Origin of the sequence: Streptomyces sp. CB01201, from assembly GCF_002803085.1 — a bacterium.
Taxonomy (GTDB): Bacteria; Actinomycetota; Actinomycetes; order Streptomycetales; family Streptomycetaceae; genus Streptomyces; species Streptomyces hundungensis.
Map to the genome: position 1 here is coordinate 1 of NZ_NNBJ01000017.1, position 57,671 is coordinate 57,671.

Annotated in this window: 46 protein-coding genes, 3 tRNA genes and 1 pseudogene; 18 read left to right on the forward strand and 32 right to left on the reverse strand. The window is 71.8% G+C overall.

The features are described 5' to 3' along the window. From CG740_RS39890 to CG740_RS29795, 5 genes and pseudogenes are all read left to right on the forward strand, one after another. Positions 1–1,273, forward strand: a 1,273-nt coding sequence (locus CG740_RS39890) for a peptidoglycan-binding protein (protein ID WP_159030432.1), incomplete at its 5' end; no start/stop codon positions are given. A 91-nt stretch (positions 1,274–1,364) separates the two neighbouring features. Next, positions 1,365–2,510, forward strand: a pseudogene (locus CG740_RS29780) (SPFH domain-containing protein); the annotation flags it as partial. Positions 2,511–2,683: 173 nt separating this feature from the next. Continuing rightward, a complete protein-coding gene (locus CG740_RS29785; RefSeq protein WP_100578386.1) occupies positions 2,684–3,283 on the forward strand; it encodes a lytic polysaccharide monooxygenase auxiliary activity family 9 protein in 600 nt (199 codons plus the stop codon). Between the two features lie 26 nt (positions 3,284–3,309). Beyond that, entirely contained in the window at positions 3,310–4,992 is a 1,683-nt protein-coding gene (locus CG740_RS29790; RefSeq protein WP_100578387.1) for an AMP-binding protein, read from the forward strand. Between the two features lie 683 nt (positions 4,993–5,675). Then, complete coding sequence (locus CG740_RS29795) at positions 5,676–6,581, forward strand: SGNH/GDSL hydrolase family protein (RefSeq protein WP_159030433.1); 906 nt, start codon at positions 5,676–5,678, stop codon at positions 6,579–6,581. 81 nt (positions 6,582–6,662) lie between these two features. Here the strand turns inward: CG740_RS29795 and CG740_RS29800 are convergent. The 7 genes from CG740_RS29800 to CG740_RS29830 all read right to left on the reverse strand — a co-directional run bounded on the left by CG740_RS29800 (position 6,663) and on the right by CG740_RS29830 (position 12,377). Further along, positions 6,663–6,736, reverse strand: a tRNA-Lys gene (locus CG740_RS29800). Positions 6,737–6,832: 96 nt separating this feature from the next. Further along, complete coding sequence (locus tag CG740_RS29805; protein ID WP_100578389.1) at positions 6,833–7,591, reverse strand: IclR family transcriptional regulator; 759 nt, start codon at positions 7,589–7,591, stop codon at positions 6,833–6,835. Between the two features lie 253 nt (positions 7,592–7,844). Continuing rightward, a complete protein-coding gene (locus CG740_RS29810; RefSeq protein ID WP_199846618.1) occupies positions 7,845–8,636 on the reverse strand; it encodes an amino acid ABC transporter ATP-binding protein in 792 nt (263 codons plus the stop codon). Further along, complete coding sequence (gene ehuD, locus CG740_RS29815) at positions 8,626–9,276, reverse strand: ectoine/hydroxyectoine ABC transporter permease subunit EhuD (RefSeq protein ID WP_100578390.1); 651 nt, start codon at positions 9,274–9,276, stop codon at positions 8,626–8,628. The genes CG740_RS29810 and ehuD overlap by 11 nt, the downstream gene beginning before the upstream one ends. Continuing rightward, positions 9,273–10,019, reverse strand: coding sequence for an ectoine/hydroxyectoine ABC transporter permease subunit EhuC (gene ehuC / locus CG740_RS29820; RefSeq protein WP_100578391.1), 747 nt, complete (start codon positions 10,017–10,019; stop codon positions 9,273–9,275). Before ehuC ends, ehuD begins: the two co-directional genes overlap by 4 nt. Continuing rightward, the gene (gene ehuB, locus CG740_RS29825; RefSeq protein WP_100578514.1) at positions 10,016–10,894 is read right to left on the reverse strand and encodes an ectoine/hydroxyectoine ABC transporter substrate-binding protein EhuB; all 879 of its coding nucleotides are present in this window, start codon (positions 10,892–10,894) and stop codon (positions 10,016–10,018) included. The genes ehuC and ehuB overlap by 4 nt, the downstream gene beginning before the upstream one ends. Positions 10,895–10,970: 76 nt before the next feature. Further along, positions 10,971–12,377, reverse strand: coding sequence for an amidase (locus tag CG740_RS29830; RefSeq protein ID WP_100578392.1), 1,407 nt, complete (start codon positions 12,375–12,377; stop codon positions 10,971–10,973). Between the two features lie 127 nt (positions 12,378–12,504). On the opposite strand from CG740_RS29830, the gene CG740_RS29835 reads away from it, so the two are divergent. Both CG740_RS29835 and CG740_RS29840 read left to right on the forward strand, forming a co-directional pair. Beyond that, entirely contained in the window at positions 12,505–13,572 is a 1,068-nt protein-coding gene (locus CG740_RS29835) for an LLM class flavin-dependent oxidoreductase (protein WP_100578393.1), read from the forward strand. 494 nt (positions 13,573–14,066) lie between these two features. Then, positions 14,067–15,767 carry a glycosyl hydrolase family 18 protein gene (locus tag CG740_RS29840; RefSeq protein ID WP_100578394.1) on the forward strand — a complete coding sequence of 567 codons (1,701 nt, stop codon included), beginning with the start codon at positions 14,067–14,069 and terminating at the stop codon, positions 15,765–15,767. A gap of 75 nt (positions 15,768–15,842) precedes the next feature. Here CG740_RS29840 and CG740_RS29845 read toward each other — a convergent pair whose 3' ends face one another. Next, complete coding sequence (locus tag CG740_RS29845; protein ID WP_234376560.1) at positions 15,843–17,519, reverse strand: putative bifunctional diguanylate cyclase/phosphodiesterase; 1,677 nt, start codon at positions 17,517–17,519, stop codon at positions 15,843–15,845. A gap of 705 nt (positions 17,520–18,224) precedes the next feature. Here CG740_RS29845 and CG740_RS29850 point away from each other — a divergent pair. Then, a complete protein-coding gene (locus CG740_RS29850; RefSeq protein WP_100578395.1) occupies positions 18,225–19,496 on the forward strand; it encodes a M6 family metalloprotease domain-containing protein in 1,272 nt (423 codons plus the stop codon). 60 nt (positions 19,497–19,556) lie between these two features. On the opposite strand, the gene CG740_RS29855 is transcribed toward CG740_RS29850, so the two are convergent. The 7 genes from CG740_RS29855 to CG740_RS29885 form a co-directional block, all read right to left on the reverse strand. Continuing rightward, positions 19,557–19,630, reverse strand: a tRNA-Lys gene (locus CG740_RS29855). Continuing rightward, positions 19,621–20,337, reverse strand: a complete 717-nt coding sequence (locus CG740_RS29860) for a bifunctional DNA primase/polymerase (protein WP_100578396.1) — start codon at positions 20,335–20,337, stop codon at positions 19,621–19,623. Before CG740_RS29860 ends, CG740_RS29855 begins: the two co-directional genes overlap by 10 nt. Before the next feature lie 132 nt (positions 20,338–20,469). Beyond that, on the reverse strand, positions 20,470–20,817 hold the full coding sequence (locus CG740_RS29865) for a hypothetical protein (RefSeq protein ID WP_100578397.1): 348 nt from the start codon (positions 20,815–20,817) through the stop codon (positions 20,470–20,472). A 208-nt stretch (positions 20,818–21,025) separates the two neighbouring features. Further along, positions 21,026–22,357: an AAA family ATPase gene (locus tag CG740_RS29870; protein WP_100578398.1), complete on the reverse strand. Its 1,332-nt coding sequence runs from the start codon at positions 22,355–22,357 to the stop codon at positions 21,026–21,028. Beyond that, positions 22,354–23,943, reverse strand: coding sequence for a hypothetical protein (locus tag CG740_RS29875; RefSeq protein WP_100578399.1), 1,590 nt, complete (start codon positions 23,941–23,943; stop codon positions 22,354–22,356). The genes CG740_RS29870 and CG740_RS29875 overlap by 4 nt, the downstream gene beginning before the upstream one ends. Then, the gene (locus CG740_RS29880; protein WP_234376549.1) at positions 23,934–25,082 is read right to left on the reverse strand and encodes a hypothetical protein; all 1,149 of its coding nucleotides are present in this window, start codon (positions 25,080–25,082) and stop codon (positions 23,934–23,936) included. Before CG740_RS29880 ends, CG740_RS29875 begins: the two co-directional genes overlap by 10 nt. Then, the gene (locus CG740_RS29885) at positions 25,003–25,890 is read right to left on the reverse strand and encodes a phosphatase PAP2 family protein (protein WP_100578401.1); all 888 of its coding nucleotides are present in this window, start codon (positions 25,888–25,890) and stop codon (positions 25,003–25,005) included. The genes CG740_RS29880 and CG740_RS29885 overlap by 80 nt, the downstream gene beginning before the upstream one ends. Before the next feature lie 204 nt (positions 25,891–26,094). Here CG740_RS29885 and CG740_RS29890 point away from each other — a divergent pair, with 204 nt between their 5' ends. After that, positions 26,095–26,700 carry a histidine phosphatase family protein gene (locus tag CG740_RS29890; protein ID WP_100578402.1) on the forward strand — a complete coding sequence of 202 codons (606 nt, stop codon included), beginning with the start codon at positions 26,095–26,097 and terminating at the stop codon, positions 26,698–26,700. A 799-nt stretch (positions 26,701–27,499) separates the two neighbouring features. Here CG740_RS29890 and CG740_RS29895 read toward each other — a convergent pair. After that, positions 27,500–28,936: a tetratricopeptide repeat protein gene (locus CG740_RS29895; RefSeq protein ID WP_442802860.1), complete on the reverse strand. Its 1,437-nt coding sequence runs from the start codon at positions 28,934–28,936 to the stop codon at positions 27,500–27,502. A 231-nt stretch (positions 28,937–29,167) separates the two neighbouring features. Between CG740_RS29895 and CG740_RS29900 the strand changes: the two genes are divergently transcribed. Together CG740_RS29900 and CG740_RS29905 are read left to right on the forward strand one after the other, a co-directional pair. Then, positions 29,168–29,653: a hypothetical protein gene (locus CG740_RS29900; RefSeq protein ID WP_384496872.1), complete on the forward strand. Its 486-nt coding sequence runs from the start codon at positions 29,168–29,170 to the stop codon at positions 29,651–29,653. Between the two features lie 53 nt (positions 29,654–29,706). Beyond that, complete coding sequence (locus CG740_RS29905; RefSeq protein ID WP_100578404.1) at positions 29,707–30,564, forward strand: spermidine synthase; 858 nt, start codon at positions 29,707–29,709, stop codon at positions 30,562–30,564. A gap of 33 nt (positions 30,565–30,597) precedes the next feature. On the opposite strand, the gene CG740_RS29910 is transcribed toward CG740_RS29905, so the two are convergent. Then, complete coding sequence (locus CG740_RS29910; protein WP_100578517.1) at positions 30,598–31,170, reverse strand: hypothetical protein; 573 nt, start codon at positions 31,168–31,170, stop codon at positions 30,598–30,600. A gap of 99 nt (positions 31,171–31,269) precedes the next feature. Here CG740_RS29910 and CG740_RS29915 point away from each other — a divergent pair, with 99 nt between their 5' ends. The 3 genes from CG740_RS29915 to CG740_RS29925 all read left to right on the forward strand — a co-directional run bounded on the left by CG740_RS29915 (position 31,270) and on the right by CG740_RS29925 (position 35,342). Beyond that, positions 31,270–31,959 (forward strand): response regulator transcription factor, encoded by a 690-nt coding sequence (locus tag CG740_RS29915; protein WP_100578405.1) that lies wholly within the window; start codon positions 31,270–31,272, stop codon positions 31,957–31,959. After that, a complete protein-coding gene (locus CG740_RS29920; RefSeq protein WP_100578406.1) occupies positions 31,956–33,332 on the forward strand; it encodes a sensor histidine kinase in 1,377 nt (458 codons plus the stop codon). The genes CG740_RS29915 and CG740_RS29920 overlap by 4 nt, the downstream gene beginning before the upstream one ends. Before the next feature lie 507 nt (positions 33,333–33,839). After that, a complete protein-coding gene (locus CG740_RS29925) occupies positions 33,840–35,342 on the forward strand; it encodes a cellulose binding domain-containing protein (protein ID WP_100578407.1) in 1,503 nt (500 codons plus the stop codon). Positions 35,343–35,537: 195 nt separating this feature from the next. Here the strand turns inward: CG740_RS29925 and CG740_RS29930 are convergent, their stop codons facing one another. From CG740_RS29930 to CG740_RS29960, 7 genes are all read right to left on the reverse strand, one after another. Next, on the reverse strand, positions 35,538–37,187 hold the full coding sequence (locus CG740_RS29930) for a bifunctional aspartate transaminase/aspartate 4-decarboxylase (protein ID WP_100578408.1): 1,650 nt from the start codon (positions 37,185–37,187) through the stop codon (positions 35,538–35,540). Positions 37,188–37,261: 74 nt separating this feature from the next. Further along, positions 37,262–38,965, reverse strand: a complete 1,704-nt coding sequence (gene aspT / locus CG740_RS29935; protein WP_100578409.1) for an aspartate-alanine antiporter — start codon at positions 38,963–38,965, stop codon at positions 37,262–37,264. 2 nt (positions 38,966–38,967) lie between these two features. Then, entirely contained in the window at positions 38,968–40,653 is a 1,686-nt protein-coding gene (gene aspT, locus CG740_RS29940; protein WP_100578410.1) for an aspartate-alanine antiporter, read from the reverse strand. A 180-nt stretch (positions 40,654–40,833) separates the two neighbouring features. Further along, a complete protein-coding gene (locus tag CG740_RS29945; protein WP_100578411.1) occupies positions 40,834–42,261 on the reverse strand; it encodes a glycoside hydrolase family 1 protein in 1,428 nt (475 codons plus the stop codon). A 74-nt stretch (positions 42,262–42,335) separates the two neighbouring features. Further along, on the reverse strand, positions 42,336–43,217 hold the full coding sequence (locus tag CG740_RS29950; RefSeq protein WP_100578412.1) for a carbohydrate ABC transporter permease: 882 nt from the start codon (positions 43,215–43,217) through the stop codon (positions 42,336–42,338). Beyond that, positions 43,175–44,173: a carbohydrate ABC transporter permease gene (locus CG740_RS29955; RefSeq protein ID WP_100578413.1), complete on the reverse strand. Its 999-nt coding sequence runs from the start codon at positions 44,171–44,173 to the stop codon at positions 43,175–43,177. Before CG740_RS29955 ends, CG740_RS29950 begins: the two co-directional genes overlap by 43 nt. Positions 44,174–44,175: 2 nt before the next feature. Next, positions 44,176–45,495, reverse strand: coding sequence for an ABC transporter substrate-binding protein (locus CG740_RS29960; RefSeq protein WP_234376551.1), 1,320 nt, complete (start codon positions 45,493–45,495; stop codon positions 44,176–44,178). Positions 45,496–45,747: 252 nt separating this feature from the next. Between CG740_RS29960 and CG740_RS29965 the strand changes: the two genes are divergently transcribed. After that, positions 45,748–46,779 (forward strand): LacI family DNA-binding transcriptional regulator, encoded by a 1,032-nt coding sequence (locus CG740_RS29965; RefSeq protein WP_234376552.1) that lies wholly within the window; start codon positions 45,748–45,750, stop codon positions 46,777–46,779. A 72-nt stretch (positions 46,780–46,851) separates the two neighbouring features. Here the strand turns inward: CG740_RS29965 and CG740_RS29970 are convergent. The 4 genes from CG740_RS29970 to CG740_RS29985 all read right to left on the reverse strand — a co-directional run bounded on the left by CG740_RS29970 (position 46,852) and on the right by CG740_RS29985 (position 49,632). After that, positions 46,852–46,924: transfer RNA gene (locus tag CG740_RS29970), tRNA-His, on the reverse strand. 133 nt (positions 46,925–47,057) lie between these two features. Continuing rightward, positions 47,058–47,660, reverse strand: a complete 603-nt coding sequence (gene orn, locus CG740_RS29975; RefSeq protein WP_100578416.1) for an oligoribonuclease — start codon at positions 47,658–47,660, stop codon at positions 47,058–47,060. Between the two features lie 10 nt (positions 47,661–47,670). Then, positions 47,671–48,921, reverse strand: coding sequence for a helix-turn-helix domain-containing protein (locus CG740_RS29980; protein WP_100578417.1), 1,251 nt, complete (start codon positions 48,919–48,921; stop codon positions 47,671–47,673). 387 nt (positions 48,922–49,308) lie between these two features. Next, positions 49,309–49,632 carry a hypothetical protein gene (locus tag CG740_RS29985; RefSeq protein ID WP_100578518.1) on the reverse strand — a complete coding sequence of 108 codons (324 nt, stop codon included), beginning with the start codon at positions 49,630–49,632 and terminating at the stop codon, positions 49,309–49,311. Positions 49,633–50,079: 447 nt separating this feature from the next. On the opposite strand from CG740_RS29985, the gene CG740_RS29990 reads away from it, so the two are divergent. Together CG740_RS29990 and CG740_RS29995 are read left to right on the forward strand one after the other, a co-directional pair. After that, positions 50,080–50,601, forward strand: a complete 522-nt coding sequence (locus CG740_RS29990) for a universal stress protein (RefSeq protein WP_100578418.1) — start codon at positions 50,080–50,082, stop codon at positions 50,599–50,601. 166 nt (positions 50,602–50,767) lie between these two features. Then, positions 50,768–51,337, forward strand: a complete 570-nt coding sequence (locus CG740_RS29995; protein WP_100578419.1) for a GPR1/FUN34/YaaH family transporter — start codon at positions 50,768–50,770, stop codon at positions 51,335–51,337. Positions 51,338–51,444: 107 nt separating this feature from the next. Here the strand turns inward: CG740_RS29995 and glmS are convergent, their stop codons facing one another. The 3 genes from glmS to CG740_RS30010 form a co-directional block, all read right to left on the reverse strand. Then, positions 51,445–53,262, reverse strand: coding sequence for a glutamine--fructose-6-phosphate transaminase (isomerizing) (gene glmS / locus CG740_RS30000; protein ID WP_100578420.1), 1,818 nt, complete (start codon positions 53,260–53,262; stop codon positions 51,445–51,447). An 83-nt stretch (positions 53,263–53,345) separates the two neighbouring features. Next, complete coding sequence (locus CG740_RS30005; protein ID WP_100578421.1) at positions 53,346–53,627, reverse strand: hypothetical protein; 282 nt, start codon at positions 53,625–53,627, stop codon at positions 53,346–53,348. 109 nt (positions 53,628–53,736) lie between these two features. Next, positions 53,737–54,648: a DUF4429 domain-containing protein gene (locus tag CG740_RS30010; RefSeq protein WP_100578422.1), complete on the reverse strand. Its 912-nt coding sequence runs from the start codon at positions 54,646–54,648 to the stop codon at positions 53,737–53,739. 161 nt (positions 54,649–54,809) lie between these two features. Between CG740_RS30010 and CG740_RS30015 the strand changes: the two genes are divergently transcribed. Next, entirely contained in the window at positions 54,810–56,402 is a 1,593-nt protein-coding gene (locus CG740_RS30015) for a beta-N-acetylhexosaminidase (RefSeq protein ID WP_100578423.1), read from the forward strand. Positions 56,403–56,472: 70 nt separating this feature from the next. Here the strand turns inward: CG740_RS30015 and CG740_RS30020 are convergent, their stop codons facing one another. Continuing rightward, on the reverse strand, positions 56,473–57,462 hold the full coding sequence (locus CG740_RS30020; RefSeq protein ID WP_100578519.1) for an ABC transporter substrate-binding protein: 990 nt from the start codon (positions 57,460–57,462) through the stop codon (positions 56,473–56,475). Positions 57,463–57,671 lie beyond the last annotated feature (209 nt).

Here is a 57,671-nt window from a genome sequence, read left to right on the forward strand (position 1 = left end):
GTTCGGCGGCGGCGCGGTCGCCGCGGCGGCCCCGGCCCCGGCGCCGGGCGGCCCCGGCGCGAACCGGGCCGCCGACCCCGGGCCGCCCACCGAGCAGGGCGCCCAGAGCGGGCTGCACGGCGCACCCGGGCATCCGTCGGGCAACGGGCCGGCCCCGCTGCGGTCCATCACCCGGGCCGAGATCATCAACCGGGCCAAGACCTGGGTGAGCGCCGCCGTCCCGTACAACATGGAGGCGTACTGGACCGACGGGTACCGGCAGGACTGCTCGGGCTATGTGTCCATGGCCTGGGACCTCGGTACCAACGAGTGGACGGGTAGCCTGGCGAAGTTCGCGGTGCGGATGACGCGTGACGAACTCCAGCCCGGCGACATCCTGCTCTTCCACAACCCGGCCAACCCCAACAAGGGCTCGCACGTCGTGATCTTCGGCGGCTGGACCGACTACACGCACAACTACTACACGGCCTACGAGCAGACCCCGCCCGGCACCCGCAAGCAGGCGACCCCGTACGCGTACTGGAAGAACTCGGCCAACTACGTGCCCTACCGGTACAAGGGGCTCGCGGCCGGCACGAGCGGCGGGGAGCCCGGCACCGCCACGGGCGCCTCCACCCCTACCGGCACGGGTACCGGCGCCGACCCCGAGAGCGTGCCGACGGCCTTTCCCGGGGCCGCGCAGTTCGGGCCGGGCGCCAACAACGTCCATGTCACCCAGCTCGGGCAGATGCTGGTGAAGCGCGGCGGCGCCCGCTTCTACACCGAGGGCCCCGGACCCCGCTGGGGCTCGGCCGACCTGAACGCGACCCGCGCCTTCCAGCAGGCCCAGGGCTGGACCGGCGCGGACGCGGACGGGATCCCCGGGGAGCTGACGTGGGCGCTGCTCGTCCAGGGCAGGGGCAAGGACATTCCCCCGGCCACGGCCGGTCCCGGCCCCGGTCCGCGCCCGGTTCCGCTCCCGGCCTCGGCCCCCGGCCCCGCCCCGCGCCCGGTCCCGGTCCCGGCTCCCGGACCGGTCCCCGCCTCGTCCGCGCGGCCGGCCTATCCGGGCCCGAGCTGGTTCCGGCCCGGGCAGGACAGCTGGTACGTCACCCAGCTCGGCCGGCGGCTCGTGGCGAAGGGCTTCGGCCGCTACTACACCTCCGGCCCCGGCTCGCGCTGGGGCGAGGCCGACCGGCGCAACGTCGAGGCGTTCCAGCGCGCCCAGGGCTGGTCCGGCGCGGAGGCCGACGGCTACCCCGGCCCCGAGACTTGGCGGCGGCTCTTCGCATGACGCAGCGCGAGACGGAGGGCACGACGGCATGACGCAGCGCAAGACGGAGGGCACGACGGAGGGAAACACGCGCATGCACACCCCGACCCCACCCGCCCCCGACGCGCCCCGGACACCCGCACCCGCGGGTGCGGACACCGGGCGCCGGGTGGCCGTGATCCGCAACGAGAACACCGCGGCGATCCCGGTCCATCTGCTGTTCCGCGACGACACCGGTCCGGTCCCGGCCGTCCCCGCCCCCGACTCGCCGGCCGCCCGCCCGTTCGTCCGGCCGCCCCAGCAGGCGGGCGCCCGCAACGCCGTGGCGGCCCCGGCCAGACCCGCGACCCCCGTCGACCCGGGGATCGTGGAACGGCCCGGCCCGGTGGTGACCGGCGGGGCGGCCGTCGCCGCCGGCCTCCTCGCGCTCGCGGGCTGCGGGGCGGTGCTCTGGTGGACCGGAGCGCTGCCCCGGGCCCTGACCGCGCTGCTGCACCTGCCCGGCCGCCCGTACCAGGGCATCCGGCTCGAACAGTGGGCGCTGCTCACCCTCGGGGTGAGCGTGGCGGTGCTCGCGTTCGGCGGGCTCGGGCGGGGCCGCGTCGGCTTCGCCTGGGTGCTCTCGCTGTTCGGCGACTACCGGGGCAGCGTGCGGCGCACCGGCCTGGTGTGGATCAGCCCGCTGCTGCTCCGCCGCCGGGTCGACCTGCGGCTGCGGCACTGGCGCAGCGAGCCGATGGAGGCGGTCGATGCCAACGGGACCGCGCTGCGGGTGGTGGTCCTAGTGGTGTGGCGGATCCGCGACACCGCGCGGGCCGCGCTCGCCGTCGCCGACCACGAGCAGTACCTGCGGCAGCAGGTGGAGGCGGCCATGGCCCGGGTCCTCTCGCAGCTGCCGGCGGACGCCTTCCACGAGGACGCGCCCACGCTGCGCAACGCGGAGGCCGTCGGCGACGCGCTGACCCGCATGCTGAAGTCGGAGACGGAGCCGGTCGGCATCGAGCTGTACTCGGCACAGCCGACCCGTATCGAGTACGCGCCCGAGGTGGCGGCGGCGATGCGCCGCCGGCGGGTCGCCGCGATCGACGCCCGGCACCGGGACGCGGTGCTGACCTCGGTGGTGGACGCCGTGGACGACACCGTGCACCGGCTGACCTCGCGGGGCCTGGTGGAGCTCGACGCGTACGAGCGCAAGGCGCTGGTGAAGGACCTGACGGTGGCCTTCTACACGGGCCGGGGGGCGGGCGAGGGCGGCTGAGGCGGGGCCGGGGGCGGGCGCGGTGCCGGGGGCGGCCGAAGTTGTTTCTGCGTTGGCCTGGACACGTCCAACTCCCGTCAATAATCTGGGACTTGGTCTAGACCGGAACATGAAATACCGCACGCGTGCAGCTCCATCCCCGGAACTCCCCCACGTTCTCCAGGAGTGACAGCATGCGAAAGAAGCAGCGGCTCGGTGCCGCTGTGGTGGGATTCGCCGTCGCCGGCGCGTCCCTGCTCGCGACCGGCAGTGCGAGCAGCCACGGCTATACCGACCAGCCGATCAGCCGCCAGAAACTGTGCGCCAACGGCACCGTCACCAACTGCGGCGACATCCAGTGGGAGCCGCAGTCCGTCGAGGGCCCCAAGGGCTTCCCCGCGTCCGGCCCCGCCGACGGCACGCTGTGTGCCGGGGGCAACAGCAGATTCGCCGAGCTGGACGACCCGCGCGGCGGCACGGGCTGGCCGACCACTCAACTGACGGGCGGTCAGACCTACACCTTCCGCTGGCAGTTCACCGCCCGGCACGCCACGACCGACTTCCGCTACTACCTCACCAAGCAGGGCTGGAACCCGACCCAGAAGCTCACCCGGGCCGCGCTGGACACCCAGCCGTTCCTGGTCGTGCCCTACGGCGGCAAGCAGCCTCCCGGTACGGTCTCGCACCAGGGGACGATCCCCACCGGCCGGACCGGGCACCAGGTCATCCTCGCGGTCTGGACGATCGCGGACACCGGCAACGCCTTCTACGCCTGCTCGGACGTTACGTTCTGACGGATCGTCAACTACCGTGCGGCGCCATGACGAAGCGTGTGCCGACCGTGTCGGAGTACGTACAGCGCCAGTGGGGTGACCGGCGGACCGGACTGCGGTACGGCGATCTGGCACTCACCCACCACGAGATGGCCGCGGGCGCCGCCGCCCGCGCCGCGCTCCTCGCCGAGCTGCTGCCCCGGGGTGTGGAGCCACACCTCGGGGTACTGCTCGACAACACCCCGGAGTTCCCGCTCTGGCTCGGCGCGGCGGCCCTGGCCGGGGCCGCCGTCGCGGGCATCAACCCCACCCGGCGCGGACCCGAACTGGCCCGCGACATCCTGCACACCGAATGCAGGGTCCTGATCACCGCGCACGCCCACCTTCCCCTGCTCGACGGTCCTCGACTGCCGGGCGTACGGGTCGTGGTGACCGGGACCGAGGAGTACGAGCGGCTGCTCGCGCCGTACGCGGACGCGAAGCCGGACGAGGTGGCGGCGGGAGTGGGTCCCGCCGGCCCCGCGAGCCGGCTGCTGCTGTACTTCACCTCCGGCTCGACCGGCGCCCCCAAGGCCGCGATCTGCACCCAGGGGCGGCTGGCGGCGGCGGGTGAGTCGCTGGTCGCCCACTTCGGGCTGGGCCGGGACGACGTCCACTACATCTGCATGCCGCTGTTCCACGGCAACGCGGTGATCGCCAACTGGGCGCCCGCGCTCGTGGCCGGGGCGGGCGTGGCCCTGCGGGACCGCTTCTCGGCGTCGCGGTTCCTGGACGACGTACGGGGTTACGGTGCCACGTACTTCACCTACGTCGGCCGGGCCGTCCAGTACCTCCTGGCCACCCCCGCCCGGCCGGACGACCAGGAGCACCGGCTGCGGATCGGGTTCGGCACGGAGGCGGGGGCGGTCGACGCGGACCGGTTCGCCGAACGGTTCGGGGTACGGCTCGTCGAGGGGTACGGGTCCTCCGAGGGCGGCGCCGCGATCCAGCGCACCCCGGGCACCCCGGCGGGCGCGATAGGCCGGGCCGCGCCGGGCGGTGACCTCGCGGTGGTCGACCCGGAGACGGGCCGCGAGTGCGAGCGGGCGCGGTTCGACGGGGCGGGGCGGCTGCTCAACGGGGGTGCGGCGATAGGGGAGTTGGTGAACCGGGCGCCGAACCCGTTCGAGGGGTACTGGCGCAATCCGTCCGCCGACGCGGAACGCCGCCGGGGCGGTTGGTACTGGACCGGTGACCTCTTCTTCCGCGACGCAAACGGGTTCCTCTACTTCGCGGCGCGGGCGGGTGACCGGATCCGGGTGGACAGCGAGAACCTGGCCGCGTCGATGATCGAGAACATCCTTGCGCGCTGGGAGGGGGTGACGGGGGTGGCGGTGTACGCCGTCCCCGACCCGGTGACCGGGGACCAGGTGATGGCGGCGCTCTCGCTGCGCGAGGGGCTGGCCTTCGACCCGTCCGCGTTCGCCCAATTCCTCTCCTCACAAACGGACTTGGGTACGAAGATGGCGCCGCGGTTTGTCCGGGTGCTGGCGGGGTTGCCGGTCACGGCGACGAACAAGGTGCGGCGGGGGGTGTTGCGGGAGGAGGGCTTCTGGTCCGGCGGGGCGGTGTGGTGGCGGCCCCCGGCCGCGGCGGCCTACCGCCCCCTGACCCCCTCTGACCTCCCCGGGGCCCTACCCCAGCGCCCTGGCATCCCGCCCACCCGCCCGCCCGTTGCCCCGGGTTGGTAGGTTCCGGGTCCCCCTGGGGCTCCGCCCCAGACCCCGTTCGCGCCTTAAGGGCGCTCGTCCTCAATCGCCGGACGGGCTGAGGATGCCGATGCGGGCCAGCACCGAGGCATTCGGGGTCACCACCTACAGGGGCGCGGGGCTGTGACATGTGCGCGGCTCCGCCGCGGTGGGCGCGACGACCGGGGAGACGCCGGGCCACCTACAGGGGCGCGGGGCTGTGACGTCTGCGGGCGCGACCGGGGAGACGCCGGGTCACCTACAGGGGCGCGGGGAACTGCGCGAGAAGCGACCACGGTCCGCGGACCGAAACGGGTTTGGGGGCGCGGGGAACTGCGCGAGAAGCGGGCACGGTCCGCAGTCGAATCAGGGCCCCGGGGCGCAGCCCCGCGAAAGGCGCTCCCACTCACCCCTTGCCCCCGGAGGGTTTGGGGAAGGGGCGGGGAGGGGCCCAAAACCGGGACCCGGGCCGGCCCGAGCGGCCCGCCCCCCCGGGGCTAGCCCGCACCCCGGGGGCAGTCCGGGTACCCCGCACCCCCGGGGCACCCCGCACCCCCGGGGCACCCCGCACCCCCCGGGGCACCCCGCACCCCCCGGGCACCCCGCACCCCCAACCCATGCCCGGAACGGGTGACTTGTCGGCCAGCATCCCCCGCGCACCCCACCCGCAGTGCGTGGATGGGCACGTGAACCCCCGCCTCCTCCTCGCCGCGCTCCTCGCCGCCACCGCGACCCTGCTCACCGGGCCCACCCCCGCCACCGCCCACACCGGATTCCACGAGTACGTGGCCCTCGGCGACTCCTGGTCCGCCGATGTCACCGTGCTCGGTATCGACCACACCTACGCCCCTTCCGGCTGTGCCCAGAGCTCCTGGAACTACCCCAAGCAGGTCGCCGCCCGGCTCGGCGTGAAGACCTTCCGGGACGCTACGTGCGGCGGTGCCACCACCGCCGAGATGACCGCGCCGCAGAACGTCGGCCACCTACCGCTGCTGGCGCAGGGCGTGAACCCGGCCCAGTTCGACCGGCTCACCCCCTCCACCGACCTCGTCACCGTCGGCATCGGCGGCAACGACATCGGCCTGGCCACCGCCGTCATCGGCTGCGTCAACCCGCTGCCCGCCCCCCTCGGCGCCCCGTGCCGGACCCGGTTCGCCGGGGCCGACGGGCGGGACCTGATGTCGCGGCGGATCGCCGACACCAAGGCCCGGATCGCCGGCGTACTGGACGGCATCCACCAGCGCTCGCCCAGGGCCACCGTGCTGGTCGTCGACTACCTCGCCGGGGTCGCCGACGGGCGCGGCTGCTACCCGAGGGTGCCGATCCTCGACGAGGACCTCGGCTGGCTCGGCGCCCGCCTCAAGGAGCTGAACGGCATGCTCGCCGCCGCCGCGGACGAGGGCGGGGCCACGCTCGTCGACACGTACACGGGAAGCGTCGGGCACGACGTCTGCCAGCCCGAGGGCAAGAGGTGGGTCGAGGGCCTGGTGCCGCTGTCCGCGAACCCGCCGGGGCCCGCCGTCCCCTTCCACCCCAACCGCCTGGGCGCCGATCACCAGGCCGCGACCGTACTCGCCGCGTTGGGTGGCTGAGGAGGGACCGGCGCGGTGCGTCCCGGCACGTGCGGGCGCACGAAAAGGCCCCCCGCTTGCGCGAGGGGCCTTTTCCGTCTGTGCGCCGCCAGGGACTCGAACCCCGGACCCGCTGATTAAGAGTCAGCTGCTCTAACCAACTGAGCTAGCGGCGCGTGCTGACAGAGAAAATACTACCTGGTCCCACGGGGTGCTTCCGACCACCCGGACGATCACCCGACGACCACCCGGACCAGGCCGCACCGGGGGCGTCAGATGGCCAGCGAGAGCACCACGGGAGCGGCCCGGCGGTTGAGGGTGTCGGCCGCGGCGCGCAGGCGGTGGGCGTGCTCGATCGGCATCGACAGGGCCAGGCACCCCACGGCCGAGCCCGCGGTGAGCGGGACCGCCGCGCAGACCGTGCCGACCGCGTACTCCTGGAGGTCGAGGACCGGCACGGTGGCCGGCTGGCTGTCGAGCTTGGAGAACAGGACCTTCTCGCTGGTGATCGTGCGCGAGGTGAGCCGGGCGATCCTGTGCCGGGACAGGTGGTCGCGGCGGCCGTTCTGGTCGAGCTGGGTGAGCAGGCACTTGCCGACCGCGCTGGCGTGCGCCGCCGACTTGAAGTCGACCCACTCGTTGACCTTCGGGGCGCGCGGCCCGTCCGCGTACTGGGTGATCTTGACCTCGCCGTCGATGTAGCGGCTGATGTAGACCGCCGCGCCCACCGAGTCGCGCAGCGACATGAGGGTGTCCTGGAGCTTGGCCTCCAGGGCCTGCTGACGGACGGCGCCCGAGCCGAGCAGGACCATTGAGTCGCCGATCACATAGGCGCCGTCGGCCACCTGCTCGACGTATCCCTCGCGTCGCAGCATCAGGAGCATGGAGGACAGATGGGCGGTGGGCAGTCCCGTCTCGCGGGCGATCTGGACGTCGGTCACGCCCCCGCCGTGCCGGGAGATCGCCTCAAGGACGCGCAGGACGTACTGCACCGAGTGGAACGGCGCGGTCGGCTCCGGCTTCAGCGCCACGGTTTCCCCCTACTGTCCGGCGGATCCTGTCTGGACTCTGTCTGGACAGGGCCCGGCAGGTCGAACTGCGAAGGTGGCAGGTCTGCCGTTCCACGATAGCCGCCAAGACCCCTTCCTGGTGCGGGTGTTGACAAGATTGGTGGCGCGTGCCAGCGCTCTACGCTGGGACGCGCCACCGTGGCATATGCCAGAGTCATGGTCGGGGGCGCACGGCCGACCGGACCGTGAGGTCAGCACCGTGTACGGTGCGTGGTCAGACGATCGCGCCGAGGAACTCCCGGGTGCGCTCGTGCTCCGGTTCGCCGAAGATCTTCTCGGGCGGCCCGGACTCGATGACCTTGCCCGCGTCGAACATCATCACCTCGTCCGAGATGTCCCGGGCGAAACTCATCTCGTGGGTGACGCAGAGCATCGTGATGTCGGTGGTGCGGGCGATGTCGCGCAGCAGGTCCAGGACGCCCGCGACCAGCTCCGGGTCGAGCGCGGAGGTCACCTCGTCCAGGAGCAGCACCTCGGGCCGCATGGCGAGCGCCCGCGCGATCGCGACGCGCTGCTGCTGGCCGCCGGAGAGCTGCGAGGGCTTGGCATCGCGCTTCTCGTCCAGCCCCACCAGGTCGAGCAGCTCGCGCGCCCGCTCCTCGGCTTCGTCGGCGCTCAGGCCGAGCACCCGCACCGGGGCCTCGGTGATGTTGCGCAGGACGCTCATGTTGGGGAACAGGTTGAACTGCTGGAAGACCATGCCGATCTTCTTGCGGGCCTCTCTGCGCTCCTTCTCGCCGGCCGGGTACAGCCGGTTCCCGTTGACCTGGATGATCCCGGAGTCCGGGGTCTCCAGGGTCATGAGCAACCGCAGGATCGTGGTCTTGCCGGAGCCCGAGGGGCCGATCAGGGTGACGTGCTTGCCCTTGCGGGCGCTGAAGCAGAGGTCGTCGAGGACGGTGTTGTCGCCGAAGCGCTTGGTGACGTTCTCGAAGCGGATCAGCTCGGTGCCGCTCCGCTTCCGCACGTTCTCCACGGGGCTCTCGGTCTGGGTGTCAGCGGACAAGGCGGCGCTCCAGGGCTCGTACGAACAGCGAAGCCGGATAGGCGATGAGGATGAAGGCGACGCCGACGACGGTCAGCGGCTCGGTGTACTGGAAGGTGCTCGCCCCCGCCAGGCGGGACTGCTGGAGCATCTCCAGAACACTGATCCCGGCGAGCAGCGGGGTGTCCTTCAGCATGGAGATGACGTAGTTGCCGAGCGCCGGCGCGATGCGGCGGACGGCCTGCGGCAGGATCACCGCGAACCAGGTGCGGTGCGCGGGCAGGCTCAGCGCGGTGGCGGCCTCCCACTGGCCCTTGGGCACGGCGTCGATGCCGGCCCGGTAGACCTGCGCGGTGTACGTCGAGTAGTGCAGGCCGATCGCGAGGATGCCGGTGGTCAGCGCGGAGAACTTCACGCCCCACTCCGGCAGCACGAAGAACAGGAAGAACAGCTGCACCAGTAGGGGGGTGGTGCGGATGAACTCCGTGATCAGGTTGACCGGCCAGCGCACGAAGCGGGTGGGGGCCCGGAAGGCCAGCGCCCACACCAGGCCGAGGGTGAAGGAGATGAGGGAGCCGAGCGCGAGGATCTCCAGCGTGGTGACCACGCCGTCCCAGAAGCGCGGCATGAAGTCCCAGACGGCGGACCAGTCCCAGGTCATCGCAGGTCACCTCGCGCTGCTGTCGTGCCGCCGACCGCGACGGGCTTCCGTGCCTTGGCGGGGGTCCTGGCCCCGCCCCCCGGGTCCTGTGTGCTGATCCCGAGATTCGCCTTGGTGCGGCGCTCAAGTGCCTTCATCCCCCGGGTGATCGCGAAGGCGAGGACGAAGTAGATGACGAGGGTGACGGAGTAGATCTGCGCGCTGTCCTGGGTCGCGAGCCGCACCAGGTAGGCGGCGAAGGACACGTCGCCGACGCCGAGCAGCGAGACGAGGGCCGTCCCCTTGAGCAGTTCGACGAGCAGGTTGCAGAAGGGCGGGATCATCTCCGGCACCGCCTGCGGCAGCAGGACGAGCCGCATCCGCTGCCAGGGCGTGAGGCTGAGCGCGATGCCCGCCTCGCGCTGCGCGGGCGGCACCGAGTTCAGCGCGCCGCGCACGATCTCCGCGCCGTACGCGCCGTAGGAGAGGCCGAGCGCGAGCACCGCGGCCCACATCGGGACCAGCTGCCAGCCCGCTAGCGGCGGCAGCACGAAGAACAGCCAGAACATCAGGACCAGGGCCGAGGTCCCGCGGAAGATCTCGGTGTACGCGGCCGCCAGGAAGCGCACCAGGCGCGAGCGGTGGGTGCGGGCCAGGCCGATGCCGAAGGCGACGAAGGCGGCCAACGCGGCGCTGTACACGGTGAGTTGGATGGTGATCCAGATGCCCGGGAGCACCCAGTGCTGCCACAGTCCCGCCGTCATCGGCACAGCTCCTTGGCGGTCAGGGTGGTCATCTCGGCCTGGGTGAAGCCGAACGGCTTCAGGATCCGGAAGAGTTCGCCGCTCTGCTTCATGCGGTGGATCTCCGTGTTGAAGGCGTCGCGCAGGGCGCCGTCGGTGGGCCGGAAGGCGAAGCCGCCGCCGTCGATCTTCTTCTTGCCGTCGACGACCGCCGCGAACGCCTGCGTGGCCTCGGCCTTCGCGCTCTTCTTGGCGACCTCGCGCACGGTCAGCGCGGTGCCCGCGAAGACGTCGACGCGGCCGGACTCGACCGCGTTCAGGCCCGCCACCTGGTCCTGGAGGATGACGATGTCCTTCTCGGGGTAGCCCGCGGCGGTGGCGTAGCCGATCTCGGCGTAGCCGGTGCCGGTCGCGAACCGCGCCTTGGTGCGGACCACGTCCTCGTAGGTGTGCAGGTTCTTCGGGTTGCCCTTGCGGACGATGAAGGCGTCCAGCATCTGGTACTCGGGGTCCGCGAACAACACCTGTGCGCAGCGGTCCTTGTTGATGTACATCCCGGCCGAAACGACGTCGAACTGCTGTGAGTTGAGGCCGGGGATCAGCGAGGAGAAATCGGTGGCCACGGGCTGGACATGGCCGATGCCGAGCCGCTTGAAGATGACCTTGGCGAGTTCCGGTGCCTCGCCGGTGAACTCGCCCTGGTCGTTCACATACCCGTACGGGACTTCGCCGGCGATGCCGAGGCGCACCGCGCCCTGCGACTTGAGGCGGGCGAGGGCGTCGCCCTGGGGGACGCGGGAACAGGCGGCCGCGCCGGTGAGGGCGACGGCGGCGGTGCCGGCGAGCAGGGTGCGCCTGGGTATGGAGGGTCTGGGGCGTGAGATAGCTCTGGCCATGGCGGCGCGGCTACCCGAGTTCAAGCGGCCCATGCCTCCTATTTTTCCGGGTGCCGCACGCGCCCGCCCGCCGGACTCAGCTGCTCGGGTGTTCCGTGAGGGCCGCTGCCGCCCGCAGCACGGTCCGCTCGCCGTACCGGGCGGCGATCAGCTGGAGGCCCACGGGAAGGCCGCCCGTGTCCGCGCCGACCGGGACCGTCGCGGCGGGCTGCTGGGTCAGATTGAACGGGTAGGTGAACGGTGTCCACCCGGTCCACCGATGGGGCCCCGAGCCCCCAGGGGCGGCCCGGCCGGCTGCGAACGCGGTGATCGGCAGCGTCGGGGTGGCGAGGAGGTCGTAGCGCTGATGGAAGCGGGCCATCCGGCGGCCCAGCTCGATCCGGGCCTCCTGTGCGGCCAGCAGGTCGAGGGCGGAGAGCCGGGCGCCCCGGGCGGCGATCGAACGCAGCCCCGGGTCGAGCAACTCCCGCTTGTCAGCGCCCAGTTGTTGGACCAGGCGGGCCGCTCCCGCGTTCCATAGCGTGTTGAAGGCCTCGACCGGGTCGGCGAAGTCGGGGTCGGCCTCCTCCACATAGGCGCCGAGGTCGGCGAGGCGGCTCACCGCCGTCCGCACGGCGGCGGCCACCTCGGGGTGCACCGCGACTTGGCCGCCAAAAGAGGGCGAGTAGGCGATGCGCAGGCCCTTCACGCCCGCCGACGCGTCCTGCGCGAGGGCCTCGGCGTAGGAGTGGGCCGGGGGCAGGGGCTCCAGAGCGGTGGGGTCGCGCGGGTCGGCGCCGCTGAGGACGTCCAGGAGCAGGGCCGCGTCCGCCGCGTCGCGGGCGAGCGGACCGGCGTGCGAGAGCGTGCCGAAGGGGCTGGCGGGATGCAGGGGGACCCGGCCGTAGGTGGGCTTGAGGCCGAGCACCCCGCAGAACGACGCCGGTATCCGGATCGAGCCCCCGCCGTCGGTGCCGACCGAGAGCGGCCCCGCCCCGGCCGCCACCGCCGCGGCGCTGCCGCCGCTGGAGCCGCCCGAGGTGCGGGCGGGGTCGTGCGGGTTGCGGGTGATGCCGGTGCGCGGCGAATCGGTCACGCCCTGCCAGCCGAACTCGGGCGTCGTCGTCTTGCCGATCAGGACCGCGCCGTGCTCGCGCAGCCGGGCCACGGCGGGGCAGTCGGTGCTCCAACTGCCCTGCTCCTCCGTGGTGTTGGACCCTTTGAAAGTAGGTCCGCCCGCCTGGAGGAGGGTGTCCTTCACGGACACCGGCACCCCGTCGAGCAGCCCCCTGGGCTCTCCCGCGTGCCAGCGCTCGGTGGCGGCGCGGGCCTGGGTCAGGGCGGGCTCGGTGTCGACGCGTACGAACGCGTTCAGACGGGGCTGCACCTCCTCGATCCGGGCCAGGACGGCCCGGGTCGCGTCGAGGGGTGAGAAGGTGCCGGCCCGGTAGCCGGACAGGAGTTGACGTGCCGTCAGGTCGGTGAGTGCGCTCGGCTCGGTCATGAGGGGTGTCGTACCCATCCGGGTGGCCCGCCACGTGGGCGGGGGTGCCGGGAATAAAACGGAGAGAGCCTCCTGTTAGGCGTGTGCGTAGCAACGTGAAGATTCGACGAGCTGGAGGCGTGGACCGGTGGACGTGGATGCGATTCGAGGGACGGCGGCCGGGACCGCACCCGTGCCCCTGTCGGTGCTCGACCTGGTGACCGTGGGCAACGGCTACACCGCGAACCGTGCCCTGCGCACCAGCGTGGAGATCGCGCGGCTCGCCGAGCGGCGCGGTTTCCACCGGCACTGGGTGGCCGAGCACCACTCGATGCCGGGCGTCGCCTCGTCCGCGCCGGCCGTGATCCTCGCCCACCTCGCCGCCCACACCTCGCGCATCCGGCTCGGCTCGGGCGGGGTGATGCTGCCCAACCACGCGCCGCTGGTGATCGCCGAGCAGTTCGGCACGCTGGAGGCGATGGCGCCGGGCCGCATCGACCTCGGGCTCGGCCGGGCGCCCGGCACGGACGGGGCGACGGCGGCGGCGCTGCGGCGCACGGACCGGCTCGACGAAGGCGCCGAGGACTTTCCGCAGCAGTTGGCCGAGCTGACCCGGTTCCTCGACGACGACTTCCCCGACGGGCACCCCTACGCCCGCATCCACGCGGTGCCGGGGCCCGTGCAGGGCCCTTCGGGCCGCCCCCCGATCTGGCTGCTCGGCTCCTCCGGCTTCAGCGCGCGCCTGGCCGGCGTGCTCGGACTCCCCTTCGCCTTCGCCCACCACTTCTCGGCGGCGAACACCGTGCCGGCGCTCGACCTCTACCGGGACTCCTTCCGGCCCTCCGCGGTCCTGGACGCGCCCTACGCCTTGATCGGCGTCTCGGCGCTGGCCGCGGACGACGAGCGCGAAGCGCGGCGCCAGACGCTGACCAACGCGCTCTCGATGGTCCGGCTGCGCACCGGGCGGCCCGGGCTCGTGCCGACGCCGGAGGAGGCTGAGGCGTACGAATTCAGCCCGCTGGAGCGGGAGTTCGTGGACAGCTGGCTGTCCAACGTGATCTCCGGTACGGCGGACGAGGTGCGGGCGGGCCTCGACGACCTCCAGAAGCGCACGGGTGCGGACGAACTGATGCTGACGGCCAACGCCCATGGCCCCGAGGCCCGCCTCCGCTCCTACGCCCTGCTCGCCGACGCGTACGGGTTGCCCGAGCTCTAACCCCCGCGGCCCTGGCGGGGTTGACATGGGCCTCTCGTGTGCCGCCGGGCGGGGTTGGGGGCGCGGGGAACTGCGCGATCGGCCCCGCACGGTCTGCGGGTGAAGGGATGTCCGCGGGAGCGGGCTTCGGTGGGGGCTGCTTCCACAGGTGGCGTGGTCGGGTGCGGCCCGGTGGGGGCCGGTCGCGCAGTTCCCCGCGGCCCTGGCGGGGTGCTGAGGGGCCACCCTCGCGCGTCCTGTCGGGGCCGTGACGGAGCCTTCCCGGTAGGTCGGGGCGGGGAGTGGTACAGCGGACCTTGAGCTCGCGGGTGGCCGGTTGTTCATGGGGGGTCCGAGGGCCAAAGGGGGTCAACTCGGCCCCTGACAAGGGGATTCGTCTCTCGATTGGTCTAGTCCTCAATTTGGTTCAGACCATTGACGTGGCCGGGACGGGGTCGCTATCAATTCCTCACCCACCCGTACCGCACCCCGCGCTTCACCCCCCGGAGGCCGTCTTGCAACGCCGCAGACCCCTTGTCGCAGCCCTGAGCACCGCCGTGCTCGCCGCCGGCGCCCTGGCCGCCTTCGCGGGCCTGGGCACCGCATCCGCCGCGACCACCGCACCGAGCGCCGCCACCCCCTCGACCGGCGGCGTGAAGATCGCGTACTACGACCAGTGGAGCGTGTACGGGAACGCCTTCTACCCCAAGCACCTCGACACCCGGGGCATCGCGGGCAAACTGGACGTCCTCAACTACTCGTTCGGCAACATCGACCCCACCAACCTCACCTGTTTCGAGGCGAACAAGGCGGCGGGGGACGACAACAACCCCAACGCCGGTGACGGGGCGGGCGATTCGTTCGCCGACTACCAGAAGTCGTTCGGTGCCGCGGACAGCGTCAACGGCGTCGCCGACACGTGGAACCAGCCGATCGTGGGCGTCTTCAACCAGTTCAAGGAACTGAAGGCGAAGTACCCCAAGCTGAAGATCAACATCTCGATCGGCGGCTGGACGTACTCCAAGTACTTCCACGACGCCGCCCTCACCGACGCCAGCCGCAAGAAGTTCGTGTCCTCCTGCATCGACCAGTACATCGCCGGCAACCTCCCGGTCGACGGCGGCTACGGCGGCGCGGGCGCGGCGGCCGGCATCTTCGACGGCGTCGACATCGACTGGGAGTACCCGGGCTCGCCCGACGGCCACCTCGGCAACCACTACGGCGCCGAGGACAAGGCCAACTACACCGCCCTGCTGGCCGAGTTCCGCAAGCAGCTGGACGCGTACGGCAGCGCGCACGGCGGCAAGCACTACCTCCTGACGGCCGCGCTCCCGGCCGGCCAGGACAAGATCAAGAACATCGAGACGGACAAGATCGGCGCGTACCTCGACTACGCGAACATCATGACGTACGACATGCACGGCGCCTGGAACGCGACCGGCCCCACCTACCACCAGTCGCCGCTGGTCTCGCCCGCCAACGACCCGACGGACGTCATCAAGCCCGGCACCCAGAAGTACTCGATCTCCAACGCGATCGACTCCTGGATCGACGGCAACGCGGCCTACGGCATCGCGGGCGGCTTCCCCGCCAACAAGATCACGCTCGGGTACGAGTTCTACTACCGCGGCTGGAAGGGCGTCCCGGCGGCCAACAACGGGCTCGCCCAGACCGCGACCGGCCCCTCCAACGCCCGGCCCACCAGCCAGGTCGCGGGCACCGCGCTCTACAAGGAACTCGGCGGCATCGTCGACAACCCGGCGACCACCTTCTGGGACGCCGACGCGAAGGCCTCGTACTTCTACAAGGACGGCGAGTTCTTCACCGGCCTCGACAAGCAGTCCATCCAGGCCCGCGCCGACTACGCCCACCAGCGCGGTCTGGCCGGCGCGATGATGTACAGCCTGCTCGGCCTCGACGACAAGACCACCCTGCTCAACCAGATCGTGGACGCGGTCGGCTCCTCGCCCTCCTCGACCCCGGACCCGACGCCGACGGCCACCAACTCCCCGTCTCCGAAGCCTACTTCGACCACCAGCCCGTCCCCGACGCCCGGCGGCTGCACGGCTACGGCCTGGGACAAGGCCGGAACGTACGTCGGCGGTACGACGGTCTCGTACGGCGGCCACAACTGGAAGGCCAAGTGGTGGACGCAGGGCGAGCAGCCCGGCACCACCGGCGACTGGGGTGTCTGGCAGGACCTCGGCGCCTGCTGATCCCGGCCCCCGCACACGCGGCCGCCCCGCTCCTCACGCTGTGGAGGAGCGGGGCGGCCGTCATCGTGCTGTCCGTCAGACCTGCTGCGGGCTGCGCGTGATCATCTTGGCGATGCGGTCCGGGGTGACCGCCCGCGAGTACAGCCAGCCCTGACCGGTGTCACAGCCGATCCGGGCGAGCCGGTCCGCCTGTTCGGCGCTCTCCACGCACTCGGCGGTGACGGTGAGCCCGAGCCGGTGGGCGAGCTGGACCAGCGCCTCGACGATGGTCTCGTCGGCCGGGTTGGGGTGTGCGCCGCCCTCGTCGTACTGGAAGCCGCGCACGAAGGAACCGTCCAGCTTGAGGACGGACACGGGCAGCCGGCTCAGATACGCGAGGTTGGAGTAGCCCGTCCCGAAGTCGTCGATCGCGATGTGCACACCCATGTCGGACAGCGCCTGGAGGGCCTGGAGCGGACGGCCCGCCGAGCCCATCACCGCGGACTCGGTCAGCTCCAACTGGAGCAGCTGCGGGGCGAGTTGGGTTTCCGCGAGGATCTCCGCCACATCCGTCACCAGGTCGGAGTCCCACACCTGGCGCACGGCGACATTGACGCTGACGAACACCGGCGGCACATCGGGGTGCTCGACCTGCCAGCGCCGCGCCTGCCGGCACGCGGTGCGCAGCACCCACCGGCCGAGCTGCACCACGGAGCCGTCCTCCTCGGCGATCCCGATGAACCGATTCGGCGGAAGCGTCCCGAATTGCGGGTGATTCCAGCGGACCAGCGCCTCGACTCCGTGCACCACCCCGTCGGCCATGCCCACCAGCGGCTGGTACTCCAGCGTGAACTCGCCGCGCTCCACGGCCGGGCGGAGCGTGGAGGAGAGCGCCTGACGGGTCATGCGGTGGGCGTTGCGCTCGGGGTCGAAGAGCGTCCAGCGCGCCTTGCCGTCGGCCTTCGCCCAGTACAGCGTGGTGTCGGCGGCCTGCATCAGACCGGTCGCGGTGGTGCCGGCGCTGGCCCGCTCCACCACCCCGATCGAGGCCGACACCGAAAGGCGCTGGCCCGCGAGGTCGAACGGCCGCTGGAGCGCGTGCAGTACGGAACGGGCCAGCTCGGCCAGTTGCTCGGTACCCGTGGAGTCCTCGACCAGGACGGCGAACTCGTCGCCGCCGAGCCGCGCCACCAGGTGCCCGCCGCTGCGCGCGTACCCGGCCTGGTCGGCGCACTCGGTGAGCCGGCCGGCCACCGCGCTCAGGAGCCGGTCGCCGACCCGGTGGCCGAGCGTGTCGTTGACCGCCTTGAACCCGTCGAGGTCGAGGTAGCAGATCCCGATCCGGCCGGTGCCGTGGTCGTCGTACGCGGACGCTTCGAGCGCGGAGGTGAGCCGCTCGAAGAACAGGGTGCGGTTGGGCAGGCGGGTCACCGGGTCGTGCATCTGGAGATGGCGCAGCCGCGCCTGGAGTTCGCGCCGGTCGCTGATGTCCGCGATGGAGAGCAGCACGCTGGAGCTGTCGGGCACGGGCGCCACGGTGACCTCGGCCCACAGGGACTGCCCGTCGGGGTGCTTGAGGCGGCGGGTGCAGCGGAACCGGCCGCGGGCGCCGCGCAGCACTTCGCGGTAGGCGTGCCAGCCTCGGTTGTCGGCGGCGAGGTCGACGAGGTCGGCGGCGTCCTGGTCGTGCAGTGAGGCCGGGTCGGTGCCCAGGAGTTCGGCGAGCGCGTCATTGGCGACGACGACCACGCCCTCGCGGTCGACGATCGCCATCGCGAGGTGCGCGGCGTTGAACGCGGCCCGGTAGTCGCGCAGTTCGGAGGCGGTGCGCCCGACGGCGTACCGGGCGCTCTGCTCGGCCCGCAGCCCGTCGAGGAGTTCGGCGGCCCGGGCGGCGAGCGAGCCGGCCCGCCTCTGCGCGGGGGAGTCCGCCGGGGGGCCGTGCTGGGGCCGGGGCTCCTGGGCTTCTTGGGCGCCCCGGGGGTCCCAGGGGTCCCGGGGGTGCTCGGGCAGGGCATTTCCGGCACGTTCCGCTGGGCGTCCCGCCAGAGCGCCCGGGATGCGGTCCGTATGACGCTCCGTGACGGGCGGCCGGATGGTCCCGGGTGCTTGCCCCGGTCCTTCGGAGGTTCCGCTCACCGCTGGCTCCCGCAGTGCATTGAGGTTGTGCAGAGGTAGTACGGAGTGGTTCGAGGTCTTCGGCCGGGGTGGGCGAGACCTCGGGAGGCCGCGCCCACGCAGGAAAGTGTGCCGATCATAGAGGCTGGCGCACGGCGCGATCCAGCTTCGTCCTGGTGATCAAGAGCACCCGGAGTCCTGTGTCGATCGATGACCGATCGTTTCTGCGCGGGTCTGGCCGGGCTCGGGCCTTCGGTGATCGGTCGTGACTTTGGGTGAGTCACCGGGGTGTCGGCCCTCTCACCCTTCCGGGGCAGCAAAACAGGGCGTATCGGTAGAAAGCTGCACAAAGTGGGCGGGATGTTCCGCATCCCGCTCCCGGAGGTCGACGTGCAGCGTCAGCAGACACCCGGGGGAGTGGAGCGTGTCCGGCTGCGCGGAGCCGTGGCGGCGCTCACCTCCCTCACGGCGCTCGCCGCCATCTCGCTGGCGTCGGGTCCCGCCGTCGCGGTGAACTCCGCCATGCCGTGCGCCCTGCCCCGGACCGACGCCCACCACTCGCTCGGGGTCGACACCTGGAACCCGGCCTATCCGCGCCCGGTCCGCACCCTGAACGCGGTCATGGTCTTCCTGTCCTTCCCGGACTCGAAGCCGGCCACCACCCCCGGCGAGCTGGCCGCCGACTACTTCCCCGCCACCAGCCGCTTCTTCGAGCAGGCCTCGTACGGCAAGTTCCATCTGAACGCCGAGCCGCAGCGGCAGTGGGTGCGGATGCCGGCCGCCTCGACCTCGTACCGCATAGAGCGCGACTGGGACCCTGCGCAGCGCACCCGCTATCTGATGGACGCGATCAAGGCAGCCGATCCGACCACCGACTTCTCGAAGTTCGACATCGTCTATCTGGTCGCCGACCCGGACGCGCCCGGGGTCGACTCGGACGCCACGAAGGTCGTGAACTTCGACCGGCCGGTGCGTGCGGACGGCCGGGAGATCAACCGGGTCGTGACCGTCTTCGAGCACCACCCGCCGGACCGCAATGTGCTGGCCCACGAGACCGGCCACGTCTTCGACCTGCCCGACCTCTACCACCGGCCGCAGGACGGCAAGAACGGCGACTGGGACACCTATGTCGGCGACTGGGATGTGATGGGCAGTCAGTTCGGCACCGCGCCCGACCTGTTCGGCTGGCAGAAGTGGAAGCTGGGCTGGCTGGACCGGCGAGAGGTGACCTGCGTGACGGGTGACGGCACGAGCCGCTTCACGCTGGAACCCCTGTCCGCGTCCCCCGCGCAGGCGGGCCTCGCGGGCAAGCGGCTCGCGGTGGTGCGGACCGGAGAGGACCGGGCGATCGCGATCGAGGTGCGGGACTCCGGCGGCCTGGACCGGGCCAGCTGCGACCAGGGCCTGCTCGTCTACCGGGTCCGCAGCGGGTCGGGCTCGGGCGGCGGCCCGGTCGAGGTGCTCGACGCGCACCCGGACACCGAGGCGTGCTGGGAGAGGTCGGTCTACCCGGCGCTCGCGGACGCGCCCATCGCGCTCGGCGAGACGTTCACCGTGCCCGGCGAGGGCATCCGGATCGAGGCCGAGGGCCGCACGAAGTCGGGCGCCTGGACGGTCAAGGTCTCGCACTGAGGCCCGGCCTCCCGGCACACGAAGAAGCCCCCCGCTTGCGCGAGGGGCTTCTTCCGTCTGTGCGCCGCCAGGGACTCGAACCCCGGACCCGCTGATTAAGAGTCAGCTGCTCTAACCAACTGAGCTAGCGGCGCCTGCTGACGTCGTAGACATTAGCATCCTGATCGGCGCGAGGAAAAATCGATATACGGGGAGCGTCCGCGGGCTCGTTCCTGGCGGCCCGGACACAGGCCCACAGCACCACATCGGGGCCCGGCAGCCAGGGCCGGCGGGTGTCGGGAGCCACCAGCCAGCGGGCCGCGCCGGTGTTCTCCCGGTCCGGGCGGACCAGCGCCGGGACGGTGACGGCGTCGCCCGGACCGTGACACAGGAGCGGCGGGACCGTGACGTCCGAGCCCTGCCACTCCTCCCACTCCAGGAGCGAGGGCAGACGCTGTGCGGTGCCGGGAGCGGCGAACAGGAGCATCCGCCCGCGGTGGACCGCGACCGGTCCGGAGCCGGGCCCCGCGGCCCACAGGTGGTCGAGCATGCGGCGCCCGAACATCGAGGGGACGTTCACGACGTCGAAGACCGTGCCGCAGGGCAGCACGCCGGGGGCGGTCGGGCGGCCCTCCCACAGGGCGAGGGTGCTGCGCGGATGCGTGGCCGCGGACGAGAGCCAGGCAGCGCCGGCCGCCGTCACCTCGCCGACCTGGTGGCCGCCCTCGTCGCGCAGGAGCCGGAAGATGTCCAGCTCGTCCGTGCCCCCGGGCACCGTCCCGCGGCGGCCGACCGCCGTGAGCGGGCCGCCGCCCGTCGCCGTCCCGTGAACGCCGCTTCCCCTGCCGTTGTCGCTGCTCATGCTCTACGTCTACCGGCTGGCCACGTCCGCCTTCGGCGGCTTGGCGGAAACGGGGACAGGGCGGGGCGGGAGGGCGTATCTTGCGCTCCGGCATATGCCCCGGGCTCGTGGTCGCAGCGGATCCGGCCGGCCCTAGGGAGTCTCGCCGCCGCGCAGCAGGTCGCGGCCGAACTCGATCATCTTCTTCGCGTAGTCCTCGGTCCACTGGGCCCGCTCCGCCACGTCGGCGGGGGTCAGCCGGTCGAAGCGGCGGGGATCGGCGAGCTGGGCCGCCGCGATCGCCTGGAACTCGACCGCCCGGTCGGCCGCGGCCCGGAAGGCCAGCGCGAGCTCGGTGGAGCGGCTCAGGAGCGCCCGGGGGTCGTCCATCGACTCCAGGTCGAAGAAGTGCTCCGGGTCGGCGATGGCCTCGGACGGCTCGAAGAGCAGCGGCGCCGGCCTCAGCCGCTGCCGCTCCTCTTTCCGCTCGTGCTCCGGCATGTCTGTCCTCCCACGGGCAGCTCGACGTTCGGGCTCCGGGGCGCCCGGGCCACCGTCCATTGTCCCGCCCCTGCGCAAGGGGGCGTTCCGGGGGCCTCTGCCCCGAGGCGCCCCGGCGCATTCGACCCCGCCCATCGGAACGGGTGTGCGCCGGGGCCGCCCACCCGGGCTTGGCGGCTCACCCGACGGTGCTCGCGGGGGCTTCGGGTCAGGGCCGGTGGCTCACGCGGTGTTCGGCGAGGTGGGCCAGGACCGCGTGGTTGGCCTCCCAGCCGTCCGGGAACTTCACCGTCACTCCCAGCTGGACCGGTTCCGTCGAAGGGTGGTCGTCCAGGAGGTCGGTCACGCCCGCGCGGGACACCACGATGCAGGCGTGCCGGTGGCGGGAGGCCAGGACGCACAGGCGGCCCGTCTCCAGGTGGAAGGCCGTCGCGTCCGGGCGGCCCGAGAGGGGGTGCAGGACGACCGTGACGTCGAACTCCCTTCCCTGGAGCCGGTTCGCGGTGTCGACCGCCACCCCGCTCACGCCGAGCTCCGCGAGCGCCGCGCGGATCGCGGCGGCCTGGTCGCGGTGGGCGGTGCCGACCGCGATCCGGTCGGCGGTGAGCGGGACCGGGTCGGGGGAGCGCTCGCTGGTCGCCGCGCCGCCCCGGTCCAGGAGGCGGCGGACGACCCGGGCGGCCGCGCGGACCGCCTCCGGGTCCGTGCGCGGGGTGTGCCGGGCCGGCAGTTCGAGCAGGGCCCAGCCCGATTCGGCGGCCTCGTCGAGCGCGCGGTCCGGCGCCGAGCCGTCCGAGGCGACGCCGAAGGCGAGGCGCCGGTCGCCGTGACCGGTGCCGCTGCGGAACGGCGTGAACGGGTAGAACGCCTTCGAGACCAGCGGCGCCGCCGACGCCGGGAGCCGCCAGGACACCGGCAGGCGGTGCTGCGGCAGCTCCGGGTTGTGCGCGAGCAGCGTGGAGACCGCGCTCGCCGACGGGTCGTAGGACAGCCCCGCCCACTGATCGGCGTCGGCGATCGCGAACGGGTCGAGCTGGCCCGGGTCGCCCACGAACAGCGCCCGCTCGAAGAGCCCGGCGACGGCGAGCAGCGCGTCGGAGCGCATCTGGTACGCCTCGTCCACGATCGCGTGCCGCCAGGGCTCGACGTCCTTCACATGCGCCCACTTCGCGGCCGTCGAGATCACCACGTCGAGCCCCGCGAGATCGCCCGCCTTCGACGACTTGCGTACGTTCTCCAGCTCGTCGAGCGCCTTGTCGTACGGGTCGCTGTCGTTGCTGTGCAGCCGGCCGACCGGCAGCCCGGGGGCCTTCTCGGCGAGGCGCACCACCAGGTCGTCGACCTGCGAGTTGGTCTGTGCCACCACCATCAACGGGCGCCCCGCGGCGGCCAGTTCGAGGGCCGCGCGCACCACGAGCGTGGACTTGCCCGCACCCGGCGGCGAATCCACGACGACGCCGCGCGCCGAGCCGTGCAGGGTGTCGGCCAGGATCGCCTCGGTGGCCGCGGTCGCCGCGGCCCCGGGATCGAAGACGGTCACAGGAGGTCCTCGGGGGTCGGCGCGTCGGGCTGTTCGGCGGTGGCGGAGCCGGGCGGCCCGCCGTGCGTCCAGGGCGTGGCTTCCGGATCGGGCAGCTTGGGGGCGCCGCGCTGCTCGTGCTCGAACAGCGTCCAGCAGATCCGGTCGCCCTTCTCGGGGACGGAGCCGGGTGCCGGGTCCTTGGCGCGGCCCATCTTGTCCAGGACGCGCAGCACGAGCGCGCCGCCGGGCTCGTACGCCACGAACTCGGCCTTCTGCGGCTTGCCGTCGAGCGAGCGGTAGACCTTCGCGCCCTCGGCGAGGTGCGGGGCGTCGTCGGTGCGCAGGGTGAGCAGTGGGCGGGGGCTGGGCCGCTTGGACTCCGACCAGGCCGGGGTCACCTCCACGACCTCGCCCGCGAACGCCTCGCCCGACAGCCTGCGGCCCGCCATCACCAGCGGGTCGTCCAGGGCCTCGCCCGCCTCCAGCTCGGCCTGCGCGCGCTCGCGGCGCAGCAGCTTGGTGGCGGCCGTCACCGCGTCGTCGCGGCGGGGCTGGGGCGGCTCACCCGCGGTGATCCGGTCGCGGTGGCCGGTGAACGACCAGCGGTCGCTCGTCCAGCGCGCGGCGGCCCGCTCGCCCTCGGGAAGCTCCCGCAGCAGATCGAGGGCGCGCCACACCGCCGACCAGGTCGGCATCAGCTGGGCAGCGAGCAGGCGGCGGATCTCCCGCTCCGCTGCGGTCAGTTGACCGAGGCGGTCGTCGGCTGCCAGGCCGTCCTCGGCCGCCTGCAAGGCCTGCCGGACCCGGTCGTAGCGCTCCACGGCGGGCGCGAGCAGCCGGTTGTCGAACGCCGGGTCGGTGGCCGGGCCGGCCGGCGGGCACAGGAGCTGGCCGTCCGCGCCCCGGGCCAGCTCGGCGCGGAGCGCCGCCTCGGCACCGATCTCCCCGGCGGGCGGGTCGATCCAGGCGAGCAGGGCGCCCAGATGCTGGTCCTCCAGGCTGGACTGGCCGGTCGCCCAGTGCCGGTTCAGGAGGTCGGTCGCGGCGAGCAGCAGCGCGGCGCCGGGGGTGCGGGCCCGCTCGCCGTAGTGCGTGAACCAGCGGCCGAGCAGGGGGACCCGGGGCGGCGCGGGGTAGGGCGCGTCGGGGTCCTGCTCGGCGGTGCGGCGAAAGCGCATCGAGCGGCCGAGCAGGCGGACGAAGTCGACACCGGCCCGGCCGGGGACGATCAACTGCGGCGCGTCCGCGCACAGTTCGACCTCGACCTTGGTCTTCTTGCCCGTCTCCGGGTCGGTCTCGGAGCGCTCGGTGAGCTCGATGTCGGCGGCGTACGCGTCCAGGTGCGGCAGGACGGCCTCGGCGAGGTCGGCCAGGAAGGTGAAGCGCAGATCGCGGTCGCGGGGCTGGGGGACCACCAGCAGCGTCGGGGCCTCGCGGTCGGTGCCGACCAGGGCGCCGAGCGGGGCGCCCGCCTCGCCCGCCGTGGTGAGCGGCACGAACACGAGGGGCCGCTCGCTCAGATGGCGGTGGCGGACGGTGGTCAGCGGCTGGGCGCGGCCGGACTCGACGGCCTCCAGGCGGGCGAGCGTGGTGATCAGCGACACGGGGCACCCGCCTCCGCGCGCAGGGCGGCCGCGCGGCGCACCGCCGCCACCGTCGGATCCGCCGGGTCGCCCGACTCGCCGCGCGCGGCCGCGAGGACCTCTCCGACGGTCGTCAGGGAGCCGAGCTCGCCGCGCAGCGAGCGGCCGAGGGCGGTCACCGTGCCCTCGTCGCGGGCCCGGCCCCGGCAGTGGAAGGCCAGCTCGCAGGCGGCCAGGCACTCCGGCGCGTACACCGCGGGCACGGCCTCGACCGCCGTGGCGAGGGACGCGCCGGACTGGCCGTCGAGATCGAACGTGGTGCCCGGGGGCAGCTCGTCCGCGATGTCCTCGATCCGGGCCAGGCGCGTCAACTGCCGCCGGGTCACGGCGAGTTGCTTGCGTACGTCGATGACGGAGGCGGTCGGCAGATTGGAGAAGTCCTTGGGGCAGACGAGGAGCACCGAGTGGTCCACCGAGGCGCCCTTGGTGAGCACCGCGACCCGCTCCAGGGCCAGCACGTACACCGCGGACTGGCGGGCGGCCGCGCCGACCTTCGACGCGTCGGCCGCCGCGTCGATCATGGGGAAGGACTTGATCTCGACCACCGTCCAGCGGCCGTCGGGGTGGACCACCACGGCGTCCGGCTCCAGGTAGGCGGGGGAGCCCGCGACCTCCAGGGCCAGCATCGGATGGTCGAGCAGCGCCCAGCCGCCCGACTCGGTGGCCTCGCGCAGGGCGAGCGCGGTGCGGGCCGCGCGGCCCTCGGGGCCGGCCGCCGCGAGATCGGGGGTGAGGGCCTGGCCCGGCGGTTCGGCGCCCGCGCCCATCCGCTCGTGCAGCAGGCGCAGCAGCTCGGTGCCGCCGTCGCCCTTCACCTTCGCCTCGAAGGCGTTGCCGCGCATGAAGGCGAACTGGGACTGGCCGAAGGCCGCCGACGGCGAACCGATCGCCTCGGCGAGCGCGCCCTTGTCGACCCCGGCGCCGTCCAGCAGGGCGCGTCTGCGGCAGCCCGGGTTCGCGGCGAGGGCCGCGAGCGCCCGTGCGTCCAGCGGCCGGGCCGGGGTGGCCGGGCCGCGCAGTTCAGCGAGCCGTCGACGGAGCGCCGTCGTCGGCTTCTGCTCGGGTGTCGGAGGACGTCCGCTGCCCAGGGATTCGCTCACCCGCCGAAGTCTCGCATCCGGCACTGACAATCGAGGAGCCAGTGGCGGAAGAGGCGGGTGCGAAGCGGGTCCGTACGCGCTCCGCGAGCCGCAGCAGGGGCCGCGAGAGCAGCAGGCCGAGGCCCATCACGGCGACGCCCGCGACCGCGTCGAGCAGATAGTGGTTGGCCGTGCCCATCACCACGAACGTGATCGTCAGCGGATAGGCGACGGCGGCGATCCTGGTGATCCGGCTGCCGCCGAACCGCCACAGCATCACCCCGCACCACAGGGCCCACCCGACGTGCAGGCTGGGCATCGCGGCGAACTGGTTCGTCATGCCGCCGAGCCCGCGCGGCGCGCTGGCCTCGCCGCCCCACCAGCCGTGCGAGCTGTACTGGGCCATCGTGTCGGTGAAGCCGTGGACCGCCGGGAGCAGCCGGGGCGGGCAGGTCGGCAGGAAGGTGAAGCCGATCAGACCGAGCAGGGTCGAGGTCATCAGCCAGCCGCGGGCCGCCCGGTACTGCGTGGGGCGGCGGCGGAACATCCAGATCAGGACGGCCGGGGTGATGACGTAGTGCAGCGAGGCGTATATGAAGTCGGCGGGTATGCCCAGGGCCGGGGTGTGCGTGAACAGCCGGTTCAGCGGGTGCTCGGCGTTGAGGTGGAGGACCTTCTCCAGGCGCAGGATGGACAGGCCGTGCTCGACGGCCCGCGCCTCGTCACCGCGTACGATCAGCCGACCGAGCGTGTACGCCCCGTAGATGAGCGCGATGAGTGGGAGTTCGGTCCACCAGCGCGGTCGCGTGGCGTGCTGCGGCGGCTGCATCCGGCAGGTTCCCCCAACTGGTCCTCGGGCTGCCCGCTCGGGGCCTCCGGGTTTTCGACGTGCGTTCAACCGTACGGTGTAAGTGATGACCTTCACGCAGCACCCCGGCGTTCGGGACAGACGCCCAGGTCCGGCTCCTGGTTGCTTCGGGACGTGCGCGATGATGGTTATGGAACATTTCGTACGGATCGGGAGATAGCACTCATGGCAGCCGCCGCACCGCGCATCCTGCTGGCCCGGCACGGGCAGACCGAGTGGTCGCTCGCGGGCAAGCACACCGGCCGGACCGACATCCCCCTCCTGGAGGAGGGCCGGCGCGGCGCGAAGCTGCTCGGGGAGCGGCTGCACCGGGAGCCGTGGGGCGGGCTGCCCGGCGTCGAGGTCCGCACCAGCCCGCTCGTGCGGGCGTCCGAGACGTGCGAGCTGGCCGGGTTCGCGGAGCGGGCCGAGCCGTGGGACGCGCTGATGGAGTTCGACTACGGCGCGTACGAGGGCATGGCGCCGCCCGAGATCCAGGCCGTGCGGCCCGGCTGGTTCATCTGGCGGGACGGGGTGCCGGACGGCGAGACCCTGGCGGAGATCGCGGCGCGGGCGGACGAGGTGGTGGCCTGGGCGCGGTCCGCCGGGCGGGACGTGCTGGTCTTCGCCCACGGGCACATCCTGCGGGTGATCGCGGCGCGCTGGCTGGGCGAGGACGTGTCCTTCGCGGCCCGCATCCGGCTCGACCCGACGTCGCTGTCGGTGCTGGGGTGGGCGTACGGGGAGCCGGCGGTTGAGCGGTGGAACGATACGGGGCACCTTGAGCGGTGAGCGGCTGTGGGGGTGCGGCTTCCTCGGTGCTGCGGGGGGCTTCTCCCCGGGCCCTGGGGGGTTTGCCCGCCCTCCCGCCCGTGCGGCGGATTGAAGGGCCCAGCCCCTGGGGCTCCGCCCCAGACCCCGGCCATTTTGCCCACCCGCCCGCCCGTTGCCCGGGGTTGGCTGGCCCCGGCCCCGCGGGGCTCCGCCCCGGACCCCGGGGGGTTTGCCCACCCTCCCCCAAGCTCTTAATGAGCAGGGGGGACCCCCATCCCGTGCGGCAGGTCGAAGGGTTCGGGCCCTGGGGCTGTGCCCCAGACCCCCTGAGGGGCTGCGCCCCTCGGACCCCCCCCGGCAGGGGGCTGCGCCCCCTGCCCCCCCCGGTTCGGGGCTCCGCCCCGGACCCCGTATCGCGCCTGAACGGCGCTCGTCCTCAATCGCCGGACGGGCTGGGGATGCCTGCGCTGGCCCGCACCGAGGCCTTTAGGGGCGCGGGGAACTGCGCGAGAAGCGATCACGGTCCGCAGACGGAAACGGGGTTGGGGGCGCGGGGAACTGCGCGAGCAACCACGCACGGTCCGCAGCTCGAAGCGGACCCAGGGGCGCGGGGAACTGCGCGACCAGCCACCCACGATCCGCACCCGAAAGAGGCGGGACCCGGGGCGCAGCCCCAGGAAACCCACCCACCCCCATTCCACCCCCGGAGGGTTGCGGGAAGGGGCGGGGAGGGGCAAAACCCGGGGGCCCGGCCCCACCGCACCCCGCCCCACTCCCACACAAAACTGGTCCCACCCCCACACAAAACTGGCCGCGCCTACACCGCCACCGCCGCCGCCCGGCGTTCCAGGAAGGCCGCCACCTCGGGGGACGCCCGGTGCGGGGCCAGGATGCGGGACGTGTCGGCCAGCATCGCCTGGATCCGGGTGGACTGGACCTGGGGGAGGAGGTCCAGGACCGCCTGTCCGGCCGCCGCGGATTCGGCGGGGGCGCCCGCCCGGGCGAGATCGTCGGCCAGCTCCGCCCGGTACAGCGCCAGGTTGCGGGCGAAGTGCGGATCCTGGAGGTCGGCCGCCCGCTGGGCATGGCGGGCCGCCCGCGGCCAGTCGCCGAGGGCCGACCAGCACTGCGCCTGGAGCATCTCCAGCTCGGCCTCCACGAAGAAGCTCATCCACTCGGGGTCGGCCGCCGCCGTGCCGCGCGCGAACTGGGCATGGGCCCGCGAGAGCGACTCCTCGCACGCCGAGCGGTCGCCGAGCCCCGCCCACCCGCCGGCCTCGCGCAGCGCGAGCAGCGACAGCAGCCGGGGCGAGCCGAGCGCCCGGGCCGCCCGGTCGCCCGCCTGTGCCGCCCGCATCGCCTCGCGCGGCCGGCCCATGTCCCGGGCCAGGAACGACATGTTGCAGAAGGCGTGCGCCTCAAGGCCCGGGTCACCGGCGAGCCGGGACGTGGCGAGCGCCTCCGCGTAGTGCGAGCGCGCCTCGCCGAAGCGGCCCGAGTCGTGCGCCAACCAGCCGACGGAGATGGCCAGTTCGCCGGCGCCGGCGTGCAGCCGTTCCTGGGTGGCGGCGCGGGCGGCGCTCGCGTCGAGCAGGGCGTAGGCGGTGCGCAGCGGCTGAGCGGCCCGCTGGTAGAGGCCGTCGGCGCCGTGCTGGTCGTCCAGGAGCCTGATCCTGCGGACCGCCTCCTCGACGGCGCTCACCTCGGCCTCGCCGACGCGCTGGACGGCATGGGCGGTTGCCGGGCCGAGGCCCAGCGAGACGGCCGCCACGGTGGCGGTGGAGCCCGTCATGAATGCGCGACGCAGCACGTCGCTCTCCTCGTGGTTCTGGTGGTGATGGTGATGGTGGTGGGATGCGTCGTGCGGGGGCGGGGCGGTGGGGCGGGGTGTGAGACGGAGCAGGGGCGCGCCGGACGTCGGGCGCGCACCTCGGCCCCGTACCGTCTCCCTCGTCGAGAACCCCAGATCCGTCAGGGTCAAACCCGGGAACATGTACCGAAATACTCGCTCGTAGGCGTAATTGGGACAGCGGATCTCGCCGTTCTCCACGCGCCCGATGTAACGGGCGTCGCAGGCGACCTGCTCGCCGATCTCGCGCGCGGCGCGACGGACCGCGGCCGCGAACTCGCCCGGTGAGCGGGTGCCCCTCAACTGCCGGAAGGCCAGGTTGGGTTCCCGTGTGAGCCGACCCGGACTCTGCGGGGTCCGCGTGTTCACCCGGGGGTCTGCCTGGGGATCTGGTGACGACGCCATGGCTGGACAGCTCTCTCTGGCGGGGTGATGCGGGCAAGAACGTACCTGCTGTGACGGGTTGTTCACACAGTGTTTGCGTACAAACCGGATATCTCACCCACGATCCGCCATGAACTGCCATCCTTTGCGGCGGCGTGCCGCCGTTCCCCTTGACGCGCAAGGGCGTTGAACCCCGTGGAGAGCACCAGATACACCGCGCGACGCGGAGGGCTTGCCTTGTTGGAGGACTGCGTGAACACCGATACCGACCTCGACTTCACCGTCTCCGGTACGCAGACGACGACCGTCCGTCATCCGCACTCACCCCAGGCGAGCGCGCCGCCGGCCGCCTCCTGCGGCGCCGCCGAGGAGCCCTGCGACCTGGTGACCGTGCCCGCCCGGCAGGGTCTGGAGGCCGTCGACATCATCCGCCGTGGCGCCGCCCCGGCCGCCGTCGGCCCGGTCCTGCACGACGGCGCCTGTGACACCCTCGGCTTCCTGGTGCCCTCGGGCACCGCCGCCGCCTGGGACGTGCCGGGCAGCGCCTGTACGGAGACCAACGGGCGCGGCCTGCGCATCGAGGGCCTGCCCGCCGCGCCCCCCGTCACCGGCTCGGGCTGGCTGCTGCCGCCGAACACCACCGAGGTCACCGACCCGGGCCTGCTGCGCGCGGCCCTGGGCGAGGCGGCCCGGATGATCGAGGCGGCCGACGGCATCCGCGAGGCCGAGGGCCGCTGAGGGGGCCCCGGCCCGGGAAGGCGGCACCCGTCCGGGCGGTCGATAATGGCCGGATGGCGAAGAGCAGCAGGCGGCGCGGGCCGGAGCCCGTGGTCGAGACGGTGGACGGCGGCCTGGCCGAACTCATACCCGACCGGGACCGCACCGGCGGATGGACGCTGCTGCTCGACGGGGCGCCCCAGTCCCACGTGGACCTCGAAGCCCCGGAGCGGCTGACCTTCGAGTACCAGCGCCGGCTCGGCCATGTCATCGATCTCGCCGCCCCGTCCGGCCAGGCCCTGAACGTCCTGCACCTGGGCGGCGGCGCCTTCACCCTGGCCCGCTACATCGCGGCCACCCGCCCCCGCTCCACCCAGCAGGTCGTGGAGCTCGACGCGGCCCTCGTCCAGCTCGTGCGGCGGGAGCTGCCGCTCGACCCCGGGGCCCGGATCCGGGTGCGCGGCGGGGACGCGCGGGCCGGGCTCGCCAAGCTGCCCGAAGCCTGGGCCGACCTCGTCATCGCGGATGTGTTCAGCGGGGCCCGTACCCCGGCCCATCTGACCAGTACCGAGTTCCTCACCGATGTACGCCGGGTGCTCAAGCCGTCCGGTACGTACGCCGCGAACCTCGCCGACGGGCCGCCGCTCGCGCACCTGCGGGGGCAGATCGCCACCGCCGCCGGGGTGTTCACCGAGCTGGCCCTCGCGGCCGACCCGACGGTGCTGCGCGGCAAGCGGTTCGGGAACGCGGTGCTCGTGTGCTCGGCGGTGCCGCTGCCGGTCGCCGAGCTGACCCGCCGGATCGCGGGGGACCCGCACCCCGGGCGCGTCCAGCACGGGCGCGACCTCGCGGACTTCACGGGTGGGGCGGTCGCGGTGAGCGACGCGAGCGCGAAGCCCTCGCCGGCCCCGCCCGCCTCCGCGTTCCGCTGAGGAGGAGGACGAGCGCGGGCCCGAGCCGTCCGGTCAGGTGTTGTTGATCTCCACCGAGGGCGGATGCCCGTTCCAGGTGCAGAACACCGACACGGTCTCGCTGCCGCGCGTGAAGGTGACCCGTATCCACTCCGTCTGGATCCAGCGCTCCATGCGCCAGCCGGACGCGGGCGTCGCCGAGACCAGTTGGGCCGAGGTGTCACCGAGGTCGAAGACGACCCGGCCGCCTGCCACGTTGTACCCCTGCACCGCGCCCGAGTTGGCCGGATTGCCCGAAGTGCCGGACGTGCCGGGCGACTTGCTCGTGGACGAGCCGGGTGAGGGCGTACGGCTGCCCGACGGCTTGCCGTCGCCCGCGTCCTTCGACGGCTTCCGGGAGGCGGGGGCGGCGGGGGACGGCGGGGGCGGGGTCTCCTTGGGGCGCCGGGTCGACGAGGCGTCCGGCGACGAACTCTGGCCGAGGCGCGCGTCTCCACTGATCGGCAGCGCGCGGGGCGGGTCGTACGCCGTGCCGGCCATCACCGTGTGGACGCCCCACCAGGAGAGCGTCACCGCCGCTCCGGTAGCGAGCGACCACGCCAAACCGTGTACGAGTCCTCTGTGCATCCGGGCCATACTGCACCACGCGCCCCACCCGTGTCCCACCAGCGCCGACTCCACTCCCGCGGGGGACTTCGATCCTCCGGATGGCGTACGGTGCGGCCCATGGCAAGTGTGCTCGTGGTCGAGGACGACCAGTTTGTCCGCTCCGCCCTCATCCGCCACCTCACCGAGGCCTCCCACACGGTACGGAGCGTCGGCACGGCACTTGAGGCGCTGCGCGAAGTGGCCCATTTCCGTTTCGACGTGGTCATCCTGGACCTCGGACTGCCCGATCTGGACGGGTCCGAGGCGCTGAAGATGCTGCGCGGCATCACCGACGTACCGGTGATCATCGCGACCGCGCGGGACGACGAGACGGAGATCGTGCGGCTGCTCAACGACGGCGCCGACGACTACCTGACCAAGCCGTTCTCGGTGGAGCACCTCTCCGCGCGGATGGCCGCCGTGCTGCGCCGGGCGCGTGCTACGGCCGGGGCCGAACCGCCCTCCCGGGTGCTCCAGGTCGGCGGTCTGCGCGTAGACCCGCTGCGCCGCCAGGCCGAGCTCGACGGCGCTCAACTGGACCTGACCCGGCGGGAGTTCGACCTGCTCGCCTTCCTCGCGGGACGGCCCGGTGTGGTGGTGCCGCGCAAGGAGCTGCTCGCCGAGGTGTGGCAGCAGTCGTACGGCGACGACCAGACCATTGATGTCCATCTGTCCTGGTTGCGGCGGAAGTTGGGCGAGACGGCCGCCCGGCCCCGTTATCTGCACACCCTGCGGGGCGTCGGCGTGAAGTTGGAGCCGCCGCGATGAGATGGGCGCTGGTCAAGGTCTGCCTCGCGGTCACCGTGATGGTCGTGGTCGCCTTCGCGGTGCCGCTCGGCATGGTCATCAAGGAGATGGCCCGGGACCGGGCGTTCTCCAACGCCGAACGCCAGGCCGCGGCGATCGGCCCGACGCTGTCCATCACCACCGACCGCGACGCCCTGGAGCGGGCGGTCGCCTCCACGCAGTCCGGCGCCGAGAACCGGATGGCGGTGCACGTCCCGGCGGACCCGGCCGTGCCCGGCAGCGCACCGGTGGACATCGGTACGCAGCGGGCGGCGGACAAGGACCTCGAAGCGACCCGGAAGGTCATCAAGGCATCGACGTCGGATGTCTCGGGCGGCTCGACCCTGCTTCAGCCGACCGCGCTGAGCTCCGGCCAGATCGCGATCGTCGAGGTCTTCGTGCCGGAGGCCGAGGTCACCAACGGTGTGACGACGGCCTGGGTGGTCCTCGCGGGTGTGGGCATCGGCCTGATCATCGGCTCCGTGGCGGTCGCCGACCGGCTCGGTGTACGCATGGTCCGCCCGGCCCAGCGGCTCGCGGGCGCGGCACAGGACCTCGGCGAGGGCAAGCTGGGGGCGCGGGTGCCCGAGGAGGGGCCGACCGAACTGCGCTCGGCGGCGGTCGCGTTCAACTCGATGGCCGACCAGGTCGTTCAACTCCTGGCCAATGAAAGGGAGTTGGCGGCCGATCTCTCGCACCGGCTGCGTACGCCGCTCACCGTGCTCCGGCTGAACGCGGCCTCCCTCGGGGACGGGCCCGCGGCCGACCAGACCCGGGCGGCGGTCGAGCAGCTGGAGCGGGAGGTCGACACGATCATCCGCACGGCGCGGGAGGCCAAGCCCAAGACGCAGCCCGCCGGGCCCGGCGCGGGCTGCGACGCCTGCGAGGTGATACTCGAACGGATGGAGTTCTGGTCCGCGCTCGCCGAGGACGAGGGGCGTGAGGTGCGGCTCGCGGGGGTCGACCGGCCGGTCCGCATTCCGGTCGCCCGGCCCGATCTCGTGGCCGTGCTCGACGCGCTGCTCGGCAATGTGTTCCGGCATACGCCGGAGGGGACGGCGTTCTCGGTGGACGTCCACAACGGGGAGGACGCGGTGATCGTGCTCGTCTCCGACGCCGGGCCGGGGATCGCCGACCCCCGGGCGGCGCTGGCCCGGGGCAACAGTGGCGGCCGTCCCGGCTCGACGGGGCTCGGCCTCGACATCGTCCGCCGGGTCGCGGAGTCCACGGGCGGGGATGTCCGGATCGGCCACTCCGTCCTGGGCGGCACGGAGGTCCGGCTCTGGATCGGCCTCGGCCGTCCTGCTCCGACCCGCCGAAGCCACCGCCTCCGCCGGCGGGGCGTGTCGGCCTAGCCCCCCGGGGCCTCCGGGGCTCTGCCCCGGGCCCCGGGTTCTTGGCCCCTCCCCACCCCTTCCCGCAACCCTCCGGGGGTGGAATGGGGTGAGTGGGTGAGTGGGTGAGTGGGTGGGTTTCTCCGGGGGCTGCGCCCCCGGGCCCCTGATTCGGCTGCGGACCGTAGGGGCCGTTCGCGCAGTTCCCCGCGCCCCTGAACCCGATTTCGTCCGTTCACCGTGCGTGGCTGGTCGCGCAGTTCCCCGCGCCCCCAAAGCCTGGGTGGCGGCCCGCATCGGGACATTTCAGCCCGTCCGGCGTTTGAGGACGAGCGCCGTTCAGGTGCGAACGGGGTCTGGGGCGGAGCCCCGGGGGGGGGCCGGGCTTAACCTCCCCCCATCTGATCCTTAAGGCGAGCCTAAGATCCCCAAGCCCCGCCCCGCACGGGGCATTTGTCCGGATCCACCGGACTAGCGTGCTGCCCGCACCCCCCAAAGAAACCCCCGCAACGCAGAGGCAGGCACGGCATGGGCACCAGTACGCACCGGCGCAGGGCGAGCGGCAAGACCAAGGTGATCGGCGGCCTCGTCGCCGCGGCGGTCGTCGGCGGCGGAGCCTTCGCGCTCACCGGCACCGCCCAGGCCGCCTCGGTCGGCGCGGCGTACACCAAGACCAGCAGCTGGACCGGTGGTTACACCGGGCAGTACGTCATCACCAACGACAGCGGCAAGACGCTCTCCGACTGGACCCTGGAGTTCGACCTGCCCGCCGGCACCACCCTCGGCTCCCTCTGGAACGGAGACCAGACGGTGAAGGGGCAGCACGTCACGGTGAAGCCCCCGAGCTGGGACAAGGGCGGCCTCGCCGCGGGCAAGTCCGTGACCATCGGCTTCGTCACCTCCGCGAGCGGCACCGCGGGCGACCCGACGGGCTGTCTCATCGACCAGGAGAAGTGCTCGGTCGACACCGGGGCGACCCCGCAGCCCAGCGGCCGTCCCACCGGCCGGCCCACCGCCGAGCCCTCCCAGCCGGCGAGCACCAAGCCCACCGCCAAGCCGACCGCGCAGCCCTCCAAGTCGGCCACCCCCACCGCGATACCCACCCCGAGCAAGACGCCCTCCGGCGGCGGCACGGCGAGCGGCGCGGGCTTCGCCCCGTACGTCGACACCTCGCTCTATCCGACGTACGACCTCGCCGGCACGGCCGACAAGACCGGCGTGAAGCAGTTCAACCTGGCCTTCGTCACCTCCGGGGGCGGCTGCGCCCCGCTGTGGGGCGGCGTCACCGATCTGCCGGGCGACAAGGTCGCCTCCCAGATCGGCGCGCTGCGGGCCAAGGGCGGTGACGTCCGGGTCTCCTTCGGCGGCGCCTCCGGCTCCGAGCTGGGCCTGGTCTGCAAGAGCGCCGACGAGCTGGCCGCCGCGTACGGCAAGGTCATCGACGCGTACAAGCTCACCAAGGTGGACTTCGACATCGAGGGCGCGGCCCTGCCCGACACGGCAGCCAACGCCCGCCGTGCACAGGCCATCGCCGCGCTCCAGAAGTCCCACCCCGGCCTCGACGTCTCGTTCACGCTGCCGGTGATGCCGGAGGGTCTGACCCAGCCCGGCGTCGACCTCGTCGCCGACGCCAAGAAGAACGGCGTCAAGGTGTCCGCCGTCAACATCATGGCGATGGACTACGGGCCCTCCTACAGCGGTGACATGGGTGACTACGCGATCCAGGCCGCCACGGCAACCCAGGCTCAGATCAAGGGAGTTCTGGGCCTGACGGACGCCGCCGCCTGGAAGGCCGTCGCGGTCACGCCGATGATCGGCGTCAACGACGTCAACGTCGAGAAGTTCACCGTCGCCGACGCCGCCAAGCTCGTGGACTTCGCCAAGTCCAAGGGCCTGGCCTGGCTCTCCATGTGGTCCGCCGCCCGTGACCAGCAGTGCCCCGGCGGCGCCAAGAACTCCGCCGACCCCACCTGCTCCTCGATCACCCAGGACCCGCTCGCCTTCACCAAGGCCTTCGGCGCGTACAAGTAGCCCAACAGACAAGGGCCTTGACCCCACCGAACCAGCGTCCCGGCCGGTGCACACCTTCCCCCCACGCCGGCCGGGGCGCTTCGGCGCGTGGACGCCCCGGCGACGCTTCGGTGCGGGGGCGCACGGGCGAGCGATGCCGCCGGCCCGTGCGCCGCGTCCACCCTCGGGCGCGGCCCCGCCCGCCCCGGGGCTGCCTCACACCCGGGACGTCCGCCACTCCTCCGCGTAGTCGTTGAAGATCGCCCGCAGGTGGTGGCCGATCTTCAGGTAGTCCAGGTCGTCGAGGTTGGCGAGCGAGACGCGTACCGACCACTCGGGGCCCTCGAAGCCGCCGCCGTTGAGCAGCACGACGCTGGTCTGCTCGGCGAGCCGGAACAGTGGGTCGACGGGCTCGTAGTTCTTTTCCAGGAAGGCCGCGAAATCCTTGCCGTGGACGCGCTCGGCTTCGGCGAGCAGATCGAGCTCGATGTAGTAGCCGGCTCGCTTGGGATCGTCCGCGATCTTCATCTGGGCTCCCTCCAGGAGGAGTTCGAGCCGCTGGTTGACGATCGCGCGGATGCGGTGCTTGTACGCCTGGCCCTCCTCCAGGAGGTCGAAGAGCGAGAACAGGCTCATCATCACCTGCTGCGGCAGCGAGAGGCCCGCGGTGTGGTTGAGGGCGACCTGCCGTGAGTCGGCGACCAGGCGGTCGATGAACCGGATCTTGGACGGCTCCAGGCTGAGCGTCCCGTACCGCTTGTCCAGGCGCTGCTTCTCGGACTGCGGAAGCGCGGCGATCAGCTCGTCGATCACGTTGTCGTCGTGCAGCGCGATCACGCCGAGCCGGTGCCCGGTGCAGCCGTAGTGCTTGGAGTACGAGTAGACGAGCAGGGTGTTGCGCGGCACCTCGGCGGCGATCGAGCGGAAGTCCTCCACGAACGTGCCGTACACGTCGTCCGTGACGATCAGCAGGTTCGGGTTCGGCCCGGCCACGATGTCCTTGATCTGCTGGGTGACCCGGTCGCTCAGCGCCAGCGAGGGCGGGTTGGACGGGTTGACCAGGCACACCAGCTTCACGCTCGGATCGGCGAGCTTGGCGACCTCCTCGGCGGGATAGCGCCATTCGCGCACCCCGGTCTCGGTGAACAGGCTGGCCTCGACGCGCACCACGTCGAACTCGTAGGTGTCGAGTTCGGGGATCTCGATGTACGGCGTGAACACCGGCACCATCAGGGCGATCCGGTCGCCCTTCTTCAGGACCCCGTTCTTCATCAGGGAGTCGAAGATGTAGCACATGGCCGCCGTGCCGCCCTCGGTCGCGAACAGCGACAGGTTGTCCTGCGGCGGACGCTTGTCGAACATCTCGTCGGCGAGGTAGCCGCGCACGATCTTCTCGGCGTGCACCAGCATCCGGTCGGGCACCGGGTAGTTGTCGCCGATCGAGCTGTCGGTGAGCTCGTGCACGAACTCGTCGCGGTCGAAGCCGAACCGCTCGACGGCGTACGCGATGCACCTCTCCAGGAGCTCGATGCCGGGCAGGTCCGGGTGCTGGCGCACATAGCTGTCGAAGCGTTCGGCCGCGCCCTGCTTCTCGGGCATGCCGCCGAGGTTGTCGGCGGTCCACACCCGGCGGGACTCCGACAGTGCGAAGTAGCCGAGCGCGTAGAAGGCCTCGCGCGGTCCGGTGGCCACCCAGTTCGGGTTGCCGCGGCCCGCGTTGAGCATCTGCCGTGACGACTTCTCCTTCTGGCCCGGCTCGTCCTCCTGTACCGCCTGGGCGATCTGGATGAACTTGTCTTTCAGCTCGAACGGCGAGAGCTGGGCGAAGGACTGGATTTCCTCACGGGTGAAGGTGGTCTTCGGCACGGAACTTCCTTACGTACGTGAGCGGTTGAGGGTTCTCGGTGGCTGATCTCGGTGGCTGATCTCGGTGGCTGGTCTCAGTGGTTGAGGAGGATGATCACGGCACCCCAGATGGTGAGCAGGACGTTGCTCATCGCGTAGGGGATCGTGTAGCCGAGCGTCGGGATCTGGGATCTGGACGCCTCGTTCACCGCGCCGAACGCGGCCGTCGTGGTCTCGCCGCCCGCCAGGACGCCCATCAGGATCGGGAAGCGGATCTTCTGGATGTAGTGGCCCACCAGGAAGCCGACGAGCAGCGGTACGACGGTGACCACCACGCCCCACAGCAGCAGGGACCAGCCCGCCGTGGACAGGCCGCTGGTGAAGCCGGGCCCGGCGTTCAGGCCGACCACCGCGATGAACAGGCAGAGCCCGAGGGTGTCCATGAACCACTGGGCGCCGGGCGGGACATTGCCGTACGTCGGGTACTTGGAGCGGATCCAGCCGAAGACCAGACCCATGATCAGGGCGCCCCCGGAAGTGGAGAGCGAGATCGGCACGCCGCCCGCCTTCAGGGCCGGGATGCCGATCAGGGCGCCGAGGAAGATGCCCAGGCACACCCACACCATGTCGGTGGCGAAGCTGGTCGGCACCGGCTTGCCGATCGCCTTGCCGGCCGGGCCCACCAGCCGCTTGGGCCCGGTCAGGATGAGCGTGTCGCCGCGCTCCACCGGGGTGGAGAGCCGGTAGGGGAACTCGGTGCCCGACCGGTACAGCTTGTCCACGTACACCCCGACCATGAACGGCTCCTGCCGCAACTCACCGATGGTCTTGCCCAGTTGGGCCTTCTCGGAGGCCACCACGTGCAGCGTCTCGGTCTGGTAGCCGAGCAGCTCCACGTCGTCGCTCTCGCCGCCGATGCGGGTGCGGGCGTCATAGGTGACGAGGTCGCCGCGGATCGCGCTGATCGCGACGGTGTCGCCCAGGTGCAGGACCGTCTGCTGGTCGTGCTGGAGCACGGTGCCGTCGCGCCGCACCGCGGTGATGTAGACGCGGCGGCCGAGCTGCTTCTGCTGCTGCTCGAAGTCGTCGATGGTGCGGCCCACGATGTCGGGGCGTTCCACCTTGTAGGCGCGCAGCACCACCTCGTAGTAGCCCGCGCCGAGGTCGGGATCGTCGCCGGGCGCGTCCAGCTCCTTGGCCAGCTGGGCGCTCTCGGCCGCCAGGTCCCTGCGGTAGAGCCGGGGCAGCACCGAGGCCAGGAGCAGCGCCGCGCACACGGTGCCGAGCGGATAGCAGACCGCGTAGCCGATGGCGACGAGGTTCTCCTCGCTCTTGACCTGGGCGGGGCTGAGGCCCGGCAGGTTGCCGATGGCGTCCTGGGCGACGCCGATCACGGCGGACTGGGTGAGCCCGCCGCCGAGCAGCCCGGCCGAGAGCCCGGGCCCGTACCCGAGCATCGAGGCGAGGCCCCAGGACACCAGCAGGCCGGTGACGCAGACGACCAGCGCGTTGAAGACCTGGGGCAGGCCGTCCTTCTTCAGGCCGCGGAAGAACTGCGGGCCGACCCGGTAGCCGAGCGCGAACAGGAACATCGTGAAGAAGAGGTTCTTCACGGTCGCGTCGATCGGCACCTTGAACTGGGCGCCGAGGAACAGGCCCACGATCAGGCAGCCGGTGACCGCGCCGAGCCCGATCGCCTTGTAGCGGACCTTGCCGAGCAGGAAGCCGAGCGCGATGGTGACGAACACCAACAGCTCGGGGTGCGGCTGGAAGATGTTCCGGTTGATGAAATCGATCATGTTCAGGCTCCGAGGACGCCGACGAGGACCGGACCGGTCAGGGGCAGCAGGAAGTTCGAGAGCGTGTACGTGATGGTGTAGCCGAGCATCGGTACGGAGCTCTGGGCGACCTGGGTGATGGAGGTGATGGCGGGCGTCGAGCACTGCTGCCCGGCGATGGCGCCGATCAGGAGCGGCTTCTCGATCTTCAGCAGGGCCCGCCCGACGACCAGCGAAAGGGTGGCCGGGATCAGCACCATCGCGATTCCGGCGAACGGGAGCAGCGCCCCGTACTGCTTGAGCAGCGGCCAGGCCTGCGGCCCCGACACCAGGCCGGTGCAGGCGATGAAGACGGCCAGGCCCATGTCCTTGAGGGTGGTCGCGGCCTGCGGCGGGAACGCCCCGAAGGTCTGCTTGCGGGAGCGGAACCAGCCGAACACGAGACCGGAGATCAGGCAGCCGCCGCCGGTGCCGAGCGAGAGCGGGATGTCACCGGCCCGGACCACGATCTGGCCGAGCAGCGAGCCGCAGACGATGCCGAGGCCGAGGTAGATGAAGTCGGTGGCGTCGTTCTTGACCACCGCGCCGATCTTCGCGACCAGCTTGTTGAGCCCGGAGCGGGCGCCGACCAGGGTGAGGACGTCACCGCGCCGCAGCACGGTGTCCGGGTTCGCCGGCAGGTGCTGGTCGTTGCGGATCACATCGGTGACGTACACGCCCTGCTTGATGAACTCCGGGTGGGTGCGCTGGAGTTGGTCCAGGCTCTTGCCGTCGGCGGACTTCTCGGTCATCGCGACCTGCGCGGTGGCCAGCGGCGAGTCCAGGCCCGGGATGCCGGGCGTCTCGGGGCCGATCTCGCGGCCCGCCTCGATGGCGTTGGCCCGCCGGCCGACCACGAGCACCAGGTCGGACAGGGTCAGTTCGACCCCGGGTTCGGGGGTGATGGCGCGGCTGCCGCGGCGCAGCGCCTCGATGGTGATCCGGCCGCCGAGTGAGGTCTCCAGGTCGCCGATGGTGCGTCCGTCGGCCGTCGTCACCAGATAGGTGCGGCCCACCAGGCCCGGCAGCGCCTCGCGCTCGTCGGCCTCCAGGCCGTGCTCGCCCCCGCCGCCGCGCATCTTCTCCCACAGCTGCCGGGACGCGTCCCGCAGGTTGATGCGCAGCATCATCGGCATGATCTGGCTGGTGTAGATGACGATGGTGATGAGGCCGAAGAGGTAGCAGACGGTGTACGCGGTGGCCACATGGCCCTGGTAGTCGCTGACCTGGGCCGCGCTGAGGCCGCTCAGCTTGCCGATGGCCTCGGTCGCGGTGCCGACGACCGCGGACTCGGTGGCGGCGCCGGCCAGGATGCCGGACGCGGTGCCGACGTCGAGCCCGAAGGCCTTGGCCAGGCCGAAGGCGATGCCGAGCACGCAGACCAGCTCGATCAGGCACAGCGTGAAGAAGCGCAGGCTGCCGCGGTTGAGGTTGGCGAAGAACTGCGGGCCCGCGAGATAGCCGAGCGAGAAGATGAACAGGGCGAAGAAGACCGTCTTGACGTCACCGGAGACCTGCACCTTGGCCCAGGCGCCCATCAGGAGCGACACGATCAGGGTGCCGCAGATGCCGCCGAGCGTGATCGGCCCCGCCCGCAGCTTGCCGACGAGGTAGCCGAGCGCCAGGCAGAGGAAGAGGGCGAGTTCCGGGTGGTCCTTGAGGATGCCCATTGCGGCTCAGCCGAGCCGGGGGGCACGCGCGACGTACGGGACGACCGGGTTGTATATGGACACAAGGTGCATAAAGCCGAAATTAACAGCGGACGGGGGCGGCGGCACCCCGGTCCACCGCCCCGCCCCGCTTCCGCCGACTGCTCTGCCGCCGTTCCCCGTGCCGCTCCTGCCGTGGTGTCAGGCCTTCGGCACCAGCGGCAGTTCACCCGTTCGGGCCAGCTCCGCGTACCAGCGGGCGCTCGACTTCGGGGTGCGCGCAAGGGTCGCGTAGTCCACGTACACCGCGCCGAACCGCTTGCCGTACCCGAACGACCACTCGAAGTTGTCCATCAGGGACCACAGGTAGTAGCCCCGCACATCCGCACCCGCCTCCATCGCCCGGCGGACCGTCGCGAGGTGGTCGTGCAGATAGCCGATCCGGTCCGGATCGTGCACCGAGCCGTCCGGGCCCGGCCCGTCCTCGCAGGCCGCGCCGTTCTCGGTGATCAGGAGCGGCAGGCCCGGCGCCTCCTTGGTGTAGCGAAGGAGCAGGTCGTACAGGCCCGACGGGTCGATGGTCCAGCCCATCGCGGTGCGCTCGCCCGGCGGCTGGTGGAAGGCGACCGAGGCGGCGCCCGGCCACGGCGAGTGCGCGCTGGCCCCGTGCCCGTCGGCGCGGGCGTCCGCGCGCCGGGGGTCCGCGCCCCGGGGGTCCGCCGCCGACACCAGCGAGGTCGTGTAGTAGTTGAGGCCGAGCGCGTCCAGCGGCTGCTGGATCGCGCGCAGATCGCCGTCCTGGACGAAGGACCAGTCGGTGACCGGGGCCGTGTCCGCGAACAGGTTCGCCGGATACGCGCCGTGCAGCATCGGCCCGTGGAAGATCCCGTTGGCCAGGTCGTCGATCCTGCGCACCGCGGCCAGGTCCGCCGGATCCGGTGAAAGCGGCCTGATGACGGCTGAGTTGAGGCTCACCGCGATCTGGTCGCGGGCCGGAAGCGCCGCTCGCAGCGCGGAAGTCGCCTCGCCGTGCGCCAGGTTGAGGTGGTGGGCGGCGCGCAGTGCGGCCGCCGGTTCGGTGCGGCCGGGTGCGTGCACGCCCGATGCGTACCCCAGAAAGGCGCTGCACCAGGGCTCGTTGAGGGTGATCCAGTGCTCGACCCGGTCGCCGAGCGCGGCCCCGACGAGCGCCGCGTACTCGGCGAACCGGTGCGCGGTGTCCCGGGCCGGCCAGCCGCCCGCGTCCTCCAGCTCCTGGGGCAGGTCCCAGTGGTAGAGGGTGAGCGCGGGCTGGATGCCGTGGTCGAGCAGCTCGTCGACCAGGCGGCGGTAGAAGTCGAGGCCGAGCTGGACGGCGGGCCCGCGCCCGGTGGGCTGGACCCGCGACCAGGACACCGAGAACCGGTACGCGGTGAGGCCCAGGTCCGCCATCAGCGCGACGTCCTCGCGCATCCGGTGGTAGTGGTCCACGGCCACGTCCCCGGTGTCCCCGCCGTCGGTCCTGCCCGGGGTGTGGCTGAAGGTGTCCCAGATCGACGGGGTGCGGCCGCCCTCGGCCACCGCCCCCTCGATCTGGTAGGCGGAGGTGGCGGCGCCCCAGAGGAACCCGGGCGGAAAGCGGTCGGACATAACGGCACTCCCAACAAGCGCATGGGTGACGGGACTTGGGGCCACCGAGAGATTCCCCGGGGCCGAGATGGGGGCTAGCCCTTGACCGCGCCCTGCATGATCCCGCCCACGATCTGGCGCCCGAACAGGACGAACGCGAGCAGCAGCGGCAGCGTGCCGAGCAGGGCGCCGGCCATGATGACCGACTGGTCGGGGATGTAGCCGCGGCCGAGCCCGGTGAGGGCCACCTGGACGGTGGGGCTGCCGTTCTGGGTGAGCGCGATGATCGGCCAGAAGAAGTCGTTCCACGCCATCACGAAGGTCAGCATCCCGAGCACCGCCATCGCGGGCCTGGCCACCGGGAACACGATGTGCCACACCACCCGCCAGCTGCTCGCCCCGTCCACCCGGGCGGCCTCGACCAGCTCGGTCGGCAGCGCCTCCACCAGGTACTGCCGCATGAAGAACACCCCGAACGCGCTGACCAGGGTCGGCAGGATGACGGCCTGGAGCTGGTCGGTCCAGGACAGCTTGGCGACCAGCATGTACAGCGGGACGACGCTGAGCTGCGGCGGCACCATCATCGTGCCGATCACCAGGATCAGCAGGAGGTTCTTGAAGCGGAAGCGCAGCTTGGCGAAGGCGAAGCCGGCCAGGGTGGAGAAGAAGACCGTGCCGGCCGCGATGCAGCCCGCCACGATCGTCGTGTTGAGCAGGGCCGTGCCCATGTTGGCGTCGGTCCAGGCGATCCGGAGGTTCCTGAACAGGTTGGAGCCGAACCAGAACGGCGGCGGGGTCTGCGCGAGCCGGGTGTTGGTGCGGGACGCGGCCACCGCCGTCCAGATCAGCGGGAAGAGCGATCCGGCGGTGAACACGATCAGGACGGCGTAGGTGAGCCGGCCGCCGTGCAGCTGGCGTCCGGCGCGCTGGGCCCTCAACTCATCATCCCCTTGCGCAACTTGCGGGAGACGAGCCAGTTCACCGCGCCGATGAGGAGCAGGATCAGGAACATCGCCCAGGCGATCGCCGAGGCCCGGCCCAGGTGCAGGTTCACCCAGCCCTGCTCGTACAGGTACAGGCCGAGCGTCTGGAACTGGTGGTCCGAGCCGCCGGTGGCGCCCGCGGAACCGTTGAACAGGAGCGGCTCACCGAACAGCTGGGTCGCGCCGATCGTCGAGACGACCGCCGTGAACAGGATCGTCGGGCGCAGCGCCGGGATCGTCACATGCCGGAACTGCTGCCACCGCGAGGCCCCGTCGAGCGCCGCCGACTCGTACAGATCGGCGGGCACCGCCTGCATCGCGGCCAGATAGATCAGCGCGTTGTAGCCGGTCCAGCGCCACACGACGATGGTGGAGACGGCGAACTGGGGTGCCCAGCCGCCGTTCTGCCAGTCGATGTGGTCGAACCCGACGAGCCCGAGGGCCCAGTTGACCATTCCGTAGTCGCGCCCGAAGAGCAGCACGAACACCAGCGTCGCGGCCGCCACGCTGGTGGCGTACGGGGTGAGGACGGCGACCCGGAAGAACATCGAGCCGCGCAGCTTGTAGTTGAGCAGATGCGCGATGCCGAGCGCGATGAGCAGCTGCGGCACGGTGGAGAGGACGCCGATGGTGACGGTGTTGCGCAGCGCGTTCCAGAAGAAGTCGTCCGAGAGCAGCCGCGAGAAGTTCCTGAGGCCCACCCACGTCATGTCGTTCGGCGAGGTCAGCTCGACCTGGTGCAGCGAGGCCCAGCCGGTGTAGAGCAGCGGGAAGAGGCCGAAGGCCGCGAAGAACACGAAGAAGGGCGCGATCAGCGCGTACGGGCTCCAGCGCATGTCCCGCCGGTAGCGGCGGCTGCGCCGCTCCTCGGCGCGGGCCCGGCCGGGGGCCGTGCCCTCCTGCCCGCCGGGGGCGGGGGAGGGCACGGCGGCCGTGGTGTCGCTCGCCATCGTCACTGGTCCAGAGCGTTGTCGATCGCCTTCACCGCGGCGTCCCAGCCCTGCTGCGGCGACTTGCCCTTCTGCTCGACCTGGAGCATGCCGATGTCGGAGAGGTTCTGCTGGATGATCTGGTCCTTGGGGCCGAGGAACTGCACCGGGGTGCCCTCGGCGGCCTTGGCGAAGATCTGGCCGATCGGCGCGTTGCCGAAGTAGGCGTGCTTGGCGTTGCCGACCGCGGGCAGCGCGTACGCCGCCTTGGCGCTCGGGAAGCTGCCGCGCTTCTCGAACAGGACGGCCTGCTGGGCGGGCGCGGTCAGCCAGGCGGCGAGCTTGGCGGCCTCCGCCTTGTGCTTGCCGGCCGAGGGCACGGTGAGGAAGGAGCCGCCCCAGTTGGAGGGCTTGGGCGCGGCGGCCACGTCCCATTGGTCCTTGCCGGCGGCCCCCGCCTTGTCCTGGATGTAGCCGAGCATCCAGGCCGGGCAGGAGACGGTGGCGAAGGAGGCGTTCGCGAAGCCCTGGTCCCAGGTCGGCTGGAACTGCTGGAGCTTGGCGGTCAGACCGTCGGTCGCGAAGGCGGCCGCGGTGTCCCAGGCCTGCTTTATGGCCGGGTTGGTCTTGTAGACGACCTTGCCGTCGGCGTCGTAGTAGCGGGTGGCGCTGGACCCGGTGATCGAGTTCAGCACGCCGGAGGCCGCGTCCACGAAGGCGGTGCCCGAGGGGGCCTTCGCCTTGTACTGCCGCCCGACCTCCAGGTACTTGTTCCAGTCGCCCGCCCACAGCTTGCCCACCGCGTCCCGGTCGGTCGGCAGACCGGCCTTGGCGAACAGGTCCTTGCGGTAGCAGATGCCGGTCGGGCCGATGTCGGTGCCGAGGCCCACCGTCCTGCTGTCCTTGGTGGTGGCCTCCGCCCACTTCCACGGCAGGAAGTCGTCCTTGTTCACGCCGGACGCCTTGGACAGGTCCTCCAGCTTGCCGCTCTGGGTCGCGGTGACCTCCGCGATGTTGCTGACCTCGACGGCCTGGATGTCGGCGAGCCCGCTGCCGGAACCGAGGTGGGTCAGGAGCTGCGGATAGTAGTTCTCGTTCCGCTCGATCGAGGTCTGCTTGATCTCGATGTCGGGGTGGAGCTTCATGTACGCGTCGTAGAGCCCGGCCTCCTTCAGGCCGAAGGCGCCGAAGACGCCGACGGTCAGGACGGTCTTCCCGCCGCCCCCACCGCCGCCCGCCGAGGAGCCGTCGGCCGCCGGGGACTTCCCGTCGTCGGCGCAGCCGGCGAGCAGCCCGGTACCGAGCGCGGCCACGGCCGCGAGGGCCGCCAGCCGCCTGGACATACGTGTACGCGTGCGCATTGCTTCCTCCAACTGTCGTCCGGGCCAAGCCAGTTGAGGCGGGTCGGCGCGGGCGGAAGGGATGCGGAAGGTGTATGGACCTACTACTGTGGGAGCGCTCCCAGCCGTGATGTGTTGAAGGTTCGCGGCTCCCTGTTGGACTGTCAAGGGACCGCGCAACGGCAGGGGATGACGTTCTCCGTCCGGCGGGGGCTGTTACTTTCACCGTCAGTTGCGCGAGTTGGGGAGGCAGACGTGACAGCAGCCCGCACGGCCAGGGCCCGGAGCGCGGGGCGGCCCACCCTCGAAGAAGTGGCCGCACGGGCCGGAGTCGGCCGGGGCACGGTGTCCCGGGTGATCAACGGCTCGCCCCGGGTCAGCGAGGAGACCCGCGCCGCCGTCGAGGCCGCCGTGGCCGAACTCGGCTACGTGCCCAACAGGGCGGCCCGTGCGCTCGCCGCCAACCGCACGGACGCCATCGCCCTGGTGGTCCCCGAGCCCGAGGCCCGGTTCTTCGCCGAGCCGTACTTCTCCGACATCGTGCGCGGGGTGGGCGCCGCCCTCGCCGACACCGAGATGCAGCTCCTGCTCACCCTGGTCGGCGGCGACCGGGAGCGGCGCAGGCTCGCCCAGTACCTCGCCTCGCACCGCGTCGACGGCGTGCTCCTGGTCTCCGTGCACGCCGACGACCCGCTGCCCGAGCTGCTCGAACAGCTCGGCATTCCGGTCGTCATCAGCGGCCGGCGCTCCGAGGACGAGCCGCTCGCCTCGGTCGACTCCGACAACTTCGAGGGCGCCCGCGCCGCCGTCGCCCATCTGGTGGCCGGGGGCCGGCGCACCATAGCGACGATCACCGGGCCGCTGGACGTGTACGGAGCCCGAAGGCGCCTGGACGGCTACCGGGCCGCCCTCGCGGACGCGGGCCTCGCGGAGCTGGCCGCGCACGCCGACTTCACGGAGGAGGGCGGCCGCCGTGCGATGGCCGAGCTCCTGGCCCGCGCCCCCGGCCTCGACGCCGTCTTCGCCGCCTCGGACGTGATGGCCTCCGGCGCTCGCCAGGTGCTGCGCGACCACGGCCGCCGCATCCCCGAGGACACCGCCCTGATCGGCTTCGACGACTCGTCCATAGCCCGCCACATGGACCCGCCGCTGACCAGCGTCCGCCAGCCGATCGAGGAGATGGGCCGCGCGATGGCCGAGCTGCTCCTGGCCGAGATATCCGCGACCGAACCGGCCCGGCCGAGCCTGGTGCTGCCGACGGAACTGGTGGTGCGGGCCTCTTCGTAGATCCGTACGCGAAGGGGCCCGTACGCGAAGAAGGCCCGAACCGCTTGCGCGGCCCGGGCCTTCTTCGATCAGGGTGAGTAACGGGACTCGAACCCGCGACATCCTGGACCACAACCAGGTGCTCTACCAGCTGAGCTATACCCACCATGCATGACCGGACTGTTGTGGTCTTGGGAAGTCCCTGGGGGCTTCCCTACCGGCCGAGAAAAAGTGTACAGGGTCCGGGAGGGTGCTCGTGCACCAGTTTCGAGGCACCCTCCCGGACCCCCTGTGGAGGGCTACTCCGCAGGCAGGACGTACTTCGCCGCGATGGCCTTCGCGGTGTCCGAGTCCGGGCCCGGCTGCGGCACGAAGACCGCCTCCCGGTAGTAGCGGAGCTCCGCGATGGATTCACGGATGTCCGCGAGCGCCCGGTGGTTGCCGTTCTTGTCCGGGCTGTTGAAGTACGCCCGCGGATACCAGCGGCGGGCGAGCTCCTTCACGGAGGACACGTCCACGATCCGGTAGTGGAGGTAGGACTCCAGGGTCGACATGTCCCGCAGCAGGAAGCCCCGGTCGGTACCGACCGAGTTTCCGCACAGCGGCGCCTTGCCCGGCTCCTTGACGTGTTCACGTACGTACGCCAGGACCTGCTCCTCGGCGTCCGCCAGCGTGATGCCGCCGGCCAGCTCGTCGAGGAGCCCGGAGGCGGTGTGCATGGTGCGCACCACCTCCGGCATGGTCTCCAGCGCGGCGTCCGGGGGGCGGATCACGATGTCCACCCCTTCGCCGAGTACGTTCAGCTCCGAGTCGGTGACCAGTGCGGCCACCTCGATGAGTGCGTCGTCCGCCAGCGAGAGCCCGGTCATCTCGCAGTCGATCCACACCATGCGGTCGTTCATGCGTCTTACCCTACGGGGCGCTCCGCTGGCCGGGCAGACTAGGACGGCCGCCGGTGTACCCGGAGGCGTACAGATCGGAGCCGGGTTTCCCCGGCTCCGGCCCGGTGTGCGAGGTCGCGGACGGCCCCATCACCGCGCTGGCCGCCGCCGTGCGCCGGGCCTGCGGAAGCGCCTGGGACGGAACGGTCTCCGGCACCGGAGCGGACATCGGCACCGCGACGGGACCCGGGCTGGGTTCCGGCTGCGGACGACGGGCCCGGTAGGCCGCGCGATAGGACGCCGGGGACGAGCCGAGCTGGCGGCGGAAGTGCCCGCGCAGCGCGACCGGGGAGCGGAAGCCGCAGCGGCCCGCCACCTCGTCCACGGAGTAGTCGGACGTCTCCAGCAGGCGCTGGGCCTGGAGGACCCGCTGGGTGATCAGCCACTGGAGGGGGGCCGACCCGGTCAGCGAGCGGAAACGACGGTCGAAGGTGCGGCGGCTCATGTACGCCCGCGCGGCCAGGGTCTCCACGTCGAACTGCTCGTGGAGGTGCTCCAGCGCCCAGGCGACGACCTCGGCCAGCGGGTCGGAGCCGATCTCCTCCGGTAAAGACCGGTCGAGATAGCGCTCCTGTCCGCCACTGCGGCGCGGCGGCACGACCAGTCGGCGGGCCAGCGCACCGGCCGCCTCGCTGCCGTGGTCCGTCCGCACGATGTGCAGACAGAGATCGATTCCGGCCGCGGTTCCGGCCGAGGTGAGCACGTCCCCGTCGTCGACGAAGAGCTCCCTCGGATCCACGTGCACCGATGGATACCGCTTGGCCAGTGTCGGCGCGTACATCCAGTGCGTCGTCGCCGGGCGGCCGTCGAGCAGACCGGCCGCGGCGAGCACGAACGCGCCGGTGCACAGCCCGACGATCCTTGCCCCTTCCTCGTGTGCGCGGCGCAGCGCGTCGAGCGCTGCCGCGGGGGGCGGCGAGGTGATGGAACGCCACGCGGGCACCACCACCGTTCCCGCCCTGCTGATGGCTTCCAGACCGTAGGGCGCGGTGAGTTCGAGTCCCCCTGTGGTCCGCAGGGGTCCTTCCTCGCCGGCACACACCAGCAGTCTGTAACGCGGAACTCCCGCGTCCTGTCGGTCGATTCCGAATACGGAGAGCGGAATCGAACTCTCGAAGATGGGGCCGCCACTGAACAGCAGTACGGCGACGACTTCCCGGCGTCGGCGGCCGGCCAGCTTCCTTGCGGTCTCCGGTGATGCGGCAGCGGAGTCCTGGCTCATGGCGCTAAGCCCCCCTCGGTGTTCGCGGCTCCCCGTTCTTGTCGGGCCTGTCGCTCCTGCACTTTTCCCCTCGGTTTTGCACGAGTCCCCAGCCTTCGATACGCATGATCGAATCTACTGCGTCCCGTGGCGCCGGCGTGACAAGTCCGGCACCCAGCGCTATGTCGACAAGGCAACTTGGCGCGAAGCTTTCGATCACGAAGCGTTTCACTCGCGGGCCCCGTAGGGGAAGTGCGCCTCAAGGGGATGGCCCGTACCCGTATGGTGCCAGAGGCCGCATTGGTCCTTTCTCCCCTGGTGGCAAGGGGGTTGGCAGGCCATTTACCCAAGGGATCCGCCACCGGGGGAACTTGGCCGAAAACATACGGGTCCAGGTGTGCGAACCGATCACCCTTCGGGTGTACAGCCCCCGCCGTGCCGCCCACCGCGATGTCCGCCGGGGGTGCCCCGGCCGCGTCGCGCCGGCGCGGGGAACGACCGCATGGCGCGTTCCTCGGCGGCCGCCCGCTCGGACTGCCGAAGGAGCAGACGGCACACCGTCGTCACGGCCATCAGGCCGAGCGCGGAGCCCGTCGCGCCCGCGAAAGAGGACCCGTAGACGACGAGCACGACGGGTACGAGCAGACAGCTGAACGCGGCCCAGCGCACCACGTCTCCGGCGGCATCGGCAGGGGGGCGGGAGGCGGCCGACCAGAGTGGTTCGGCGTTCAAGGACCGGTTGGTACGTACGGTTTCGGCCGCGGACGGCGACCGGCGGCGGCTGCCGGACGGCGCGGCGGGAGCGGAGGAGTGGGCGACCGGGGGAGGGGGCACGGGAGGTGCTTCCTGATCGGGGTCGGGGTGATCGCGTACCTAACGCGGAAGCGCCCGCTCCGGTCACTGGAAGATCATCGGCACGGCGGCCGGGACCGGCCCCGGGGTGCCGCGGGGCGACGGCTGTAGGGCGCATCGAGCATTGCCATCCGGGGCGGGCTCGTGCATGCTCCGGGGAACGCCGAGTAGGTTCGGCGGCTCTGGGCAGGAGAGGAGTGTCGCCGTACCCTTGGGGGTATGGGGTTGGGAAGATGATTCCCGGACACGACTCCGCCGCCGACTCGTTGTTGCTGCTCACCAGTCCCCGCTGTCCCTCGACTGAGGACCTCTTTCGCCGAGACACCCATGGCCGGTCACGAATTCTCCGAACCCGCGGACCGCAAGCAGGTAGCCGACCCCACGTCGGACCTCCAAGCGGCGACAGAATCACGTCATTCCTGCGATCCCGCATTCCGTCACGGCGTCGTCGTCGGCTTCGACGGCTCGACGTCCAGTGAGCGCGCGCTCGCCTACGCCATCGGCATGGCCAAGCGCTCCGGCTCGGGGCTGATCATCGTCCATGTGGCCAACCGGCTCCCCACCACGGTGTGGGCGGGCTGCGAGCCGCCGGTCTTCGTAGACGTGCCCGACCACCGCACCGAGGTCCTCGGGCTCGAACTCGCCTGCGCCGACTATCTCGCCGAGGTCCCCTGGATCCTGGTGGAGCGCGGCGGCGACATCTGCCACGAACTGGAAGAAGTCGGACGCGAGTACGCGGCGGACGCCATCGTCGTGGGCTCCACGCACGGCCTCGTCGGGCGGATCTTCGGCTCGGTCGCCGGGCGCCTCGCGCGCCGTGCACAGCGGCCCGTCGTCGTCATCCCGTAATCGGGCGTTGTCCCGGTCGTGACCTGCTGGGGGTTTGTCTGACCCAGCGTCAACTTCGTTGCCCGGATGGGCAATCTACCCCTGCGTAGGTGGTGGATTGTGCCCTTGTGAAGGGTAGACAAGGGACGCTGGGAAGCAGCACAAGCGCACATGAAGGGAGCCCGCCGTGGACAACGAAGTTCCCGCGGGAAGCACCACCTCCACGCTCGGTCACCTCGCACTCGGCCTCACCCTGCTGGCCTTCGGCATCGGCAACACCCGCGTGATCGACGGCGTGACGGTGGCCGACTCGGTCTCGATCGCCACCTACATCGGCGGCATCGGCCTGTTCGTCCTCGGCGTCCTCGCCTTCCGCGACCAGGACGCGTTCACCGGCACCGCCTTCGCCGGCCTCGGCGCCTTCTGGTTCACCTGGGCGGTCGGCGCGGACACCAAGTTCTCGGCCAACGCGGCCGGCCTCTTCCTGGTCCTCTTCGCCCTCCTGGCGCTCAGCCTGGCGGCGGGCTCGGCCGGTGCCGGGCTGCTGCGCCAGGGCACGTACGGACTGCTCTGCCTGGCTCTGGTGCTGCTCGCCGTGGGCCAGTTCGCCACCAGTTCCTCGCTCGGCAAGGCGGCCGGCTGGGTGGCCGTGGCCGCCGGCGCCGTGGCCTGGTACGGGGCGACGGCCGCGCTCGCCAAGTGGCCGACCGCCCTGCCCCGACGCGCTGCCGGCCGGGGAGTGACGGCCACCGGCTGACGGCAGCCGCGGCCGGTGCCCGGGCAGCACCGGCACACACAAGGGCGACCCCCGCCGCGATGACGGGGGTCGCTCTTTCGTGTGCTGTTCCGCGCGAGCCGTACCGACTACTCGACGGTGACCGACTTGGCCAGGTTGCGCGGCTTGTCGATGTCCCGGCCCATCGCCAACGCCGTGTGGTACGCGAAGAGTTGGAGCGGGATGCCCATGAGGATCGGGTCCAGCTCGTCCTCGTTCTTCGGCACGACGATGGTGTGGTCGGCCTTCTCCTGGTTCTGGTGCGCGACCGCGAGGATGCGGCCGCTGCGGGCCTTGATCTCCTCAAGGGCGGCGCGGTTCTTCTCCAGGAGGTCGTCGTTGGGGACGATCGCGACCGTGGGCAGCGCGGGCTCGATCAGCGCGAGCGGGCCGTGCTTCAGCTCGGAGGCGGGGTAGGCCTCGGCGTGGATGTAGGAGATCTCCTTGAGCTTCAGGGAGGCCTCCAGGGCGACCGGGTAGCCGCGGACGCGCCCGATGAACATCATCGACTGGGCGCCCGCGTACTCCTGGGCCAGCTTCTCGATCTCCGGCTCCATGGCCAGGATCTCCTCGATCTGCGCGGGCAGCTTGCGCAGGCCCTCGATGATCCGCTTGCCGTCGGCGACCGACAGGTCGCGGATCCGGCCGAGGTGCAGGGCGAGCAGCGCGAAGGCGACGACCGTGTTGGTGAAGCACTTGGTGGACACGACGCAGACCTCGGGCCCGGCGTGCACATAGGTGCCGCCGTCCGCCTCGCGGGCGATGGCCGAGCCGACGACGTTCACGACGCCGAGGACGCGGGCGCCCTTGCGCTTGAGTTCCTGCACGGCCGCGAGCACGTCGTAGGTCTCGCCGGACTGGGAGACCGCGATGTACAGGGTGTCGGGGTCCACCACCGGGTTGCGGTAGCGGAACTCGGAGGCCGGCTCGGCGTCCGCGGGGATGCGGGCCAGCTCCTCGATGAGGCCGGCGCCGATCAGGCCCGCGTGGTAGCTGGTGCCGCAGCCGAGGATCTTGATGCGGCGCACCCCGCGGGCCTCGCGGGCGTCCAGGTTCAGGCCACCGAGGTGAACGGTCGAGAACCGGTCGTCGATACGGCCGCGCAGGACGCGGTCGACGGCCTCGGCCTGCTCGCTCATCTCCTTGTGCATGTACGTGTCGTGGCCGCCCATGTCGAAGGAGGCGGCCTCCCACTCGACGGTCTCGGGGGTGGCGTTGGTCTGGGTGCCCGAGGTCGTGTACGTCCGGAAGTCGTCGGCCTTCAGGGTCGCCATCTCGCCGTCGTTGAGGGTGACGACCTGGCGGGTGTGGGCGATGAGGGCGGCCACGTCGGAGGCGACGAGCATCTCCTTCTCGCCAATGCCGAGGATGACCGGGGAGCCGTTGCGGGCGACCACGATGCGGTCGGCGAAGTCGGCGTGCATCACGGCGATGCCGTAGGTGCCCTCGATGACCTTGAGCGCCTCGCGGACCTTCTCCTCCAGGGAGTCGGCGAGGGAGCGGGCGATCAGGTGGGTGATGACCTCGGTGTCGGTCTCGGAGGCGAAGACGACGCCCTCGGCCTCCAGCTTGGCGCGCAGGTCGGCGGCGTTGTCGACGATGCCGTTGTGGACGACGGCGACCTTGTTCTCGGGGTCCAGGTGCGGGTGCGAGTTCACGTCGGAGGGGGCGCCGTGGGTGGCCCAGCGGGTGTGGGCGATGCCCGTGGTGCCGGCGAAGCGCTTGGGGACGCGGGCCTCCAGGTCGCGGACGCGGCCCTTGGCCTTGACCATCTTCAGGGCCCCGGACTTGGGGCTGTTGACGACGACGCCCGCCGAGTCGTAACCCCGGTACTCCAGCCGCTGCAAGCCTTCCAGCAGCAGCGGAGCCACATCGCGCTTACCGATATAACCGACGATCCCGCACATGAAGTCTCTTCCCCTCCATCGACGTACAAAGGTCCTGCGTGCCGCTCGGCCGGGCCGGCGGCGCTCGGTCGTGCTCGGCCTGCTCAGCCGTAGACGATGCGGCGCAGCTGCCGGAGCGACAGCTCCGGTGGCGCCACGGCGCGGTGCGGCAGCTCGGCCGCGATCCGCTCGAAGATCTCCGCGTTGACGGCCCCACCGGACTGCAACTCACGGTGGCGCCGACGGACGAACTCCTCGTACGTCTCGTCGAAGTACGCCAGCACCTCAAGCACCACCCGGGCGGCCTCACCGCGCTGGAGCGCGGTGCTGCGCACCAGATGGTCTACGAGGTCGTCATGGGACGACGGGTTGCGGCGTTCGAGCACTCGTCGATATTGCGGGCTGTCGGAGCCCTACGCAAGAATCCTGCCCGATTCCGGGCAGGATTCTCATGATCATGCTTCTGGTCTGGACCAGATCGGGTGCGGCTCGGCCTCAGAGCCGCTTCAGGACCGCTTGCTTGGCCGCGGCGAACTCCTCGTCCGTCAGAACACCGCCGCGGTGCAGTTCGCCCAGCTCCCGCAGCCGGCGGAGCAGCACGTCGTGGTCCTCGGCCGCGGGTGCTGCGGGAGCCGCGGGTGCGGACTCCAGGGCCTTGGGTGCGGACTCCAGGGCCCTGGGCGCGGCGGCGAGCTCGCGTGCCGGGGCGTGCGGATGCGGCAGGCGCGCCACGACCGCCGAGGCGAGCAGCGCCATCAGCGGGTCCTTCTTGAAGCCGTTCAGCTCCACGGCCATCGGATCGTGCGCCGGGCTGAGGCGCGGGGCGTGCGGTGTGGTGACGAAGCGCAGATAGCCGTCGCTCAGGCCGCGGGCCGGCTGCCAGACCACGTCGGTCAGATCGTCGAGGGGCAGTGAGACCGGTCCGGCCGCGGTCTTCTTGTCGTCGGTGTGCCAGGTCCATTCCAGCCGGACCGTGCGGCCGTCGAAGGTGACCGTGCCGTCCCCGGCGCCCACCGTCATCGGCAGCGCGGGCCCCGGCAGGAGGTAGGCGTCCACCGGCCCGTCCGGCACCTCGTCGAGCAGCAGCGCGTTGCGTATCTCGTCGACCAGGTATTCGGCCACCCCGGCGGTCCGGGTCTCCACCGCGAGTACGTACGGGTCCGAGCCGTCCGGCAGCTTGCCGCCGGTGACCTGGAGCAGCGGATCGGCCCCGTCCCGCAGCCGCAGCCTGAGCCGCCCGCTCTTGCGCCCCGCCTCGTACGCGATGCCCGCCACCGCCCGCAGCGGCACCGCGACCTCCCCCAGCGTCCTGCGGAGCAGGCCGACCGACTTGTCGCTGCCCGGCACGATCCGCAGCGTGTCGCCGTCGAACGCCCAGGTGCCGTCCTTCTGGATGATTTCCGCCATGGAGGGATTGTTCCACCGGCAACTGGGGCCATGATCGACCTACTTGAGTCCCACCGCCGCACCGGCCGCCGTCTTGACCCCGGCTGGGTCCGCGGGTCCCATGGGAAGTGTTCGGTTGCTCAGCCCCCACAGTTGCGCGACCCCTTGGAAGGGAACCGCTTGTGAGACATGGTCAGCGCAGGACATTCGCCCGGCTCCTCGGCTCGCTCGTCCTGGTGGCGGGTGCCGGGCTCGCCAGTGTCGGGGCGTCGGCGGCCCCCGCCGCGGCGGGCACCCCCCGCCCGCTGGGCCAGATCGTGCCCGCCCCCGCCTCCGTCTCGCCCGGCGGCACGCCGTACACGATCGCCTCCGGCACCAGGATCAGGGTGGCCGGGGGCTCCGCCGAGGCCCAGCGCATCGGCGACTACCTGGCGGGCGTGCTCCGCCCCTCCACCGGCTACGCCCTGCCGGTGACCTCGGCCGGGGGCAACGACGGCATCCGGCTGCTGCTCGGCGCCCACGACGACGGCCTCGGCGACGAGGGCTACCGGCTCACCTCGGCCCGCGGCTCGGTCACCATCGCCGCCAACGAACCGGCCGGGCTCTTCCACGGCGTGCAGACCCTGCGGCAACTGCTGCCGGCCAACGTCGAGAAGAAGACCAGGCAGACCGGCCCCTGGCAGATCGCGGGCGGCACGATCACCGACTCCCCGCGCTATGCCTACCGGGGCGCGATGATCGATGTCTCGCGGCACTTCTTCACCGTCGACCAGGTCAAGCGGTACGTCGACCAGTTGGCCCTCTACAAGATCAACGAGCTGCATCTGCACCTCAGCGACGACCAGGGCTGGCGCATCGCCATCGACTCCTGGCCGAGGCTCGCCACCTACGGCGGCCAGACCCAGGTCGGCGGCGGCAAGGGCGGTTACTACACCAAGGCCGACTACCGGGCGATCCTCGCCTACGCCTCCTCGCGCTACATGGAGGTCGTGCCCGAGATCGACACCCCGGGACACAGCAACGCGGCGCTGGCCTCGTACGCCGAGCTGAACTGCAACGGCGTCGCGCCGCCGCTGTACACGGGCACCAGGGTCGGGTTCAGCTCGCTGTGCGTGCCCAAGGACGTGACGTACAAGTTCTTCGACGACGTGGTGCGCGAGGTCGCCGCCCTGACCCCGGGACGGTACGTCCACATCGGCGGGGACGAGGCGGAATCCACCTCGAAGCAGGACTACGCCACCTTCATGGACAAGGCGCAGCCGGTCGTCGGCAAGTACGGCAAGACCGTGATGGCCTGGCACCAGATCACCGAGGCCACCCCGGTGGAGGGCGCCGTCGCCCAGTACTGGGGCACGCTCGGCAACGAGCCGGAGGTCGCGGCCGCGGCCCAGGCCGGCACCCGGCTCGTGATGTCACCGGCGAACCGCGCCTACCTCGACATGAAGTACGACGCGAAGTCCCCGCTCGGCACCAACTGGGCCGGGTACGTCGAGGTCGACAAGTCCTATTCCTGGGACCCGGACACCTTCGTCAAGGGCGTGCCCGCCGAGGCCGTGCTCGGGGTGGAGGCCCCGATCTGGTCGGAGACGCTCAGCAACAGCGCGCAGATCGAGTACATGGCGTTCCCGAGGCTCCAGGGGATCGCCGAGATCGGCTGGTCGCCGCAGTCCACGCACGACTGGGCGACGTACAAGGTGCGGCTCGCCCAGCAGGGCCCGCGCATGACCGCGCTCGGCATCGACTTCTACCGCTCGCCGGTGGTGCCCTGGGTGTGATCCCTCGATCCGAGGTCCGCTGTACGAGGACGGTGCCGAGGCCGTGGAAAGGGGCCCCGGCACCGTCGTGTCACGCGACCTTCCTGGCCTTCTCGATCGTCTCGGCGAGGGCGTCGACGATGGGGGCCACGCGCGCGTAGGAGTAGATCGGCTCGGTCAGGCGCGGCACGACCTGGTGGGCCTTGACCGCGGGCAGCTGCCCCCAGGTCGGCTTGTTGCCGAGGTCGGCGGGCTGGAGGGTGCCGGTGCGGTTGTCCATGAGGATCACGTCGGCCGGGTACTTGCCGACGTTCTCCCAGCTGAGCGACTCGAAGAAGCCCTGCGAGTCGACCTTCGGGGTGACGAACTCGACGCCCAGCTCCTGGAAGTAGCGGGTGTCGCAGCTGCGCTTGGCCTCGGACACGTAGAACAGGTCGGGGCTCGCGGAGCCGAGCAGCACCCGGATCCCGGGGTTGGCCTTGGCCGCCGCGCGCAGGCGGGCGGAGGCCTTCTCGAAGGCGGCCTTCGCGTCGGTGAACTTCTTCGCGTTCAGGTCCGCGCCGAGGGACTTGGCGAGGTCGGCCCGGCGCTGGAGGGCCGTGGTCATGCTCTGGTCGGCCGCCCACAGGGCGACGCTCGGCGCCAGCTTGAGGATCTTGTCCTTGCTGTTGTCGGGCACGTACCAGAGGACGTCCTTCTGCCACATGTCCGTGATCAGCACGTCGGGCGCCAGGGCCGCGTACTTCTCGACGCTGAACTCGCCGTAGACGTTGCCGATGATCTCGACCTTGCTGATGTCGAGGTCGCCGGCCTGGACGTCGGGCTTGCCGTCCTTGGTCTTCGTCGGCCCGAAGACGCCCTTGACCTGGATCCCGTAGTCGAACAGGGCGGCCGCGGTGCCGGTGTAGGCCACGATGTTCTTCGGCGTGGACTTGGTCTCGGCGGTCTTGCCGCGGTCGTCCTTGAACGACCAGGGCCCGGACGCGCCGGCTCCCGTGCCGCCATCCGCCGCCCCGCTCTTCTGGTCGCCGCCGCCCCCGCAGGCGGCCAGCGCGACACCGGCACCGATCGCACCGCCCATGGCCAGCAGGCCGCGACGGGTGGGCAGGGAGGCTCGGGCTCGGGAGAGGGGCATACGGGGTCCGCTTTCGTACGTACGGGCCGGGAATCGGCCACTGGCTGGATGCGTAGGTAAGCCTACCCTTAGCTTCGACGCCGGCTCGGCCCTCCCTCCTTCGGCCCCTCCCCGCCCCCTCCCGGCTGTGCCACATTGCGGCTCCGCCGCGTGGC

Coding starts and splice junctions, on each gene's coding strand:
- CG740_RS29785 (WP_100578386.1), top strand. CDS start 2,684: ATGCGAAAGAAGCAGCGGCTCGGTGCCGCTGTGGTGGGATTCGCCGTC.
- CG740_RS29790 (WP_100578387.1), top strand. CDS start 3,310: ATGACGAAGCGTGTGCCGACCGTGTCGGAGTACGTACAGCGCCAGTGG.
- ehuD (WP_100578390.1), bottom strand. CDS start 9,276: ATGACCTGGGACTGGTCCGCCGTCTGGGACTTCATGCCGCGCTTCTGG.
- ehuC (WP_100578391.1), bottom strand. CDS start 10,019: ATGACGGCGGGACTGTGGCAGCACTGGGTGCTCCCGGGCATCTGGATC.
- ehuB (WP_100578514.1), bottom strand. CDS start 10,894: ATGGCCAGAGCTATCTCACGCCCCAGACCCTCCATACCCAGGCGCACC.
- CG740_RS29830 (WP_100578392.1), bottom strand. CDS start 12,377: ATGACCGAGCCGAGCGCACTCACCGACCTGACGGCACGTCAACTCCTG.
- CG740_RS29845 (WP_234376560.1), bottom strand. CDS start 17,519: ATGGCGATCGTCGACCGCGAGGGCGTGGTCGTCGTCGCCAATGACGCG.
- CG740_RS29850 (WP_100578395.1), top strand. CDS start 18,225: ATGTTCCGCATCCCGCTCCCGGAGGTCGACGTGCAGCGTCAGCAGACA.
- CG740_RS29860 (WP_100578396.1), bottom strand. CDS start 20,337: ATGAGCAGCGACAACGGCAGGGGAAGCGGCGTTCACGGGACGGCGACG.
- CG740_RS29865 (WP_100578397.1), bottom strand. CDS start 20,817: ATGCCGGAGCACGAGCGGAAAGAGGAGCGGCAGCGGCTGAGGCCGGCG.
- CG740_RS29885 (WP_100578401.1), bottom strand. CDS start 25,890: ATGCAGCCGCCGCAGCACGCCACGCGACCGCGCTGGTGGACCGAACTC.
- CG740_RS29890 (WP_100578402.1), top strand. CDS start 26,095: ATGGCAGCCGCCGCACCGCGCATCCTGCTGGCCCGGCACGGGCAGACC.
- CG740_RS29895 (WP_442802860.1), bottom strand. CDS start 28,936: ATGGCGTCGTCACCAGATCCCCAGGCAGACCCCCGGGTGAACACGCGG.
- CG740_RS29905 (WP_100578404.1), top strand. CDS start 29,707: ATGGCGAAGAGCAGCAGGCGGCGCGGGCCGGAGCCCGTGGTCGAGACG.
- CG740_RS29910 (WP_100578517.1), bottom strand. CDS start 31,170: ATGCACAGAGGACTCGTACACGGTTTGGCGTGGTCGCTCGCTACCGGA.
- CG740_RS29915 (WP_100578405.1), top strand. CDS start 31,270: ATGGCAAGTGTGCTCGTGGTCGAGGACGACCAGTTTGTCCGCTCCGCC.
- CG740_RS29920 (WP_100578406.1), top strand. CDS start 31,956: ATGAGATGGGCGCTGGTCAAGGTCTGCCTCGCGGTCACCGTGATGGTC.
- CG740_RS29925 (WP_100578407.1), top strand. CDS start 33,840: ATGGGCACCAGTACGCACCGGCGCAGGGCGAGCGGCAAGACCAAGGTG.
- aspT (WP_100578409.1), bottom strand. CDS start 38,965: ATGATCGATTTCATCAACCGGAACATCTTCCAGCCGCACCCCGAGCTG.
- aspT (WP_100578410.1), bottom strand. CDS start 40,653: ATGGGCATCCTCAAGGACCACCCGGAACTCGCCCTCTTCCTCTGCCTG.
- CG740_RS29945 (WP_100578411.1), bottom strand. CDS start 42,261: ATGTCCGACCGCTTTCCGCCCGGGTTCCTCTGGGGCGCCGCCACCTCC.
- CG740_RS29955 (WP_100578413.1), bottom strand. CDS start 44,173: ATGGCGAGCGACACCACGGCCGCCGTGCCCTCCCCCGCCCCCGGCGGG.
- CG740_RS29960 (WP_234376551.1), bottom strand. CDS start 45,495: ATGTCCAGGCGGCTGGCGGCCCTCGCGGCCGTGGCCGCGCTCGGTACC.
- orn (WP_100578416.1), bottom strand. CDS start 47,660: ATGAACGACCGCATGGTGTGGATCGACTGCGAGATGACCGGGCTCTCG.
- CG740_RS29980 (WP_100578417.1), bottom strand. CDS start 48,921: ATGAGCCAGGACTCCGCTGCCGCATCACCGGAGACCGCAAGGAAGCTG.
- CG740_RS29990 (WP_100578418.1), top strand. CDS start 50,080: ATGGCCGGTCACGAATTCTCCGAACCCGCGGACCGCAAGCAGGTAGCC.
- glmS (WP_100578420.1), bottom strand. CDS start 53,262: ATGTGCGGGATCGTCGGTTATATCGGTAAGCGCGATGTGGCTCCGCTG.
- CG740_RS30010 (WP_100578422.1), bottom strand. CDS start 54,648: ATGGCGGAAATCATCCAGAAGGACGGCACCTGGGCGTTCGACGGCGAC.
- CG740_RS30020 (WP_100578519.1), bottom strand. CDS start 57,462: ATGGGCGGTGCGATCGGTGCCGGTGTCGCGCTGGCCGCCTGCGGGGGC.